The following is a 55,468-nucleotide window of genomic DNA, read 5'->3' as shown; positions in this document are numbered from 1 at the left end:
CTTCTTGCGCCGTAGACTGCGCCCCGCGCGCCTTTCTTCGATTGTATTCCTTTGCCTGGCCGCCACGCCGGCCCTGGCACAGTATCAGCCTCGGGAAACCTTTGCCCCGCGTCCGATGACGCAGGCCGTCAACGCCTATCGCTCGGCCGATGGCCTGCCCGGTCCTCAATATTGGCAGAACAAGGCCGATTATCAGATTCATGCGACCCTTCAGCCCGACCAGCCGGCCGTCAGCGGTGATGAAGTCATCACCTATACCAACAACAGCCCCGACCGGCTGACCGAGCTCTGGCTGCAGCTCGACCAGAACATCTACAAGGCCGACAGCCGCAGCGGCTACGCCAACGGCAAGGCGCGCGACGGCACGACGGAGGGTTTCGTCCTCGACAGCGTCGCGATCGGCGGCGGCAAGGCAGCTCCGGTTCCCTATACCGTCAGCGACACGCGCATGCGCATCGCCCTGCCGACGCCCCTGGCGCCCAAGGGTGGGCAGGTCAAGCTCCATATCCGCTATCACTTCACCATTCCCGGCGAGTGGGGCGGGCGCATGGGCTGGGGCAGGGCCAAGGCCGGGCCCGTCTACGAGATTGCCCAATGGTATCCGCGCATGGCCGTTTACGACGACATCCGCGGCTGGGATACGCTGCCCTATCTCGCCCAGGAGTTTTATCTCGACTATGGCAATTTCGACTATTGGGTGACGGCGCCGAGCGCCATGCTGGTCGCGGGCTCGGGCGAACTGGTGAACCCGCAAGAAGTGCTGACCTCCGAGCAGCAAGGCAGGCTTAAGAAGGCCCGCGCCAGCGACAAGACCGTGATGATCCGCAGCGTCCAGGAGATCGACGATCCCAAGTCGCGTCCCAAGAAGGACGGCACGCTGACCTGGCACTATCAGATGAAGAACAGCCGCGATGCTGTTTTCGCCGCCTCGGCGGCCTTTGCCTGGGACGCCGCGCGCATCAACCTGCCGGCCGGCAAATCGGCTCTGGCCATGTCCTTCTACCCGGCCGAGAGCCAGGTTGCGGAGCGTTGGGGCCGCTCGACCGAATATCTCAAGGACGCGGTCGAACGCTTCTCGGCCCGCTGGTATCCCTATCCCTGGCCGGTCGCGGTCAATATCGCCGGCCCCGACGATCTCGCCGGCATGGAATATCCCGGCCTGCTCTTCGACGGCATCGGCGACAAGACCAAGGACCTGTTCTGGGTCACCGCCCATGAAATCGGCCATACTTGGTTCCCGATGGTCGTCGGCTTCGACGAACGGCGCGATGCCTGGATGGACGAAGGCTTCAACACCTTCATCGACGTCTATGAATCGGACGATTTCAACCACGGCGAATATGCGCCGAAACGCGATGTCGAATATGCGCCGGGCGGCGGCAATCCCGTCGACGAGATCATCGAGGTATTGAAGGACCGCGAGGCGCCGCCGATCCTCTCGCGCGCCGACACGGTGATCGAGAAATACCGCCACCCCGTGACCTATTTCAAATCGGCGCTCGGCCTCGTCCTGCTGCGTGAGCAGATCCTCGGGCCGGAGCGCTTCGACGCCGCCTTCCGTCAGTTCACCGCCGCCTGGGCCTTCAAGCATCCCAAGCCGGACGATTTCTTCCGGGCGATGGAAAGCAGCGCCGGCGAGGACCTCTCCTGGTGGTGGCGCGGCTGGTACGACAACAACTGGACGCTCGACCTCGCCATCGACAAGATCGCACCGGCGACCGACGAGAAGGACAAGGACAGCAAGGCCAAGGAGCCGAAGGGCACCGCGATCACCATCGGTAGCCATGACAAGCTGGTCATGCCGGTCACCCTGCGGGTCGACTTCGCCGACGGCGGCCATCGCGACTATCGCCTGCCCGCCGAAAGCTGGATCCGGCAGGCCGCGACCACCGTCATCGTCGAGCCCGGCAAGAAAGTGGTGCAGGCCACGCTCGATCCGGACCACAAGCTCCCCGACCGGAACCGCGACAACGACAAGCTGCGCGCCGACACCGAATAGCGCGCCGTTCTGCCGTGCCCGTGAAAGGGCACGGCAATTTCCGGATTTTTCTGAGATCGCAGGCAGAGTCGCCCTCACGATTCCGGTTTCACTCCGCTAGCTGGAAGGCCTCGAACCGTCCCAGCGCTTCCTCGATCGCCGGTTTGTGGGCGGCGCCGTCGCCCTCGCCCACCCAGTTCCATTGCTGGATCAGCATCTTGCCGGCAGCGCGATCCGTCTTCAGATCGATGGCCGCCACGATGTCCTCGCCCACCAGCACCGGCAGGGCGAAATAGCCGAAAACCCGTTTTTCCTTCGGCACATAGGCCTCGAAGCGGTGATCATAGTCGAAGAAGAGCTTCAGGCGCTTGCGCTGGATCACCAGGGGGTCGAAGGGTGAGAGGATATGCACGAGTTCGGCGGGCGGCGCCTTTGCGGCACTGGCCAGCGTTTCGGGCGTTGCCCAATGCTCGGTCTTGCCCGCGCCTTCCACCTCGACGGCAACGAGCAGCTTGCGCCGCACCCGGCTTTCGAGGCGCTCGCGCACCGCGCCCTTGCGGCCGGCATCGAGATGGCAGATCGAATCGAGGCTGACGAGGCCCTGCGCGCGCAGCGCCCGGTCGATGACATAGTCGAGCCGCTGGCGCTCGGTGGCCGGCTTGGGCCTGAGGTCGCGCTGCTCGGCCCAGCCGAAATGGCGCTCCATCAGCTCATAGCTCTTGAGCATGCCGTCGCGGGCGCTGATGGTCAGCGCGCCGGTATAGAAGGCAAGCTGGAGGGCTTTCTTGGAAGGCTTGCGGCTGGCCCAAGGATGGGTTTTCTCCACCAGCACGTCATCGTCGATGTCGCGGATGGAGAGGGCCCCGCCTTTGCGGATCAAGGTCATCACCTTGCGCAGGTCCGCCTTCGACACGCTCTCGAACCAGCCATTGGGCTTGTCGAGATAGGCCTTCATGTCGGGCAGGAAGTAGCGCAGATCCGCCGTGGGAATATAGGACAGCGCATGCGTCCAATATTCGAACACCGATTTGTCGGCGCTCTGCGCCTGCACGAGATGGTCGCGCCGATAGTCGGGAATGCGCGTCCACAGGATGTGATGATGGCTGCGCTCGATCACGTTGATGGTGTCGATCTGCACATAGCCCAGATGCGCCGTCGCAGCGGGGGTGGCCTGCGGTCCGTCGCCGAAGGGGGAGAGACTGTCGAGGCGCTGGGCCCGGAGCCAGATGCGCCGGGCCTGCGTCTTGTCGATGAAAGGCGGTTTACGGGGCATGGAAGCTTCATTTCAAAGCGGAGCGGCTGGGACCGCGGACGTCCCGTCCGCTCTTGGAAACGTCGCGCTCTCGGGAAGGGAAGAGCGGACGTGGCCGCCACATTGAACGAAATTCAATGTGGCTGTCGACCGCGGTCCCAGCCTTCATGCCCAACAAGATAGGTTTTCCCGGCCGAGTCGCCAGCCCTGCGCCACCATTTTGTTCACGAAACGTTTACGGTCCGACAGTCCGTCAGGGCACGTAGAGGATCTTGACCTCGCCAGGCCCGGCCTGCCTTGCGATGATGGCGGGGACCTCCTCCAGCCTGACCTCGCGCGAGATCAGCTCATCGAGCTTGAGGGCACCGCTGGCCACCAGTTCGGCCGCCCGCCGATGCGTGAAGGGGTTGATGAAGGAACCGAACACCTTCAGCTCGCGGAACAGGATGTCGAAGGGCTCGACCGCCACCTTCTCGCCTTGCGCCATCACGCCGAGGATCACCACCGTGCCGCCGGGACGGGCGAGCTGGAAGGACTGCTCCACCGTCTCGGCCACGCCGGCGCATTCGATCACCACGTCGGCGCCGCCGGGCAGCAGGCCGTCGGGACCGGTGACGTTGGCGATGAAGTCACCCTGCGTCGGATCGATGCTGGCGGTGGCGCCCACGCGCTCCGCCAGCTCGCGCTTGACGGCCTGGCGGGTGGAGAGAACCACGCGCGCCGCTCCGGCGAGCCTGGCCAGTTGCACCGTGATCAGCCCGATCACGCCACCGCCTAGCACGATCACCGAGGATCCGGCCTGAATATTGGCGATGTCGATGCCGTGCAGGCAACAGGCGATCGGCTCGCAGAAGGCGCCATGGCTGGCCTTCAGCGACAGGGGCAATTCATAGGCCTGCTGCTGCGGCACGATCACATAGTCGGCCAGCCCCCCGTCGCGATGGATGCCGATGGCCGTGAGATTGTGGCACAGATTGATCCGCCCGTTCTGACAGTGCACGCAGCGCCCGCACACGATGTTGGGATCCCCCGTCACCCGCATGCCGGCACGAAAACCCTGCACGTCAGGGCCGACCTCCTCGACGATGCCGCAGAATTCGTGGCCCAGGGTCACCGGCGGTTTGGAGGGAAACTCGCCCTTGAGCAGATGTCGGTCCGTGCCGCAAATGCCGGAGGCCTCGACCCGCACCAGGAGATCCCCCGGCCCGGGCTTGGGCCTCTCCACATCCTTGAGAAAAAGCTCTCCCACCGCGTCGAGCCGCACCGCCTTCATCGTTGCCTCCGCTTGTCGTCTTGATTGTTCATACAATTCTAGGCCGGATTCGTATCTGCGGGATAGTGGCCTTATCGTTGACATTTGCCTCGAGCACGGACCTTCAGGGGCAGAGTGAAGAGCGGACAAGATGTCCACGCTCCGTATAAGATATCGCCATGCCCGACATATCCCCTGATTCTCAGCCCTCCAACGCCCCCGAATGGTCCGTCTCCGAGCTCTCCGGCGCCCTCAAGCGTACGGTAGAGGATGCCTTCGGCTATGTGCGCGTGCGGGGCGAGATTTCGGGCTATCGCGGCCCGGTGGCTTCCGGGCACGCCTATTTCGCCCTCAAGGACGAAGGCGCCAAGATCGATGCGGTGATCTGGAAGGGCAATCTCGCCCGCCTGCGCCAGCGCCCCGAGGAAGGCATGGAGGTGATCGCCCATGGCCGGCTGACCACCTTCCCCGGCAAGTCCTCCTACCAGATCATCATCGACCGGCTCGAACCGGCGGGTCTCGGCGCACTGATGGCGCTCTTGGAGGAGCGCCGCCGTAAGCTTGCGGCCGAAGGCCTGTTCGACGAAGGGCGCAAGCGCTCCCTGCCCTTCCTGCCGCGGGTGATCGGCGTGGTCACCTCGCCCACGGGCGCCGTGATCCGCGACATCCTGCATCGCATCACCGACCGCTTTCCGCGCCGGGTCATCGTCTGGCCGGTACGGGTGCAGGGCGAGACCTCGGCTGCCGAGATCGCCAATGCCATCGCCGGCTTCGACGCCCTGCCGGCAGGCGGCCCCATCCCGCGCCCGGACGTGCTGATCATCGCGCGCGGCGGCGGCAGCCTGGAGGATCTGTGGTCGTTCAACGAGGAAATCGTGGTGCGAGCCGCTGCGGCATGCTCGATCCCGCTGATCTCGGCCGTGGGACACGAGACCGACTGGACCTTGATCGACCACGTCGCCGACCGCCGGGCCCCGACGCCGACCGGCGCCGCCGAGATGGCGGTGCCGGTCAGGGCCGACCTCTTCGCCAACCTGCACGATCTCGGTGCCCGCCTCACCGGCCATGCGCTGCGCATGATCGAGCGCCGGCGCCAGGACCTGCGCAATCTCGGCCGGGCCCTGCCCGGTGGCGAGGCCCTGCTCGCGACGCCGCGCCAAAAACTCGACCTTGCCGCCGGCCGCCTGGTGCATGCGCTCACGCTCAACACCCGCCGCCACCACCAGCGCTACGACGCCCTGACCCGCCGGCTGCTGACACAGAGCCCGGCCAACCGGCTCGACCGCAGCCGCGATCGCTTCCATGCCGTCGCCGAACGCCTGGAGGCTTCGGCGCGCATCGCTCTCTCCCGCAAGCGCGAGGCCTTTACCGGCCGTGCGGCACAGCTCACGCCACTGCTGCTGTCCCGCCGCAGCGAAGCCGGGCGCGAGCGCCTGCAGACCCTCGCCGGCCGCCTGCTGCAGGCCGCAGCCGCGCGCACATCGGCCCAGCGCGAAAGGCTCGGCCGCTTCGCCGTGCTGCTGGAGGCCTATTCCTACCAGGGCGTACTGCAGCGCGGTTTTGCGCTGGTACGCGACGAGGAAGGCCGACCCATACGCAATGTTGCCTCCGCGCAGGCTGCCTCGAGCCTTGACCTGCAATTTGCTGACGGCCATGTCATCGTGGGCAATGGCAATTCGCCGCCGTCACCGGCACCGACGAAAGCCAAGGCGAAGAGTGAAAAGCCCGGCCCCCAACCGAGCCTGTTCGACGATTAGAATTGGCTCTGTTATAGTTTTACCAAATTCTTCCAACGCACAGGCCAGCGCCTCCATGAACCGTCACGAAAGCCGCATGACTCTACCCGGCGAAGCACAAGTCCAGTACCTCGATTCCGATTTCCGCATTCTCAAGCCGGGCAATTATGTGCGTTGCGCCGTGACCGGCACGCATATCCCGATCGACGAATTGCGCTACTGGAACGTCGACCGCCAGGAAGCCTATGCCAGCCGCGAGGCCGTGCTGGAGCGGCTGAAGGAGCTTGGAGAGATCTGAAGGGACGCGCGGGAAGCACCGCGGCTAGGACCGCGGACGTCCCGTCCGCTCTTGGAAACGCTGCGCTTGCTGGAAAGGAAGATGCGGACGGGACGTCCGCGGTCCCAGTTGCAGCGCTTACCCCGCCAGGCGGAAGCGCTTCACCAGGAAGTCGTGCATCGCTTCCGCATCGTCGAAGGAAAGCTGGATCGGCACGGTCTGGCTGATCGAGGCAAGGCCGACACGCGCAGGGCCTCCCGTGAGGCGCGTCATATCCTTGGTCGTCGTCACCGGAATGAGCTTGGCCGCCTGCGCCCGCGCGGCGACCCTGGCGGCTTCTTCCTCGCTGAAGGCATGGTGATCGGCGAAGACCTCCGTCGCGGCGATGATGGCCCCCATATCGGCCAGGGTCTTGAAGAATTTCTCGGGACGGCCGATGCCGGCAAAGGCCAGCACCCGCTTGCCGCGCAGAGATGGGGCTTGCGGATCAAGACCGATGCGGGCCCGGAAGACGGCGACACTCGAACCGCGGGCGAAATCATAGACAGCGGTGCCGGCGTCGCCCGGCCCGATCACCACCACCGCCGAGGCAAAGCCGATCTGGTCATGGATATCGGCCCGCAACGGGCCGGCGGGAAAGGCCAGGCCGTTGCCGATGCCCGTCTCGCCGTCGACGGCGATGATCGAGCAATCCTTGGTGAGAGAGGGGTTCTGGAAGCCGTCATCCATGATGATGATGCTGGCACCCTGCTCGATGGCCAGCGCCGCGCCGGCCGGCCGGTCGACGGACTTCACCGTCAGCGCCTTGCGCGCCAGCAGCAGCGCCTCGTCGCCCACCTTGTCGGCAGCGTCGTCGGGCTTGACCACCAGCGGTCCCTTCTCGCTGCCGCCATAGCCACGGGTGAGGAAGGCCGGGCGCTGGCCCGCGGCGATCAGGATATCAGCAACCGCCAGCGCCAGCGGCGTCTTGCCGGCACCGCCAAGCGTGAAATTCCCGATGCAGACCACGGGAACGCCGGCCCGGCTGCCCGGCTGGCGCATGCGCGCCGCGACCTTGCCGCCATAGAAACGAGACAGCGGCATGAGCAGGCGGGCCGGCCAGCCACGCGGCCGATGCCAGAAGGCCGGCGCCTTCAGGCTCATGCGCACGCTCATGGCCGCCTTGCTCCGAGGGGCAGCAAGGCGGCAAGCGTGCGCTCCAGTGCCCCGGTCAATGCCGCGATCGCCCTGGCGCCGCCGGCTGCGACACGCTCGACCTCTGCCGGCTCGGACAGCAGCCGCGCGACGGCACCGGATAACTCGGCTGGGCTGTGCACGACCACGGCGCCCCCCATGCCATCGAGCGCGCCATAAGCCTCGACGAAATTCTGGATATGGGGTCCATGCAGCACCGCTCCGCCAAGCTTGACCGGCTCGATCGGATTCTGCCCGCCCTTGCCCAGCAGCGACTTGCCCATGAACACGATACGGGCAAGGCGATAGAACACGCCCATTTCGCCGACCGTGTCGGCGACATAGACATCGTGCTGCGCTTCCAGGGCAGTGCCCCGCGAGCGGAGGGCAACGTTCAATCCCTTTTCCCGCAAGGCCGCGGCGATTGCCTCGCCACGCTCGGGATGGCGCGGCACGATCAGCGTCAACAGGCCCGCAAAGCGGTCCTTCTGCGCGGCATGCACTTCGCCCGCCAGCGCTTCCTCGCCCTCGTGCGTGACCGCTGCAAGCCAGAGTGGGCGACCGGCCATCGCTTGCCGCAAACCTTCGAGCACACCGGCGTCGGCCGGCGGCAGCGGCGCGTCGAATTTGAGATTGCCGGTGACGACAACGCGCGGCGCCCCGAGCGAGGCAAAGCGCCGGCCGTCATCCTCGCTCTGGGCAGCGATGAGATCGAAGCTGCCCAGCAAGGCGGCGCTTGTACGCGGCAGGCGGCACCAGCGCGCAAAGGAACGCGGCGACATCCGCCCGTTGACCAGCGCCAAGGGGATGCCGGCCGCGTTGATCTCGGCGATCATCCCCGGCCAGAGCTCCGATTCCAGGAAACAGACGAGATCCGGCCGCCAGTGATCGAGGAAACGCCTGACATAGGCTGATATGTCGAGCGGTACGAACTGATGGATCGCCCCGGCCGGCAGGCGCTCGGCCATCAGGGCCGCCGAGGTGACGGTACCCGTCGTCATCAGGATGCGATAGCCTTCGCCCGCCAGGCGCGTCGCCAGCGGAAGCAGAGTGATGGCTTCCCCGACGCTGGCGCCGTGCAGCCAGGCCAGCCGCCCCTCGGGCCGAGGCCGGCCGGCAATGCCGAGGCGTTCGGACCGGCGTGAAGCATCCTCCTTGCCACGGCGCTGGCGCTTGTCCAGCAGCAGGCCGGCGAACGGGCGAAAGCAGCTCGTCGCCAGCCGGTAGGCCTTGAGGCTGAGGGGAAGCACTGTGCTCACGTGCCTGCCTTCACGAAGGTGCGCCCGACCATGGCATAGGCCGTGCGATGCGCCGCATCGAGGGCGTTCTCGACCTCAAGGCGCTTCTCCTCCATCAGCGCCTTGTCGGCATCTTCGGGCACATGCACGAGATCGCCGACCACGAAGGCGCCGCGCGAAAAGGGCATGTTGATCACGGCCTTGTCCCAGGTGGAGAGCTGGATCATGTTCGAGGTCGCCACGGCGACCGGCACGATCGGTCGCCCCGACAATCGCGCTAGCGTGACGATGCCGAGCCCGGCCACGCCGCCGGTGCGCGGCACGTCCGCCGTCACGCCGACCGACTGGCCGTCCTTCAGGGTCGCCACCAGCTCGCGCAGGGCCGCGGGACCGCCCTTGTGGTGCTGGCGCTGGGGCCTGCCACCCGAGCCGCGCACCAGGCCGAGCCCCAGACGCGTCACCGCAACCGCATTGATCTCGCCATCGCCATGGCGCGAGATCAGGATGCGGAACTCATGCCCCTCACGGCGCATGAAGGGCACCAGGAAATGCTGCCCGTGCCACATCGCCACGATATAGGGATATTGATCGCGAATAGGCCCGTAGAGATCGGCCGGACTGTCGGCAAAGCGGCTGGTGCCGTGCACGAGCTTCAGCCATGCGGCGAGGCCCTCGCCGATGGCCTTCTGCACGAAGCGGGATCGGCCGATATTCTTGATCATGCAGGATTACGAGCGTTTCGTCGTGTCGGTCGTCGGATCAAGCAGACGATGCAGATGCACGATGAAATAGCGCATCTGGGCATTGTCGACGCTCGCCTGGGCCTTGGCCTTCCAGGCTGCCTGGGCGCTGGCATAATTGGGGTAGATGCCGACGATGTCGAGGCCCTGAAGATCCTTGAACTCCATACCTTCGATCGAGCTCAACTCGCCGCCGAAGACCAGATGCAGCAATTGTTTCTGAGGTTCGCTCATCCCATGCTCCTATGGCGTCTTCAAGAAAAACTGACAGATTTCCAGATCAAGAAAACGCGTTAAAACAAAGAGTTAGAGCAAAATTACGATTCAGGGAAAAGTCATTTTGCTCTAAAATTCAATTCATACCCTCGAACAGGGCAACCAAAGCGCCCTGGCGCTCGCGCCCGGCCATGACGAGCGGCCGGTGCACGGGGTCGGGGCGGTTATAGACGATGTCCCTACTGGCCACTGTGGTGAGAAGCCCACCGGCCTCGCTGAGAATGATGTCGGCCGCCGCGATGTCCCAATCATGCGACGATCCCGAAGCGAAAGCACCGTCGACGCTCCCCTCCGCCACCATGGCGATGCGCAGCGCCAGCGATGACATCGACGAGGCCCGCTCGACCCGAGGCAGGGTGCGCTGGGCCAGATCGAACATCGGCTTGGGCCCGGCAAGCGTGCGGATCGAAGCAAGGGCGCCCTGGCTGGCCCTCAGCGCGACGCCATTCTTGAAGGCACCCAGGCCACGGCCACCCGTATAGAGATCGCCATTGCTCGGACGGTAGAGCACGCCCGCCAGTGGGCGCCCAGCCTCCACCAGAGCGGCCGAGATCACCCATTCGCCATTGCCGGCGATGAAGCCCCGCGTGCCGTCGATGGGATCGATCACCCAGACCTGCTGCTTGTCCAGGCGCTCGGCCGTGTCGGCGGCCTCCTCGGACAGCCAGCCGATCGCGCCGGAGATATGGCGCAGCCGCTTGGCCAGATGGACATCGATGGCAAGATCGGCTTCGGTAACGGGCGACTTGTCGGCCTTGTCGAAGACACGGGCCCCTTCGCGCGCGAAGCCGAGCCCGATGTCGCCCGCTTCCCTCACAGCCTCGATCAGCAGAGGCAACGCCTCGCCCGCACTCAACCCCCGGGCCATACGCCCTGCCCCATCCTTCTCGATCATGGCTCGGATTTAGGCGAGCAGGCCAGCACGCGCAAGCGAGAACCATAGGTTCGGAGCGGTTGGCCGTATAAGACATATCAGCGGCGTCGCCGCGGCACGTGATAAATCACCGCAGTATATTTCCTGTCGCGCCGCTCCGCCGCCGGGATTCCGCCCAGGCCCTCGGCAATCCGACGGCTTGCCAGATTCGCCTCTGCGACAGGATATTCGAAATATCGCACGGCTGGGTCCTCGGACGCCCAGTCGGCAATCGCAGCGACAGCCTCACGGCCATAGCCGCGCCCATGTTCGTCTTCCCGGATCCAGATGCCGAGTTCCGGCGTGCCGCTCGTGGCCCGATGCAGCCCTGCCAGACCGAGGAATAGTCCGTCCCGTCGGCGGACGACGAAAATATGGTCGCTGCCCACCTCGGCCAAGGTCTCCCAATTGCGCCAAATCGAGGCAAAGGCCTCGCGTGACGGCAAAGGTTCCCATGCCATGAAACGCGTCAGGCTCGGCGTGATGCAGGCGAAGATCTCGTCGGCGTCATCGGGGGTGAAAGACCTGAGCAGAAGACGGTCGCTGACAAGGCCGGCGGGCGGTGGATCAAGGGACACATTGTTCTCCGCTCACGAAATTGCGGCGCCGGTGGGCGGGAACCATGCCGTTTTGGGCAGTCTCAAATTTGAGACTGCCCGGCGATGCAGGCAATCGACAACGGCGATAATGTGCCTTTGGAAAGATTCGTCCAAGACGGTTGCCTTGATTACCCCGCGCGTAATTGAGACGCCCCCTTCTGCCGGCCATGCTGAGCGGGCCTGAAGCAGTCAGGCTTGCAAAAGGAAACCCTTCGATGACCGATCCCGCCACCATCGCCCGTATCTATATCGCCACCTGGAACGAGACCGATCCTGCGCGCCGGCGCGCCTTGCTGAACGCCTCCTGGGCACAGGACGCGCTCTATGTCGATCCGCTGATGCGCGGTAAGGGCCATGACGAGATCGACGGGCTGATCGCAGCCGTGCAGCAGCGCTTCCCCGATTTTCGCTTCTCCCTGATCGGCGAGGCGGACGGCCATGGCGACCATGTCCGTTTCTCCTGGCAGCTCGGCCCGGCCGGCGCGGACGGGCCGATCAAGGGCACTGATTTCGCCCGGCTCGACCAGGGACGGCTGTACCAGGTCAGCGGTTTCCTCGACCAGGTTCCGGCAGCGGCATGAGCGCCCGCAGCAATATCCAGGCTGTCCGCCGCCCGGGCGCCTCGCCGCAAGCGAGGGCCGCCCGGGGGGTTGGCGACCATCTGCGTGCCTGGCGCCAGCATCGCCGCATGAGCCAGCTCGATTTCGCGCTGGAAGCGGAAATCTCGCAGCGCCACCTCAGTTTCATGGAAAGCGGCCGTTCCAAGCCGAGCCGCGAAATGGTGCTGCATCTGGCCGAGAGGCTGGAAGTGCCGCTACGTGAGCGCAATGCCCTGTTGCTCGCGGCCGGCTATGCGCCGATCTATCAGGAGCGCGGACTGGACGATCCGGCCCTCGCTCCGGCCCGCGAGGCGATCGACCTGGTGATCGGGGGGCACGAGCCCTACCCCGCCCTCGCCGTCGACCGCCACTGGACGCTGGTCGCCGCCAACAGGGCGATCGCACCTCTGCTGGTCGGGGTTGCCGACAAGAGCCTGCTGGAGCCGCCGGTCAATGTGCTGCGCCTCGGCCTGCATCCCGGCGGCCTTGCGCCCCATACCGCCAATCTGCCCGAATGGCGCGACCACCTGCTCGAACGCCTGCGCCAGCAGATCGCCGTCAGCGGCGACGAGGTCCTGGCCCGGCTACTGGAAGAGCTTTCCGCCTATCCGGCGCCGCCCTCGCGCCCCAAGCCCCGCGCCGACCTCGGCGGCATCGTCGTGCCTTTCGAGCTTAGGACACCGCAGGGCCTGATGTCCTTCTTCTCGACCACCACCGTGTTCGGCACGCCGGTCGACATCACCCTGTCGGAGCTGGCGCTGGAATGTTTCTATCCCGCCAATGCCGAGACGGCGGAGATCCTCAAGCGGGCGGTGCTGTAGGCTTGAAAAAGGAAAACGGGCGGGTCCCTGTCCTCGTCCACCCGGAAGCTGGAGGTCGCCTTCTCTCGGGAGGACGCGGCCGAAACCCGCCCGTCATTCCCCTCGTGGAGGGGAAATGCGTGATGACGAGAGCAAACCGCGTTTAGACGGAAACGCTTGTTTGCTCTCATTCTTTGGTTCGACGCGTCTTTGCGATTCTTGGCGTGACCACCAAATCGCAAAACGCTTTAGGCCGCCTTGCTTTCGGCCGGCGCATCCAATGTCTGCAGGACTTCGAAGCCTTCGAAGACGGGATGGCCGAGCGTCAGCGCCGGGCCCTTGCCGGCATTGCGATGCGACAGGCGGAAGGCCTCCGACTGGGTCCAGGCCTCGAAATCGGCCTTGGAACGCCAGACCACATGCGAGGAATACAGCACATGGTCCTCCCGCTCCGGACCGCGCAGCAGATGGAAGGAGACGAAGCCGGGCAGCTTGTCGATATGCACTTCACGATCGCGCCAGACGGTCTCGAAATCTGCGGTGGATTCCTTCTTCACCTGGAAGCGGTTCATGGCGATGAACATGGGATTTTCCTTTCTTGAGTTAAGATCTTGGGCATCGGACGGGGATGAGGCGCTTGATAGCGCCGGAGGGCGGTGGCCCCGGTGAAATCCCACGCACCGCCGCTAGAGCGACGCTGTCTAACACGGCATCGCCGGACGATGGACTTGAGCGAACGCCGCCAATACCGCCTGAAGCGGAGACATTGAACGCAACCATGACCCGAGAGCCAGCCCGGCAGGCGACCCCCCCCATGGCCCTGACGCGACCATTCACTGCCGCTTGGAGCTTTGCATCATATGTCTTTATCGCAGCACCGTTGGTGCGTGCACTCTCGGCGACACCGATATCCGATATGGCTCCCTCTCCGCCTTTGTGAGAGCGCCGGATCTGCGTAGTCGTATCGAGCTTGGCCAATCGCTTGACCTCTGGCTTATCCTTGACAGGCACCTCGGCTGCCTTCTTCTTGAGAGGCTGCTCCTTGGGCTTTTCCACCTTCTTCTTCGGCCTTTCCGGAGCGGGTTTCTCGATCACCGGCTCTTTCGGCTCCGTCACCGTCTCGCTCGGCACGGTTTCGGGAACGGCCGGGACGGTCTCGCTTGGCTGGGTTGACGTCGTGGTAACGATATCCGGCGTCAGGGCTGCCATTTTATCCGGCTCGACAGGCTTCGGCGGAGCCTCTTCGGTCGCCTGAACAGGCGGGGGTTCCACGCTTTGCTCGTGAGACGTCGCGGGCTCAGCGGCCACCGCATCAGGCGGTATCTCCATGACCGTATCCTCAGTCAGCGTCTCGCTCTCAGCTACTGGCGAGACGACCTCTTGCGACAGTGGCGAGCTTATCTCGTTTACGGCATCATTCGAAGGCGCCGGCATCAGCGATGCCTCGATCGGGCGATCGAGGCGCGTCTCAACCCCGTCATGCGGCACCATCACCCAGGCGCCGGCGAACGCCGTCAGATGCAGGAGCGCCGCTCCTGCGATCATGCCGACCCGCCAGTCCCTGAAGATGTCGGCTGATGTCATGGCTGGGCAGCCGCCTTGTCGGCCTTGCCGATGAAAGCGAGCTGGCTGACGCCGTTGCGGCTGAGATCGGCCATCAAGTCCAGCACCTTCTCATAGGGCACGCTGGCATCGGCGCGGATATGGGCCATCACCTTGGGATCGGCTGCGAGACGGGCACGGATATCGGTGTCGAAAGCCTCACCGCTGCGGGCTTCCTGCCCGATATAGAGGGAACCGTCCGCCTTGATCGAAACCACCAGCGGCTCCTTGGTCGGCGACATCGCCGCCACGCCACTCGCCTTCGGCAGGTCAACCTTGACGCCAGCTGCCAGCATGGGCGCCGTCACCATGAAGACGATGAGCAGCACCAGCATCACGTCGACGAAGGGCGTCACATTGATGTCCGAAACGGCCTTGGGCGCCCAAGACGCATGACCGGATGCGTCGCCGCCTTCGGGGTCCTGGAGCGAGAAGCTCATTCCGCCGCCTCCCTGAAGCCTGCGACCTTGACCGACGTTCCGCGACGGGCCGCCATGGTTTCCGCTTCGCGACGCAGGATCTGCTCGAACGACCGGCCGAGGCCGGCCATGCCCTGGGACAGCCGATTATAGGCGATCAGGGCGGGAATGGCCGCAACCAGGCCGAGCGCCGTGGTGAACAGGGCTTCTGCGATGCCGGGGGCTACGGTGGCCAGCGAGGTGTCGTTGGCGCCGGCGATGGCGGAGAAGGAGTTCATCACGCCCCATACCGTGCCGAACAGGCCGATGAAGGGCGTCACGGCGGCGATGGTGGCGAGGATCGACAAGCCGGCATCGCTGGCACCCACCAGCCCGCCGGCCGCCTCGCGCATCGCCCGTTCGATGCGCGCCCGATATTCGCCGCCGGTCTCGCCGGGCACGGCAAGCCCGGCCGATTGCTCGCCCTGCGCATGCAAGGCCTGGCCCACGACCGGTGCCGCGCCGAGACCCTTGCCGGTTGCGGCTTTCAGCAGCCGGCGAAGCTTCGCCTGCCGCCTCACCGTCTCGAAACCCAGCCCCCAGGACAAGACCGAAGAGATCACGAGGATCAGCATGACGCCCTTCACCACCGGATCGGCGTTGAGCAGCATATTCACGAAGGAAAAATGCGTGGCGGTTTCGGTCATGACACTCTCGCTCTCACTCTTTGTTTCGACACCCGTTTGAACCAAGCCTCACTTGAAGAATTTGGCCTCACTTGAAGAATTTGGGACCTGCCTTCGAACTGACGCTGACTGCCTCGAGGCAGGAAGGAGCCCCTGCCTTGCCATGGGCGAACTGGCAGGTCGGCACGTCGTTGAGCAGGATGCTGCCGATGCCCTCGCAGGCGAGCCCGGCGACATCGAAGGCCTTCACGATGGTCTTGCTGGCCGGGATCGGGGCGAGATCGACGGCTAGGCGCTTGGCGACCACGCCATCCGCGCCGAACATCACCAGATCGGCGCGCAAGCTCTGCGCCGCTTCCGCGCTTGCGTTCACCAGCACCATGGTCAGCCGGCAATTACCGTTCTGGGTCTCGAGCTTGTTGAGGTCGATCGACACATCGGCGGCCAGGGCCGGCAGGGGCGCCAGAACAGGCACCAATACGGCGAGAACGGCGGTGAAGCGGGACAATTTCATCATGCGGCTTGATCCTGTGGAACGGCGTGCATGATGCTGGGGCCGCCATCCTGGATGGCGGTACCCACGCGCACCTTGAAGACACGCTCGATGAGGGAAGGTGTGAGAGTTTCGGCCATGGCACCCTGCGCCGCAATGCGGCCGCGATCGAGCACCAGCGCATCGTCGCCATAGATCGAGGCCAGCGTCAGGTCGTGCAGGGTGACCACCACGGTCGCGCCCTGCCTGGCCAGCTGCCGGGCCTGGCCGAGCAGGCGGTGCTGGTGTTCGGGATCGAGGCTGGACACCGGCTCGTCCAGGATGACGAGATGCGGTTCGCCCGCCATGCTGCGGTCGAAAATCTGTGCCGTAGCTTTGGCGAAGGCCACGCGCTGGCGCTCGCCGCCCGAGAGCATGGTGACCGGACGGCGGGCCAGGGATGCGAGATCGGCGCTGGCAAGCGCTGCCGCAATTGCCGCCCTGTCCTGTGCGGCGCGCGGCGTACCGGCATGGCAGAGCCGGCCCAGGGCCACGATGTCCTCGACGCTATAGGCAAAGGGACAATCGAAATGCTGCGCCATATAGGCACGCTGGGCCGCCATCGCCGCCGGGCGCAGGCCGGTGAGCGGAGCCCCGCCGAAGTCGATCCCGCCGCCGGCCGGTTTGATCGCTCCGCCGATCGCGGCGAGCAAGGTCGTCTTGCCGGCGCCGTTCGGCCCCATCACGATGAGAACGCGGCCGGCTCCGGCCGCGAACGAGATGTCGTGCAGCACCGGGCGGCTGTTGCGTTCGACCGTGAGATTGCGGACTTGCAGATTGCCGAATTGGAGGCTCATGCGCGCTGGGCCTTCTTCAGAATGGCGATGAAGACCGGCCCGCCGATCAGGCTGGTGACGAGGCCGATCGGCAGCTCGGCCGGCGTGATCGCGACCCGGGCCACCGTATCGGCCGCCACCACCAGCGCCCCTCCCAGCAGGGCCGAGGCCGGCAGCACGAAACGGTAGCGCTGCCCGCCCAGCAGGCGCACGCAATGGGGTGCGATCAGGCCGACGAAGCCGACCAGGCCGGTGAAGGCGACGGCCGCGCCGATCGCCAGGGCTGTCGCGGCGATAACCGTGCGCTTGAGATGGACGGTGTCGACGCCGGAGAGGAAGGCTTCGCTTTCGCCGAGCGTGAAGGCGTCGAGCCCGCGAGCCTGCTGGGCCATCAACAGGGCGGCAACCATGAGCGCCAGGCCCGTCGCCACAACGGCGACCCAGTTGGCGCCCGAGAGCGAGCCCATCATCCAGAACTGGATCGAGCGGAGCTGGGTGTCGTCGGCGATGGTGATGAACAGGCCGATCACGGCCATGGCCAATGCGTTGATGCCGATGCCGGCCAGCAGGAGATTGGCGATGCTGACATGGCCGTCACGGTCGCGCGCGATGCGATAGGTGATCACTGTGGTCAGGCCGCAGGCCGCCGCAGCAGCGGCCGGCAGCGCATAGCTGCCGAGACCGCCTGTACCGCCGACATGTTCCAGTAGAACGATGCCGGCGACCACCGCGAGGATGCCGCCGGAAGCCGCCCCCGTCAGCCCGGGATCGGCCAGGGGATTGCGGAAAAGGGCCTGCATGCCGGCGCCGGACATGGCCAGCCCCGCCCCGACCAGCGCACCCAGCAGCACGCGCGGCAGGCGGATATTGACCAGGATACCGGAATAGAGATCCCAGCTGCCCATCGCCGTCGAGAACCAGGTCGAGACGGGAATGCGCACGCCACCGAAGCTGAGGCCCATGGCCAGGACAGCCGCCAGCAGCAGCGCCAGGCCGGCCTGCACCAAAGCCTCCCGCCGATGCGGCGAGAGGCCTTGGGCAAGGCTTCGCGGTGTGACTTGCACCAGACTCATCGCCCTACCCCGAGAACCGATCCGGATGCAGGCGCCGCGCCAGCGACTGGATCTGCGTGGCCGCCGATGGCCCGAAACTGAACAGCGTGGAAAGATCGGTCTCGACCAGCCGGTCGGGCCGGCCCGCAAAGGCCGAGGTCAATCCCAGCTGATCGAGAAAGGCCGCCGCGCCACCGGTATTGGAAACGACCGCGCTGTCGGCCAGGATGAAATCCGGCGGCGTGGCAGCGAGCACCTCGCGCGACACCGGCTTGAACAAGGGGAAGTCGCCGAAGGCATTGGCGCCGCCGGCCAGGGCATAGGTGGCATCGACCAGCCCCATCTTGCCGCCTGCCATCGGCGTGCCGCCATCAATGGAACGGATGAAGCCGATACTGGGATGACTGGTGATGCCGTCGAGGCGCTTGGAGACGTCGACCATGGTGGCGCTCACCGTCGCGGCCAGCGCCTCGGCGTCCTTCTCGCGCCCGAGCAAGGCGCCGACATGCTTGATCTTGGCGGCCATGCCCTCCCCGCTCAGGGGGAAGGCGACGATCTCGATACGCAGTCCCGTGCTGCGCAACTGCTCGACCGCGGTCGGCGGTCCAAGGTCGCGATTGGCGATCAGGATGTCCGGCTTGAGGGACAGGATGCCCTCCACCGAGATCTGCCTGAGATAACCGATGGACGGCAGCTTGGTCACCTCGGGCGGCGCCTTGGAGGTGGAATCGACGCCCTGGATGACCGTGACGCCGGCCAGCCTGGCCACGATCTCCGTGACATCCGCCCCGGCGCAGACGACGCGCTGGATGCCTTCGGCGCGCGCCATGGACGGCAGGGCCAGCAAGGCGAACGCACCGGCCAGGATATCACGGCGACTGAGTTCGGGAGTTCCCATCACCGCCTCCTCACTTGCCTGCGAGCTTGACGGTGAGCGCGAACTTCGCCGCTAGGCCGGTGGAGTAGTCGGAGTTGAGGAACGCCTTGTAGCGGCGGTCGAAGATGTTATCGACAGCCAGGCTGGCGCTGACATTGTCGCTGTATTTGTAGCTGGCAAAGACGTCGACCAGGCCATAGCCGCCGCTCGGCTCATCCACCTTGCGGGAGGTCGCGCCGACCAGGGTGACGCGCGAACCAATGGTCAGGCGGTCATCCCAGAAGCGCAGGCCCACGGTGCCGCTGACCTTGTTGGGCGCTACCGAGTTCAGCGGCTGGTCGGTTACACGGTTCTTGCCGTTGGTATGCGATCCTGCGACCGACACGAAGCCGCCGCCCCAGTCATAGGCCGCCTCGAGCTCGACACCCATCAGGCGGGCCTTGGCGATATTCTGATATTGCTGGGTGGGGAAGCAGATCTGCGGATTCGGATTGGGAACGTTGCAGACAAAGGGAGGAATGCCCGGAAAGCCCGGCACATAGGGAGCTCCGGCAACGATATCGATGTAGTCGTCGACATTGTTGACGAAGCCGTTCAACTTGGCTCGGAACGTATCGCCATCCTGGAAGACATTGTCATATTTCGTGTTCACGCCGATCTCGAAGGTGTGGCCGACTTCCGGCCGCAGGTTCGGATTGGGCTTGATGGGGAAGGACGGGATGGGATGGATACCATCCATGAGCGTTTCGCTGATTGACGGCGAGCGATAGCCTTCCGCATAGGTACCGTAGAGTTCGATGCCCTTGATCGGCGTCACGCCGATGGTGATCTTGGGCGACAGATGGCTGCCGTCGGACTCGTATTTGCCGCCTTCCAGTTGGTAGTGATCGTAGCGCAGCCCCCCGACCACACGGAGCCAGTCGCCGTAGCGGACCTCGTCCTGGACATAAGCGCCGAGCAGACGTCTCGTGCCTGACGGGGTGAAGGCTGTAACGAAGCCACCGGCGCCGTCCCGCGTCTCGACCCTATCGAAGGCGGCGTCGACACCGTAGGTCAGCGCATGGTCGAAGGCTCCCGTCGAGAAGCGCGACGTATTGTAGATGTCGAAGCCGAACGTCCCGACCTTGTCGGAAAGCTTGTCGCCCGGCTGAACGCCCAGGCTGGCATAGGTACCGGGAACGATGATCGTCTTCTCGTTCTCGGTTTCCGAATAATAGACCTTGGCGTTAAAATTGATCAGCGGATTGTCGGGGCTCTCGAATTTGTAGCCGGCGGTGAAGGTCGAGGTGACCACGTCGTTGCGCCAGCGTGAATTGCCGCGGCTGGTATTGTTGTTGTCGAAGTCAAACTTCTGGCTCATGGCGCTCAGGCTGACGGTCTGGCCGTCGCCAGGATGATAGTTGAACTTGAGCAGGCCGCCGAAATTGTTCTTGCCGGTATAGGTGACGCGATCATTGTTGCCGTCGCGATAATCGCCGGCACCGCGATAGATGAACTGGCCATAGATGTCGGCGACGGTGCCGAAGCGCATGCCCGCAGAGGTCGAGGTGAAGGCGCCGAGGCCGTTCGAGGAAACGCCGACCTTCTGCTCCACGCCCCAGTTCTGGTCCGGCGTCAGGATGGAATCGATGCCGCGGGTGGTGAAGGAGGCCACGCCACCGATGGCGCCCGAGCCGTAGAGGTTGGAGATCGGCCCGCGCACGATGTCGATGTTGTTGATGAACTCAGGTTCGAGATAGAAGCTGCCCTGCGCATTGTGGCCGGTGATCTGATAGTCCTGCCGCGCGCCGTCGACCAGCACATTGACGCGGCCGAAATCCTGCATGCCGCGAATATTGATCGACTGCATCGGGTCGTTCGAACTCACCTGCGTGGCGACGCCCGGCACTGTCTTCAACAGATCCGAAACCGAAGCAGGCTGGGCCCGGTCGATCTCCGCCTGGGTGATCTGGCTGACACCGCCCAACGTGTCGATCAACTTCTCCGACGTCTTGGTCGCCGTTACCGTTACGGTGTCGAGCACCACCGGCTCGTCGGCTGCGGCAGCCTGGTCGGCCGGCGCCTGCTGGGCGCGCGCCAGCGTCACGCTTCCCGCCAGCAAGGCTAGAGCAGCTACTGTCGCAAGGCTGCGACTGCGCATGTAATTCGACCTGACCATCTCGGCTCCGCAACGTATAATTATTCAAAACTGCGCTGCAGATAATTTATCTTGTAGAAGCAGACGCCGTTTCATACAATTTTTAGCGATTTGCGGCAGCAAACAGGACGTGTCAAGGAATTAATGCCTGATTTTATTAGCATAATTTGCGCAGTTTTTCTTTATTCTAAGCTGCATAACTCCTTGTGAGGTCCAGTTTTGAATTTTTCTATTTTGCGCCGATCAGAACCGAAGGAAAGAAGGGAAATGAGCGAGTTAAAACAACGGTGGCAGTCTCTCCGGGAAAGTCAGTCCGGATTGCGCATTCGCGATGCCGCGGCGCAATTAGGGGTTTCGGAAGCCGCCCTGCTGGAGACCCGGATCGACGAAGGTGTGAAACGCCTGGCTGTCCGGATCGACGCGCTCTGCGCTGCCTTGCCGCACCTAGGTACCGTCATGTCACTCATCCGCAATGAGTCGGCCGTGCATGAAAAGGATGTGGCCTTCCCTGTCGGCGTCGACTCCGATGGTGAGATTCGTTTCTCCGGCACCGGGTTCGACCTTACCTTGATACCTTCAACGATCGCGCACGCCTTTTATGTGGAGGATGCCAACCCCAAGGGACCGTTGCGCAGCATCCAGTTGTTCGATGCGGCGGGCAACGCGCTCTGGAAGATCTACGCCCGTGACAAGGCCGATCATGCCGCGTTCGAACGGCTCCTGGCGGATCTTACCTGGCCGGAGGACGCGCAGCCCATCTCCTTCTCCCGGCCGACCACGGCAGCAGCCAATGCTGCTCCGGCCGGCAAGCCCGTCGACCTCCAGGCCATGTTGGAGGCCGCAGCCGCCGAGGCCATTCCGGTCAGGCTGGAAGTCGCCAATCACGGCGTCAGGCAGAGCCATTGCGGGCCGCTGGTACGGATCGTCAGGATGGGCCCCTGGCTCAACGTGCTCGACCCCGGCTTCGACTGGCATCTCAACGAGAAACCCTTGTCTGGCGGCAGCGTCGAGCCCGGCGACAGGCCGAGCCTGGTGCTGCACCTCGCCTCAGGCGGCGAGGCCGCGCGGCTGCGCGCCGACGATGGTGCCACTGCCGTTCAGCAGGCAGTCTGGCGCGGCATCCTGGAAAAGGTGGCGACCTCATGAACCAGGCCGTGACCGCACGCCTCACCGGTGCAATCCCCACCCTCGCTTCGCTCAGTTTCGAGGAGACCACGCAATTCTACCAGAAGCTCGGCTTCGAGGTGCTGCACAGCGATATTTCCTTCCTGCTCCTGCATCGCGACGGCGTGCGCCTCAGCTTCTGGCTGACGGGCAACCGCCGGGTGCCGCAGGCCACCAGCTGCTGGCTGGAAGTCACCGGCATCGCAGCGCTCTACGAGCATTTCAACGCGCTCAATATCGTGCACCGCAAGGGTCATCTCGAGGCCAAGCCCTGGGGAACCCGCGAATTCTCGATTACGGATTGCCACGGCAACCTGATCCGCTTCGCCGAGCAATTGCAGGAACATTGAGCCTTCGACAGACGGTATCCCCGGTTCCGGACAATCGCATTGCGACCGGAACCGGGGCAGATCGTTCACAATGTCACCACCACCTTGCCGAGTTGCTGGTTGCTCTCCAGGAAGCGGTGAGCCTCGACGATCTGCTCGAAGGCGAAGGTCCTGGCGATCACGGGACGAAGCGCACCTTTTTGCACCCCATCGAGGATGAAGGCCTTGGCAGCCTCGAGGCGCGCGGGATCGCCCGTGATCTCGTGGACGAGATAGCCGCGCAGCGTCAGGCTCTTGCTCAATACCGTGAACAGCGGAAAAGGCGTCGGCTCGCTGCTCAGGCCGCCATATTCGATCAGCATGCCGCTACTCGCCATGACGGCCGTGAGCGGTACGAAGAGCGGACCACCGATCGCATCGAACACCACCCTCACCCCTTGTGGCCCGGCGATCGCCCTCAGGCGTGCTTCGAGATCTTCCTCATCGGCCGCAATGACATCGCCGGCGCCGTGATCCAGCAGCGCCTGTCGCTTGGCGGAGGTCCGCGTGATCGCGATCGGCCGGGCGCCAAGATGATTGGCGATCTGGATCGCCGCCAGCCCCACGCTGCTCGAGGCGGCCGTGATCGCCACGAACTCACCCGGTCGAACCTTGGCAATGTCGATCAAGGCCCCATAGGCGGTGAGATATGGCATCCAGAGCGCTGCGGCATCGGCCCAGCCGAGCAGCGGCGGATGCTTGACGACGAGGCCGGCGGGAAAGGTCGCCAGCTCGCCATAGGCCGGCCAGCGCACCATCGATTGCGGCGGAACGATACTGACGGCATCGCCAAGCGAGAAGCCACCGACGCCGGGCCCTAGGCTTTCGACCACGCCCGCAGCCTCCAGGCCAAGTCCCGAGGGCAGGCTCGGCGTCTCGATATAGCTGCCCTGGCGCAGCAAGGCTTCCGCCCGGTTCAGTCCCAGCGCCTTGACCTGGATGCGGATTTCGCCCCGGCCCGGCAGCGGAAGTTCTGCTTCCTCGATGCGCAGGACCTCCGGGCCGCCATGGCGATGGAAGCGAACGACACGAGACATCACTGTAACTCCTAATCAATTGAACTGAATGAGCTATGCACTAGCGATTTTTCGCGATAAATGACGGTTTCGGTAGAGAAGAAGAAACCATTGGTTTTGAATAATGGACCGCCTCGAAAGCATGGCCGCCTTTGTCAGGGCCGTCGATCTCGGCTCCTTCGCCGCGGCGGCCGCGGCCCTCGACCTGTCGGGGCCGATGGTGGGCAAGCATGTCCGCTTCCTGGAAGAGCGTCTCGGTGTCCGCCTGCTCAACCGAACCACCCGCCGCCAGAGCCTGACGGAGTTCGGCCGGGCCTATTATGAACGTTGCCGCGTCGTGCTCGCGGAAGCCGAGGCCGCGGACGCCCTCGCGGCGAACCAACTGTCCGAACCACGGGGCAAATTGCGGGTGGCCATGCCCGCCCTGTTCGGCCGGCACTGCATCATGCCGGTCCTGCTGGAACTCGCACGGCGGCATCCCGCCCTCGAATTCGATCTGTCGCTCGGCGATCCCATCGTCGATCTTGCCGAGAACGGTTGCGATCTGGCGATCCGCACCGGCGTGCTCGACGACAGGGCCGGCATCATCGCGCGGCGTATCGCGCGCCAGCGCATGATCCTGTGCGCCGCCCCTTCCTACCTCGCCGATCATGGCACGCCCCTAGGGGTCGAGGATCTCGCCGGTCATGCTTGCGTCATCTATCGCCGCTCAAGCCGGATTCGCCCCTGGCTTTTCCCGACAGCGCAAGGACAGCCACGCGAGTTCATGCCGAACGGCCGATTGCGGCTGGACGATCTCGCCGCCATCGCCGACACGGCGACAACCGGCATGGGCCTGGCCTGGCTCCCCTCCTGGCTGGTCCGCGAGCGCATCACGGCCGGCGCTCTGGTCAAGCTCCTGCCGGATCAGCCAGACTATCTCTACGATGCCTATGCGCTATGGCTTGAAACGCCCCATCTGCCGCTGAAGGTACGCGTGACGGTCGATGCCCTTGCTGCGGCCCTGCCGGCGGTGATGGCCTGACGGCCGCCTCAGAACCAGTTCCAGAGGCCGTCCGCCATCAGGCCGGCAAACAGGATGGCACCGGCATCGCGGTTGGAGCGAAACAGGTTCAGGCACAGCGCACCGTCGCGATGATCGAAGCGCACGACCTGCTGGGCGAGATGAAACGCAAAACCGATGAGGCCGAGATAGGAGAGCAGGCCAGCTCCGTTGGCTGCCAAGGCCAGCCCGATCAGCACTACGGCGCCAGCGTAGAAGGCACCGACCGCGCTACGCGCCCTGTCGCCGAACAGCAGCGCCGTCGAGCGTACGCCGACGATCGCATCGTCCTCCTTGTCCTGGCAGGCATAGATGGTGTCATAGGCGATCACCCACAGCACCGATCCGGCGAACAACAGCAGTGCCTGCAGGGCCAGCCCTGCCGCAGCGCCCGCCCAGCCCATCAGCGCCCCCCAGGAAAAAGCAAGGCCGAGAACGGCTTGCGGCCAGGAAGTGATGCGCTTCATGAAGGGATAGATCGCTACGACCGCCAGCGATGAAATACCCAGCAGCACGGCGAAAAGATTGAATTGCAGCAGGATGACGAGGCCAGCCAGGGCCTGGGCCCCCAGCCAGACCGCGGCGGCAAGGGCGGTGACCTGCCCCGACGGGATTGGCCGCGAGCGCGTGCGCTCGACCTTGTCGTCGATGTCGCGATCCACGAGGTCGTTGAGCGTGCAACCGGCAGCGCGCATGATGAAGGCGCCGATCAGGAACAGTGCAAGATGCCAGAGCGTCTGGCCAACGGTGCCGTAATGGAGGGCTGCAAGTGCAGCCGACCACCAGCATGGCCACATCAGGAGCCAGCCGCCGATCGGACGATCGGCGCGTGACAGGCGCAGAAAAGGCCGCCAGCCAGCCGGCGCGTGGCGGTCGACCCAATTGCCGGTGGGGGCGTCGGCCACCTTGTTCGCCAGCCCGGTCGGACCGGCCTCGGCGGGAAGCGGCCCCATGCCGGCGCTCTCCCCTTACTGCAGGCGCAGATTGACAGGCGGCTTGGGCGCGGCGGGTCCACCCCCACCACGACCGGGCTGCGGTGCGGCCTGCTGGCGCGGCGGATGGGAGCAGATCTTCGCCTTGGTTTTCTGAGTCTGGGTCAGGTCGGCCGTGATCTGCTTGATGTTCTCGTCCGTGATCGAGCAGAATTCCTTGTTGGACTGCATGTAGTCCAGCATCTTCTTGTCATTCTCGATATAGGACGACAGGCTGCCGCAGAACTCGTTGAATGTCTTCTTGGCCTGCTCGAAGGTCTTGGGTCGACCGCGCTTGTTGATCGACTGCAAATTGGTCGCGATCTTCGTGCGCCGATCGATCATCGGCTGCAGGTCCTTGTTGCAGAACTGATTGCCGATCGGAGCCGACTCCTGCGCTGCGACCGGCGCTGCAGCCAGCAGGGTGCCGGCGACGAGGGAAATCGAAACGAGACGCAACATGAGGACATCCGCAAGATTGGTGGTGACACTCTCGATACAGAGGAACTATTGATCTCGCAAGTTCGGGGCAGCTTGATGGCGTGTCGCCCCCCTGTTTTTTGGTGTGTTTTGTAATTCGAACATGGCGGCAGTAACCGCAAAGACGCTTCGAAACGAAGAATTGCAGCAAACGAGCGTTCATGCCCGGACGCGCTTTGCTCTAGAGAAAAAAGACCCGGTACATGGCCGCCTATGATTTTCTTTCCGTCCGGCTTTTCGTCGATGCGCCGCTCGGCGAAGGACAGCCCGTCGCGCTCGACAAGACGCAGCAGAACTATCTGGGCAATGTCCTGCGCCTGAAATCGGGCGCCCGCATCCTGGTCTTCAATGGCACGGACGGCGAATTCGCTGCCGCGGTTGCGCATGAAGGCAAGCGCATCGGCCTGGAGGTCGAGGAACAGACCCGGCCCCAGACCCCGATGCCGACGCTGCGCTGGCTGTTCGCGCCGCTCAAGCACGCAAGGCTCGACTACATGGTGCAGAAGGCGGTGGAGATGGGCGTCGGCACCATCGAACCGGTGATCACCCGTCGCACCCAGGTCTCCCGGGTCAATCTCGAGCGCATGCGGGCGAACGCCATCGAGGCGGCCGAGCAATGCGGCGTGATTGCCGTGCCCGAAATCAAGCCGGAACAGAATCTGATGCGCCTTGCCGAGAACTGGGATCCCGAGGTGCATCTGATTTTCTGCGACGAGAGCGCCGCGATCGCCAGCCCGCTCGAGGCGCTCGCCAGCGTTCCCAAGGGCCCGCTCGCGGTGCTGATCGGCCCGGAAGGCGGCTTCGACGACGTCGAGCGCAGTGCCATCGGCCGGATATCGTCCCACACCCGCCTTTCGCTCGGCCCCCGCATCCTGCGCGCCGACACGGCGGCGGTGGCGGCCCTCGCCCTGGTGCAGGCTGCTCGCGGAGACTGGCGCTGAGACATGGCACCGACCGCGGCAGGAAGGGGCGAGACTTGCCTTCTCCTTTTCCCCTCACACTTTTGACGCGATCTTGTGTCGGCGCCTGATTGTTTTCCCGGATGGCACTGTCTATGGTCCGGGCCGTTTTGTAAGGTTCTGCCCGCATGGCCCGCGACGTAATCGATTCAACCCCCATTGGCTCGCGCGACGAACTCGTCGCCTGGATCGAAAAGGGCGTTAAACCACCGTCCCAGTTCCGCATCGGCACGGAGCACGAGAAGTTTCCCTTCCGGGCCGGCACGCATCAGCCGGTCCCCTATGAGGGGTCCAACGGCATCCGCGCGCTGCTCGAGGGCATGCAGGCCATGCTCGGCTGGGAACCGATCATGGAAGGCGAGCATATCATCGGCATGCTCGACATCACCGGAGGCGGCGCCATCTCGCTGGAACCCGGCGGCCAATTCGAGCTCTCCGGCGCGCCCCTGAACTCGATCCACCAGACCTGTTCGGAAATCCACGCCCATCTCGCCCAGGTGCGCGAGATCGGCGGCCCGCTCGGCATCCGCTTCCTGGGCCTGGGCATGTCGCCGGTATGGACGCGGGACGAGACACCGCGCATGCCCAAGCGCCGCTACGAGATCATGACGAACTACATGCCCAAGGTCGGCGTGATGGGCCTCGACATGATGTACCGGACCTCGACGGTGCAGGTGAACCTCGACTTCTCCTCCGAAGCCGACATGATCAAGAAGCTGCGCGTCTCGCTCGCCTTGCAGCCGATCGCCACCGCCATCTTCGCCAATTCGCCCTTCCTGCATGGCAAGCCCAATGGCTTCCTGTCGCTGCGCTCGGAAGTCTGGCGCCATACCGACCTCGACCGCACCGGCATGCTGCCCTTCGCGTTCGAGGATGGCATGGGCTTCGAACGCTATGTCGACTATGCCCTCGACGTGCCGCTCTATTTCGTCAAGCGCGGCGAGGTCTATCACGACGTGGCCGGTTCCTCCTTCCGCGACCTCCTGGCCGGCACCCTGCCGCAATTGCCGGGCGAGCGCGCCACCATGTCGGACTGGGCCAACCATCTCGGCACACTGTTCCCGGAAGTGCGGCTGAAGCGCTATCTGGAAATGCGTGGCGCCGATGCCGGGCCGACAGGCAAGCTCGCCGCGCTCTCGGCCTTCTGGGTCGGGCTGCTCTACAACAACAACACGCTCGATGCAGCCTGGGACCTGGTCAAGGACTGGAGCGAGGCCGAACGCCAGGCCCTGCGCGACAGCGTCAGCCGGCAGGCCCTGAAAACGCCGTTCCGCAATGAAAGCGTGCGCGACATCGCCCTGCGCACCCTCGCCATTGCGCGCCAGGGCCTCAAGGCCCGTAACATCGAGGATTGGGAAGGCCGGAACGAAGAGCACTTCCTCGATGGCCTGGACGACGTTGTCGAAAGCGGCGTCACCGCCGCCGACGAGATGTTGGCCCGCTATCACGGCGAATGGGGCGGCAAGATCGACCCGATCTTCGACGAGAAGGCTTACTGAACCAGCCGGGCAAGGCCCGTTCGGGCAAAACACCGCCCTTTGCAAGGACCACGCTTGATAGCGCTACGAAATGATAGCAGGTCAGGTAGTTTGACCTGCAGGCAAACGGGAGTGTCGTCATTCCCGGCCGAGCGCAGCGAGAGGAAGGGAATCCAGGGCCGAAAGCCGAGCCGTGCCGCCCCTGGATTCCCTTCCCCTCGCCTTCGGCGGTGCCGGGAATGACAGGTCAGACTTATTTGCGATCTGATACGACAGGTGCTGGTCCGGACCAGCACCTGTCATCAGTCGGCTATTGCAGCCCTGCCTTCGGTACTGGCCGACCTTCCGGCGGCTTCGGCCCACCGGCATAGAATTTCGATGCCGAATTGGCCTGCAGGAAATCGTAGACCACCATCCCGATCGGCCGTTTGGGGCGGTCTTGCGCAGGCTGCTGCCATGGCACGACCTGACGCAACGCCGCGAGGGCTGCGGACGGTGCCTTGCCGAAATTGCGGGACGGGTTCTGGATCTTGCGGATCTCCATCCAGTAGCTTGCGGTCAGCAGGTCATGCGCGAGCAGTTCGAAGGAGAGGTCGACGGCCTTGCGGGCGCGTTCGGTCTTGATCCTGGTCTGCGCCTGGAGGTCCTCGACGGTCGAGACGATGGCCTGGCCGGCCGGCGCGACGGGCGTGCCCATCTCGGCCAGTTCCTGCCACAGGTCGGTCGGCAGGTAGCCGCCGAATGTCGGTGCGTTCTTCCGCATTTCGGCGCTGAGGACATCGGCCGGCTTGACCACGGTGAAGAACGGGTTCTTGAACCGTTCGATCCGCTGGGCGATCACCACTCCCATATTCGTCAGGGCGAGGGTGAACGCCTCGACCTGATTGGCGAGCGGATAGGGATCCCAGTTCGCGTTGGAGAAGATGTAGCCCGATTTGCCACCGCTGAGCTTCCCGCCCTTCACGTAGTACTTCATGAATTGCGGCGTGCTCAGTTCCCAGGAGCTTTCCGGGGTGAGGCCCGGTATGGTGGCGGGATTGTGATCCGATGAATTGATGGAAAGACTGACGGAATCCCTGAGGTCCGCCCAGGCCTGCCAGGCTGAGCCCTGCCGCTGGCTCGAGGCCCGCATGCTCTCCGGATCCTGGATGATGCGTGCGGCATCCTCATCGAAGAGATAGCTGCCCCTGATCATGTCCATGATGCGGGCGGCGTTCCAGGTAAGCCAGCCATAAGGGCGCATCGACTGGACCGGAGCGGAAACCGGCGTGACGCTGGAATTCATGCCAAGCAGGTCCATCGCATAGACGAGATCGGTCCATTCCAGCAGCCTGCGGGAGTCCTCGAGCAGCAGAACCGCCTGTGCCTGCGCATAGGCATTGGTGCTGATCAATGCCGCTTCGTCCGCGGCAAAAGGTTCGAGCGGCTTGATGCCGGCCTGGGCGAGAGCCTGTGAGGCAGGCATCCGGACACCGCGGTAATAGGCGTCCCCCTCCCCGACCATGGCGGCTCCGATATTGCCCAGGGTGTTCAGATCGCCTTCGCCGAGCGTGCCGCGCGACTGCACGACGGGCGTGACGTGCTTGTTCAGCATGTCGACGAGGATCTGGGTCAGGGGCGGACTGGCAGCCTCGTAGGACATCGTGTTGGCGCGAATGGCCATGATGGCGCGCACCAGCGCTTCCTCCCGGATCTCCGGCCCATAGCCATCCCTGACGCCATCCTTGAAGCGCGCGAGCTGCTGGTCCTTCAAAAGCTTGGTGTTCTCCGGGGTCGTCGGATCACCGGAGAAGATTACCGTCTCCCGCTGGTCGCCGGCGCCGCGATTGAACCAATAGATGGTGACGTTCTCGGCGGCGCCCTGCAGCAGAAGACCATAGGCATCGGCCGAGCGCTGTCGCGCTTCGGGGCTGAGCTCGACCTTGGCGCCGTTGCGGGCGATCTCGACAACCTGCTGGTAGGTGAGATCGCGCCCCGTCAGCGTAACCGTCTTGTCGACCTCGGTTTCGTCGATCGGCCGGTATTTATCGGTGTCTTCAAATGCTCTCGCTGGCGGCGCCAAAGAAAACAGGAAAGTAAGGGCCGCGACAGTCAGAAATATGCGGATTGGATAGGTATCACGCCTCGACATACACATTTCTCCTATCAGTTAACGGAAACTCCTATTCGAAACTTCACCTATTAGAAAAAAATATTCATATAAGTAAAAAATTCTTACTGCTCTTTGTCAACCGAGCGAGGCGAAGAATTCATGCGGCACAGGCTCCATTGCCGGCATGGAGTTCCGTTCGAGGCCTGATACTCCCGGGCGGGTTGAGGCTTCTGCCACCCGCAACCATCAACCGGCGCGATGATTTCCATTCGCGAGCTTGATTGGACCGGCCCGGCAAATCCCCCGATAATCGAGCACATGACCAGCACGACTTTGAAGGCAGGACCGAGCGAGGCAGCGCCTCTCGGAGCTACCGATCTCGGCCTCTATGCCGGGGTCGTTTTCGTTTGGGGCACGTCCTGGATCGCGCTGCACATGCAGCTCGGCGTGGTCGCGCCGGAAGTGTCGCTGCTGTGGCGCTTCCTGCTCGCCACAGTAATGATGCTGGGCTGGGTCGTGCTGTCGGGCGCTCCGCTGTCCTTTGCCTGGAAGGACCATCTCAGCTTCGCCGGGCTCGGCCTGCTGCTCTTCTCCACCAATTTCCTGTGCTTCTACTATGGCGGTCTGTCGACGCCATCCGGCCTGCTCGCCGTGGTCTTTTCACTGGCTTCGGTGTTCAACATCGTGCTGAGTGCCCTGATTTTCGGCCAAAAGCCCAGCCTGCGCTCGGTCGCAGCCGCCCTGATGGGTTTTGCCGGAGTCGGCCTGATGTTCGCACCGCAGCTCGCCGGCGACCATCTTTCCGGCGCGACCCTCACCGGCCTCATCCTGTGCGTGGTCGGCACCCTCAGCTTCTGCTTCGGCAACATGCTGACCCTCAGCCTGAAGAAGCGCGCCATTTCCCTCACCTCCGCCACCGCCTGGGGCATGGTCTACGGCTCGCTTTTCCTGTTCGTCTTCAGCCTCGCGCGCGGGCAGGCCTTCATCATCGAGCCCAATCTGCATTATCTCGGCGCCCTGCTCTGGTCGGCCCTGCTCTCTTCGGTCCTGGCCTTTGCCGCCTACCTCACCTTGCTGTCGCGCATCGGCGCCAGCCGGGCCGGCTATTCCACCGTGCTGTTCCCGGTGGTCGCCCTTGCCATTTCGACGATCTTCGAAGGCTATGTCTGGAGCGCGCCGGCCATGACAGGCCTTGCGGTCGTGCTCGCCGGCAACCTCCTGATGCTGACCGGGCGGCGCTGACCAGGCGCCCTCATCTGAACGGGAATTGGAGTGTCAGCCTCCGGCTGACATCTGGAAACCAATGCACCCGTCGACAAATATGTCAGCCGGAGGCTGACACTCCAAATCCCGCAGATACCCTGAGCCCCTCGCTCTGGCTTATGACTGATTCTGGTCATAAGCTTGCCCCTCGCCAAGAAGCAGGGCCGGCACGAAGGAGCTACGGTGAAGGACAGCGCCAAGTCGGGACAGGAAGCAGGCTCGGCAGCCGGGGCCGGTGCGATCCTCTGGCTGATCGCCTCTGGAAAAGCGCGCTCGCGGTCCGCCCTGATCGAAGCCTCGGGCCTGTCGCGCTCCACCGTGACCGAGCGCCTCGCAGCTCTGTTCGCCGCCGGGCTGATCGAGGAGGCGCCGGATGCGATGCCGAGCGGCGGCCGGCCCGCGCGCCTCATCCGGCTGAACACCGCCTTCGGCGTGACGCTTTGCGCCGATATCGGCGAAAGCCATGTGCGCCTGGCCATCACCGATCTCGAACCACGCATCCTGGCGGAAGCGGTGGGAAGCGTCGACATTCGTCGCGGCCCGGTACCCGTCCTGGGCTGGATCGTCGAGCAGTTCCGCACGCTGCTCGACGGCATCGGGCGCAGCAGCGACGAGGTTCTCGGGATCGGGATCGGCCTGCCGGCTCCGGTCGACCACGAAGGCGGCCGCGTGGTGGGCCCTTCCGTCATGACCGGTTGGGACGATTTCGATATCCGGGGCTGGATGCGCCGGCATTTCGATGCGCCGGTCGCGGTAGAGAATGACGTCAATCTGATGACATTGGCGGAATATCGGCGTTTCTGGCCCGATGTCGGCCAGTTCCTCTACATCAAGGCGGGAACCGGCATCGGCAGCGGCATCATCACTGATGGCCGGCTCTATCGCGGTGCTCAGGGCGCGGCCGGAGACATCGGCCATATTCAGCTCACTCACGCTCCCGCCCCGCTCTGCCGATGCGGCAAGCTCGGCTGTGTCGAGGCACGCGCCGCCGGCTGGGCCATCGCCCGCGATCTCAGGGCACACGGCATCGAGGCCGCGGCCGCCCGCGACATCATCGCGCTGACCCAGGCAGGCGAACCGGAAGCCGTGCGGCTGGTGCGCGAAGCCGGGCGCGTGCTCGGCGAGGTGACCTCGGACGTGGTCAGCGTGCTCAATCCCAGCGTGATCGTGATCGGCGGTACGCTTGCTTTGGCTGGTGAGGATCTGATGTCAGGCATCCGCGAGCTGGTCTATCAGCGCTCACTGCCACTGGCCACGCGCAACCTCACCATCGCGCCGGCCCAGTCCGATCTGGCGACCGGACTGCTGCTCGGGGCCGCCCTGCTCGTCATCGAAATGCAGACGCGGCCCGAAACCATCGAGCATACCATTCTTCGGCATCAGCGCCCGCGCGCTGCCTGAGAACGCACGACGGCTTTCGCGAAATTCGATGGGCTAAAGCGTTTTCCGGAAAAGGTGATAGACTTTTCGATTAAGAAAATGCGTCAAAACAATGAGTTAGAGAAAGTGCGATTCGGGGAAATCGCACTTTCTCTGATACCAACGGCGCTCATGTTTGACCTGTCATTCCCGGGCGGGCGAGGGGATGGAGATGAAAGATGTGCTGATCCTGGTCAGCCAACGCTCATTGCCGCCAGCATGACCTGCCCTAGCGTCAATGTAAATTTCACAAAACAAAAGATTAACCCCGAGGGCTTTTGCCTCCGAGGTATAATATTCCATGATGACCTCAATATCTAAGAATTCATTGCACCAAATACCGTGACAATACCGTGATTCAGCGGTGATCTGCCGGGAATTCAAAGTCGACAAACCTGCACATCCTACCCATCATTGCTGCCACAAGGGGGATGCAATGACTGGAATTGTCGATCGTTTGCTGATCCTGCTGGCGTGGGTAACGAGCCGCTTTTGCGTCTGGTACCGCTGGCCCTTCCCTGTGAGCGTGGCCATCATGCTCGGCAGCCGGGGCATATTGAGGCAGAACAACCTCTTCGATACCGAGACCGCGCCGGCACGCCCCGACCCGGCCGATGGCTTCGACATTCTTGAGTTCCGCACCGCCGACGGCAGTTACAACGATCTGGCTCAACCCTGGATGGGGCGGGCCAAGACGCGCTTTGGCCGCAACGTGGCCCTGGACAAGACCTATGGCGAGGTGGAACCGACCCTTTACGAGCCCAATCCGCGGCTGGTCAGTTCCAGGCTGCTGGCGCGACAAGCCTTCGTTCCCGTGCCGCATCTGAACGTGCTGGCGGCGGCCTGGATCCAGTTCATGGTGCATGACTGGCTGAGCCACGGCACCAATCTGAAGGACAACCCCCATCGCTTCGGCGTGCCGGAAGGAGACGACTGGCCGACCAGGACGATGGAGGTACTGCGGACCCCGGCGGACGTGACGCAGGCGGATCAGCCCGGGCGACCAGCCGCCTACACCAATACCGAGAGCCATTGGTGGGACGCCTCGCAAATCTATGGCTCCAACCTGGCGCTGCAGACCCGCATCCGCAGCGATCCCGCGACCGGCACGATCCGGGCCGACGGCAAGATCCACCTCGACGAACGCGGCCATCTGCCGGTCGATACCGAGGCCAAGAAGCCGGGATCGGAACTGTCCGGCGTCAACGGCAATTGGTGGGTCGGCCTCTCCGTGCTGCATACGCTGTTCGCCCGCGAGCACAATGCCATCGTCGACCGTCTGCGCATCGATCATCCCGACAAGTCCGGCGAATGGCTGTTCCAGAAGGCCCGCCTGGTCAATGCCGCCTTGCTTGCCAAGATCCACACGGTCGAGTGGACCCCGGCCCTGATGAACACCTCGTCCGGCCGTTTTGCCATGCGCGGCAACTATTTCGGGCTGCTGGGCGAGGCCTTCAAGAACAGCCAAGGCCGGATCGGCGACGGCGAGATCCTGTCGGGCATTCCGGGATCTCCCAAGAACCATCACGGGGCGCCCTATGCCATGACGGAGGAATTCGCCGCCTGCTATCGCCTGCATTCGCTGATGCCGGACAGCTTTTCCTTCCGCCGCCACGAGGACGACGGTGCCCTGTTCGAACGCAGCCTCACCGACGTCTTCGCGGGCAAGACCCGCGCCGTCTACCAGGAAGCCGGCTTTCTCGACGTCGTCTATTCACTCGGTACGTCCCATCCCGGCGCCCTGGTGCTGCACAATTTTCCCAACACGCTGAGAAGGCTCGACAAGAGGGCGGAGGAGAACATCTTCGTCGACCTCGCCGCCATCGACATTCTGCGCGACCGAGAGCGCGGCGTGCCGCGCTATTGCGAGTTCCGGCGCCTGATCGGCGCGCCGGTACCGCGCAATTTCGAGGAACTGACCAATGACACGACCTGGCGCACGGAGCTTGCCGAAGTCTACCGCACGGTCGAACAGGTCGACCTCCTGGTCGGCACCCTGGTCGAGAGTAATGCCCATAATGGTTCGCCGCCCGGCTTCGGCTTTTCGGACACGGCCTTCCGCATCTTCATCCTGATGGCCTCGCGCCGCCTCAAGAGCGACCGCTTCTTCACCGAGGATTTTCGTCCCGAGATCTATACGCCGGCCGGCTTCCGCTGGGTCCAGGAGAACTCGCTCCTCACCGTGCTGCAGCGCCATGCCCCGGAACTCGCGCCGGCCTTCACCGCGACGCGCAACGTCTTCTTCCCCTGGACCAAGGCGAGCAGGTGAGATGACCCGCCGCATCCATATCCCCTTGCTGATCGATCTCCTCGAAGTCGAGGACGCCGCCACCATCTCTGCAATCGACCGGGATCCCCGTCTCGACCGCGCCTATGACAAGGCCGGCCCCTTGTTCAACCGGATGCTGGCCGGGCGGCTGGCACGGATATTCGCCATCGACGGCATCCCGTTTCCGACCATGCGGGGGCGCCATGACGAAGAACGCCGGGCGGCCCAGGCCGACCTCGCCGCCCGGCTGCACGATGCGGCTCTGCCCGAGCTGTCCGGCAAGCACCCGCTGGTCGCCTATGTCAGGGGCACCGGCCCGCGCGAACAGGTGGGGCCAGCGCTGCAGGCCGTGATCGCCCGCCAATTCGACCCGGCCTTCACGCCGCAGGAAGCGGAAGCCCAACGCCTGTGGGACGCGGCCGTTCGCTTCGATGCTGCCGCCCGCACCGCCAACCCGCTGCTCTGGCTGCAGCAGGCGCTGTTCGGCACGCTGCATGCCGACAGGAACATCCTGGCCGGCGCGGTCGGCCGCGATCCGGTCGCCATCCATGCCGTCGGCATCGCCGTGCACAATCTGGTGGCGAGCCTCGACCGGCTGCGCGCCCATCATGACGACCCGGGCCGCCGCTTCGCCCTCGACGGCACGGCGGCGGCGATCGCCTCCCTCGCTGCACCCGACTCGGTGCTGCGCCAGGCCAAGGGCGTGGCCGACATCCCCGGCGGCTCGCTGGAACCCGGCGCCCTGGTGAGGTTCAAGCTCGCTTATGCCGCCGGGCGCACGCTCGATCCCGCCACCGCCTTCCAGTCCGCCTCCTGGAGCGCCTGCCCGGCCTCCGGCTTCGTGTTCCGGCTGCTCGCCGGGATCTGGAGGGCGGCCCGCACCGAGGACGACGAGCCATGAGACCACCTCAGTCAACCGGCGAGGATCCGATCTTCACGCCCCTTCATTTCCGCAATCTCACGGTAAAGAACCGCATCTTCCGTTCCAGCATTTCGGGACGCTGGGACAATGAGGACGGCTCGCCCACCCAGACGCGCCTCAACTGGGAGAGCAAGTTCGCCCGGGGAGGCATCGGCGCCATCATCACCTCCTTCGTGCCAGTGGCGATCGAGGGCCGGATCGCGGCCAATTATGCCACCAACCATCGCGATGCCTTCATTCCGCTCTGGGCTCGGATTGCCGAGGCCGTCCACGTCCATGATTGCCGCTTCATCATGCAGCTCAGCCATTCGGGCCGGCAGATGGACGTGCCTGGCGTCACCAACCAGCATCGTCCGGTGGCCAGTCCCACCAATGCGCGCGAGACTTTGCATGGCTTTCCGACCCAAGCGACGACGCCGGGCGAGATCGGCATCCTGGTCGAGAAATTCGGGCGCGCGGCCTGGCGGGCCCGCGAGGCAGGCTGCGACGGAGTCGAGCTGCACGCGGCCAACGGCTATCTCTTCACCCAGTTCCTTTCCTCCGGCATCAACGACCGTACCGACCATTATGGCGGCTCCCTGCCCAACCGGGCGCGCTTCCTCCTGGAGGTGATCCGCTCGATCCGCAGCCATGTCGGCCGGGATTTCCATCTGCAGGTCAAGCTCAGCGCGGTCGATCGCAACAACGTCATTCCCTGGGAAAAGAAGGGCAACACCATCGACGAGACCATCGAGGTGGCACGCTACTGCCAGGCGGCGGGGGTCGATGCCATCCATGTCTCCACCGGCTCTCTCTTTCCCCATCCCCTCAACCCGCCCGGCGACCTTTCGCTCGAAACGCTGGCGGTCGTCTACGACGCCATGATCGCCTCCGGCCTGTATGGCCTGCGCAATTTCCTCCTCTTCCGCTATCCGGCCCTGCGCCCGATCTTCCGCTGGCTGTGGTTCCGCATGAAGAAGGGTCATGGCATCGAGGGCATCAGCCTGGAGGAAGCCCGCCAGTTCAAGCAGGCCCTCACCGTCCCGGTGCTGGTCACTGGCGGTTTCCAGACAGCCTCCGTGGTCCGTCAGGCCCTCGCCTCGGGCCAGTGCGACGGGGTGGCGATTGCCCGCTCCCTCATCGCCAACAACGACCTGCCCCAGCAATGGCAGGCCGGGCATGATCGGCCCGCCAATCCCTGCACCTATTGCAACAAATGCCTGGTCAACGCGGCCAAGAACCCGCTGGGCTGCTACGAGGAGCAGCGTTTTCCCGACCGCGACGCCATGCTGGCCGCCCTCTATTCGATCTACGCGACCAAGCCCGATCTGGTCATTCCCGGTGCCGATCCGTCCGGTTCGAGTCCTGCTCCCTCGTCGACCAGCACCACCGCAACCGCACGAAAACGCAAAAACTCTCCCCCCGTTTCCTGAGCCAATCGGAGGCTGGCGCTCGACCACATCTGAGGAAAAGCACGATGCCGGACCCCTATTTCGTCACCGAAGTCGAGCGCCAACTGGCGCAACGCCGCCATAAATGGCGGCCGGCGCGGCTCGTGCTCATCGCCGCCCTGGTGGCGGTTGTCTATTTCGCCCTGACGGCGGCCATCCTCTTCACCCGCAACGACACGCCGCGCTATGGCGACGTGGTCGAGCATTTCAAATATGGCTCGATCGGCTCGGAGACGGAAAGCGGCATTCCCTACCGGGTCTGGCAGGCCCTACCCAGGTTGTTCCCGGATACCTTCGAAGGGCGAAACGACTACAGTGCCTTCGGCTTCCTCTATGAAAAGGACAGCCTCGGGCGACAGCGCGACCTGCCCATCGGGGTCTCGCGCCGGACGGTGCGCGGCGTCGACATGGTCTGGCTCAACTGCGCCGTCTGCCACACCGGCACCTATCGCCTGACCGCGGACGGGCCCCGCATCACCGTACCGGCAATGCCCTCCAACAATCTTCAATTCGAACGTTTCGTGCGTTTCGTCCTGTCGACGGCCGCCGACGAGCGCATGGCACCGGATACGCTGATTCCCGCGGCTGAAGCCACCGGCCATCGCTTCGGCGTGGTCGAAAAGGTCGCCTGGCGCTATCTGGTGCTGCCTACCCTGCGCGAAGGCCTGATTGCACGGCATGCCAGGCTCGAATCGCTGCTCGCGCGCCAGCCCGATTGGGGCCCGGGCCGGGTCGACACCTTCAATCCCTACAAGGCGGTGCAGATGAAGATCCCCGCCTCGACGCTGACGCCGGCCGAGGTGATCGGTGCCGCCGACTTCCCCGCCGTCTTCGAACAGGGACCGCGCGAGGGCATGCATCTGCATTGGGACGGCAACAACACCTCGCTGGCCGAGCGCAATCTCTCGGCTGCGCTCGGCGCCGGCGTCACCCCCGAGACGGTCGACCATGCCGCCATCAAACGCGTTGCCGACTGGCTGCTCATGCTCAAGCCGCCGGCCTCTCCCAACCGGCCCGATGCCGGTGCCGTCGGGCGGGGGCGCACTGTCTACGGGAGCGCCTGCAGTTCCTGCCATGGCGAGCAGGATTCGGCGGGCTACCGGTTCCAGGGCGAGGCGATCGGCAAGGTCGATCCCATCGCGCGCCTCGGCACCGACAGGGCACGCCTCGACAGCTACACGCCGGCCTTCCGGCAAAAGCAGCTCACCGAATTGTTCGCCGGCACGCCCTACGCCTTCAGATCCTTCGAAAAGACCGATGGCTACGCCAATCTGCCGCTCGATGGCCTGTGGCTGCGCGGGCCCTATCTGCACAACGGCGCCGTTCCCACGCTGAAGGATCTGCTCGCCCCGCCCACCGAGCGCCCGTCGGCCTATCTGCGCGGCAGCGACGTCATCGATGCCGTCAATGGCGGCTTCCTCTCACCGCCCTGCGACCCCAAGGCCCCGCCGTCGGCGGCGGGCTTCTGCTTCGACACAGCCCAGGCCGGCAACGGCAGGGACGGCCATCTCTACGGCACCGATCTGCCGGCATCCGCCAAATCGGACCTGCTTGCCTATCTGCTCACCTTCTGACCGGGAGACCCCAACCATGACCGATCAGACTCTCACCCTCGGATGGACCATGGCGCAGGCCGCCAGGGCCCTGCGCAACTATCGGATCGTCCTCGGCTTCAACATGGTCGTGCATGTGCTGATCGGGCTCGCCTGCATTCTCTGCCCCGCCTGGGTTTCGCAGATGGCGGGCCTGCCGGAAGCCGTTCCGGTGGGTTGGGAACGCGGCTGGGGCGCCACGCTGCTGCTCGTCACCGCGCTCTATGTTCCCGGCTGGCACAGGCCGTTGATAGCCCGGATGCCCAACCTGATCGGCATCGGCGGCCGCCTGTGGATGGCCTTGATCTGGCTCCTCTGCGGCGGCGGTTTCCTGTGGTTCGCCCTGTTCGACGGCTTTTTCGCCGTGGTGCTCGCCGTGCTCTACCGGCGCCTGCTGACGAACCAACTGATGACCCGTCCCTGAGGCCCCGCCGGGTTCCGGGCGCTGCCAGGGTTCCTCTTTAAGTGCGCGGCGGCGATGGCCATATTCAGGGCGGGACTGCGGCCCCGGCCCGCCATGCTCGGGATTGCTCCGCCGTAGCACCTTACTTCCCTCGGGGTCACCAGGACCCGCAGGATGCGGCGGAGCCAGGAACTGGCGCAAGGAGGCGATGACGCCTCGACGCCGGTTCCGGGAGTATCGCCATGAACCCCATTACCTTGTTCGTCACGAGCATTCTCGCCCTCGCCGGTGCTGGCTCGGCCTATCTCGGCCAGTACTGGCTCGCGGGCCTGTTATTCCTGCTCGCCCTCGTCGTCGCGGCCTCCCTCAAGATGGCCAACACCTGGCAGAAATTCGTGGTGCTGCGCGCCGGCAATCTGCAGGGCGTCTATGGCCCCGGCCTTTTCCTGATCATTCCGGTCATCGACAATGTCGTCGCCGTGATCGACGAACGCATCCAGACCACCGCCTTCAACGCCGAACAGGCCCTGACGCGCGACACCGTGCCCGTCAATGTCGATGCCATCATCTTCTGGCACGTGCATGATGCCCAGAAGGCGGCGCTGGCGATCACCCATTACCGTGAGGCGATCGACCGCGTCGCCCAGACTTCGCTGCGCGAAATGATCGGTGCCTCGATGCTGTCCTCCCTGCTGTCCGACCGCAAGGCAGCCGACGAGCGCCTGCGCGACGTCATCGGCGGCAAGACCGCCGCATGGGGCATCACCGTGATGTCGGTGGAGATCCGCGACGTCGCGATCCCGGTGGCCCTCCAGGACGCGATGTCGCGCCAGGCCCAGGCCGAACGGGAAAGAGAGGCACGCGTCATTCTCGGCTCGGCGGAAGCCGAAGTCGCCAGCAAGTTCGTGGAGGCGGCGCAGACCTATGCCAGCCATCCCGCCGCCCTGCAGCTCAGGGCCATGAACATCATCTACGAAACGACCAAGGAGCGGGGCGCGACCATCCTGATCCCGACCACCATGGTGGACAGCCTCAATCCGGCCTCGGCGCTGGTCCTGGCGAACCAGGGCTCGCCAAACCCGCTGAAAAGCGCGGCCTGAATATGCGGGGTGGTCGGGGAAGGGGAGCGTCAGATCGACAACTCCTCCCCTCCTGCAAACCGGCAGCTTTATTCCGCCGCTTCGTTCTGGGCCAGATTATCGAGGCTCTGGATGATCAGGCCCGCCAGGGCGTCGGCCAGCGATGTCTGCTCGCGCCAATTGCGCACCAGGCCGATCTTGCAGGACGGCAGCGGCGGGAAGCCGTCGGTGGGACCGAGGACACGCATGCCCGGCTTCAACGCGCTTTCGGGCAGCACGGAGACCGCCAGGCCGGCCAGGACCATGGCGCCGACCGCCGTGGAATTCCAGCTCGAATAGAGCACGCGATAGCTGCGATTGATGGTTTCGAGCCTTTCCTGCGCCGCCTGCCGCCAGCCGCAGCTCGGACGGCCGAGCGCGAGCGGCAGCGGCGTCTCGGTATGGACCTGGTGCCGGCTCGAGGTCACCCAGAGCAGGCGCTCATGACGCACGAATTCGGCAGCTCCCTTGTGCTCGACATGGGTGATGATGGCGAGATCGAGGTCGTTGGTATTGATACGTTCGATCAGCATGGGCGTCGGTTCGCAGACGATGGTCACCTCGACCCGGGGATTGGCCTGCGAGAAGCGCGCCATGATCTCGGGCAAGTAGCGATCGGCGTAGTCGTCGGGAATGCCGATGCGCACGCGCCCGGTCAGTTCGTTCTGCGAGAAAGCGCAGACTGCGTCCATGTTGAGCTTGACGATGCGCCTTGCATAGTCGAGCAGCTTGTCGCCGTCTTCCGTCAGCCTGGAAGCCCGCCCATCCCGCTCGAAGATCGGCTTGCCGATACGTTCCTCCAGCCGCTTCATCTGCATGGAGACGGCCGATTGCGTCTTGAAGACGATGTCGGCAGCGCGGGTGAAGCTGCCCGTTTCGGCGATGGCGATGAAGGTCCTGAGCTGATCGATATCCAACAGCACTGCCATGACCACCCTCGCCTCGCTATTGCCTGAGGTGCGTGCCTCCACGCGCCATCAAGGAGCACGATAACAATCGCTTATGCTGAACATTAGAAACATTCGTTGGATTGATCAATGCCGATGTTTCATAGTGTTACCGTTCAGTATTGGTGATGAGTGGAGCGTTCCATCCGGGAGCGCTGCATCACCGGCCGCCCGATGGAGAATCCGATGAACAGCGTTGTCGTCAACAGCCAGTCTTCCTCTCTCGTCTCGACCCTCGTCGAGATGATGCGCGCTGTATTCGGCAAGATCGCCAGTCTCGCCGTCGCGCTTCACAATCGCCGGGAAATCAACCAGTTGGCCAATGCGGATGCAGCGATGCTGCGCGATCTCGGCCTGACGCCGACCGATGTCGAAGGCGCCCTGTCGCAGCCGCTCTGGCGCGATCCGTCGGCCCAGCTCGTCGCGGCGCAAATGGATTGGCGCTGCTCGGCCAAGGCCGCCAAGCATGACAATTTCGTCGGTCTGCACGCCTGATGCCTGACCGGCACGACTTCTGGCCGCTTCCCCTGCGGCAGAACGCCCCGGAAGCGTGACTTCCGCACCTCAGCCCGCTTCGCCTGAAGCGGGCTTTTTCATGGACTACTTCTTGCCGAACCAGTTCTCCAGGAGCGACTGCATCGCATCAGCCTGCGCTTTCTGGATCCGGCTTCCCGCTTCGAGCATCTGATCCATTACCGCCGCCGCGTCATTTCTGGGAACCGGCGCCGGGCTCGGCATCAGGAACGGCGCCCATAGCGATGCCAATGCGCTGTTGTCGAACCAGGGAGCCGGTTTGGGCTGAGACGGCTGGAAAGCCCGCATCATGGCTTCAACCATGTCGCCCCACGGATTGCTGGGCGCCGGCGCCCCTGCCCGCGCCAGGCCGCTGACCAGGATGGATGCCACGGACGGCAGCATGGCGGCGATTACCGGAGCGGCGACACCGCTCTGCAATGCGGCTAGCTGGGACAGTGCCTTGGTCATCTCGGACGTACCGAACAGGGCTGCCATCACGCGCTGGCCCTGCTGGGTCGCCTGCTGGGTGAAGGCCAACGCCGCGTCCTGGAAGCTATCGACCTGCGGCACCCCCGACAGGCCGAAGAAGTCCGGCGGTTCGGCGGCGGTCTTCGCCCTCTCCACCTCCCGCTTCAGGCCGAGCGAGAAGGCCGGCATCAGCGCCTCGGCCGCTGCCAGGGCCTGCTTCTGGCTGAGCTCGAAATGGCGGGCCAGATTGTCTATCGCCTGCCCGTTCTGCGCGGTGTTCAAGAGATCGAAGAGTGTGTTCATGCCGCTTCCCATTCCACCGCCATTGCGCCCTCAGGCCTGTCCGGGGATCTTGAGCCACCGCAGCGAGCGATAGGCCCACCATACACCAAACACGCCGAAGATCACCGCGCCAAGCCCCTGCCCGGCCAACGCCCCTTCCGCTCCCCAGTATTTTGCGCCGATGATGGCAAAGGGAATGGTGCCGAGCGTCGCCTTGCCCCAATTGGACAGGGTCGCGGCAATCGGAAAGCCGAGATTGTTGAAGGAAGCGTTGGCGACGAAGAGCAACCCGTGGAAGACCCACGATCCCGCTGCGAACAGGCAGAAAAAGGTGATGAGCTGGGCGGCCTGCGGATCGGTGATGTTGAACAGGCGGATCACCAGTTGATGCGCGGCCGCCAGCACCGCCCACACGACCAGCGCATAGATCGTGGTGAAGGTGAAGGCATCGGTCAGGGCGCGGCGCACGCGGTCGAGGCGACCGGCACCGTAGTTCTGCCCGAGAATCGGGCCGACGACACCTGAAAGCGAGAAGATGCCCCCGAAGCAGAAGGCGATCAGGCGCCCCATCACGGCATTGCCTGCCACGGCACCGTCGCCGAAGGGGGCCAGCACGGCCGTCATGTAGCCATTGGCCACGGGTGTGGCGAGATTGGCGAGCATGGCAGGGCCTGCAATCGCCATGATCGGTCCGGTATCGGCGAACGCCTCGCGCAGCGACAACCGGCCCACCAGATCGTGCACGCGGGAAGCGCCGTACCAGCCGACCCAGACGGTAACCAGCCGCGAGATCACGATGACAACAGCCGCTCCCTCGACACCGAGGCCGCACCACAGGATGAAGATCGGGTCGAGGATCGCCGCAGCGATGGCCCCCGACAGCGTGACATACATCGAGCGCCTGGCATCCCCGACCGCACGAAGCACGCCGGAGAGCGCCATGCCGCTTCCCATCAGCACGCCGCTCGGCACGCTGATCTGCAGGAAGATGGTGGCGAGCGCCAGCGTGCGGCCGGTAGCCCCCAGCTGCGTGAGCAGCCAGGGAATCAATGGAAAGGCGACGGCTGCCACCAGCGCGTTGATCAGGATCATCCACACCAGGATGGAAGCTCCATAGCGTCGCGCCAACGGACGGTCGCGGGCCCCCAGCGCACGTGAACACAGAGCACCCGCCGAGATCATCACGCCGATGCAGATCGAGGTCGCCAGAAAGAGCACAGCCGCGCCGTAGCCGACCGCCGCCGTCGCCGCGGTGTCGCCGAGATGGGCGATGTACCACAGGTTGATGAGGTCGACGGCGAACACTGACATCAGCCCGATCGAGCCCGTCGTGGTCATCACCACGACATGGCGCATGATCGAACCGGTCACGAACTTTGCCGTCGGCGACAGGGGTACCGGCTGCGCCGACGCCTCGGCGGGCGTCGCGTCGTCATCGGCTTGGGGATGGCGCATTTTCAGTCCAATTCCTGGGAGCGCGGACGTCCTCGTCCGCACTTCCTCTCCCACAGGAACGATGGCTCCGAAAGCGGACGAGGACGTCCGCGCTCCCAGGAGTCGAAGCCTCGCTGCCCGCGGTTGGGCGAAGGGCATCGATATAGGCCGATATCCTCGGGCGGAAAACCCCTGTCTTCCTCCCCCCTCGCCAGAGGTGCTCCCACGCGATAATTTGACCCACAGTCAGGAAGCCACGCCATGATTGCGCAAGAGCCGATCGCCGACCTGCCGACCCATCAGGTGACCAATCAGGTCCCGCCTTTGCTCGAATACAACCTGTTCGACAGCGACCCCGGGCTCCAGGCCGCCCTGGAGCGCGAAGGCGCAGACTGGGCCCGGCAGGCGGCGAGCGCCTTCGGAGCCTCGATCGGCAGCGGGGAAGCGATCGCGCTCGGCGAGGCCGCCGGCCGGCACGCGCCCGAGCTGCATAGCTTCGATCGTTTCGGCCAGCGCATCGATCACGTCGAATTCCACCCCGCCTATCATGCTCTGATGGCCCGCGGCCTGGAAGCCGGCATCCATTCCCTGCCGGCTTCCGGCCGCCCCGGCGGCTTCGTCGCCCATGCCGCCCTGGAATATATGTTGACCCAGATCGAGCCCGGCGTGTGTTGTCCGATCACCATGACCGGCGCCAGCCTCGCCGTACTGCGCCAGGCACCCGCCCTCTTCGGGCAATGGGGCCCGCTCATTCTGGCCGACGCCTATGACGGCTCGGCCCGGCCGGCAGCCGACAAGACGGCGGCGACCATCGGCATGGCTATGACCGAAAAGCAGGGCGGCTCCGACGTGCGGGCCAACACCACCCGCGCAGCCCCCCTCGGCGAAGACCTCTACGAACTCACCGGGCACAAATGGTTCTGTTCGGCTCCGATGTCGGATGGCTTCCTCACCCTGGCTCAGGCGCCCGGTGGCCTCTCTTGCTTTTTCGTGCCGCGCTGGCGGCCCGACGGCACCCGCAATACCATCTTCATCCAGCGGCTCAAGGACAAGCTCGGCAATCGCTCCAACGCCTCGGCGGAGATCGAATATGCCGGCGCTCTCGCCTGGCGCATCGGCGATGAGGGACGCGGCGTCGCCACCATCATGGCCATGGTCAACCAGACCCGGCTCGACGCCGCCCTGGTCTGCGCCGGCATGATGCGCCAATGCGCGGTCCAGGCCGTGCATCACGCCGCCCACCGCCGGGCCTTCGGCAAACTGCTGATCGAGCAGCCCCTGATGCAGCCGGTCCTTGCCGACCTCGTGATCGAGGCGGAGGCCGCCACCATGCTGGTGATGCGCGTCGCCCGGGCCTTTGACGGCAACACGCCACAGGAGACCGCCTTTGCGCGCATCGGCGCGGCCATCGCCAAATTCTGGGTGACCAAGCGCCTGCCCAACCTCAGCTACGAGGCGCTGGAATGTCTCGGCGGCAACGGCTTCGTCGAAGAGGGACCGCTGGCCCGCTTCTATCGCGAGGCTCCCGTCAATGCGATCTGGGAAGGCTCCGGCAACGTCAATGCGCTCGACGTTCTGCGCGCCCTCGGCAAGGAACCCGCGACCGTCGAGGCGCTGCGCGCCGAATTGCAGGCAGCACACGGGCTGGATCGGCGCTACGACGCCTTCGTCGCCGTCATCGAGAAAAGTATGCGCACCGATGGCATGCAGGAGGCTCTGGCACGCCGCCTGGTGGAAGATCTCGCCTTGGCGCTGCAAGCCTCGCTCCTGCTCCGCCATGGTCTCGCACCGATGGCCGAAGCCTTCATTGCCGGCCGCCTCGCCGGCGGCATGCGCGGCTGCTACGGCGCCCTCCCCGCCGGCCTGAACCTGCAGCCGATTCTGGATCGGGCGAGAGTGAAACCTTCCCGGTAGCACCGAGTGCCGGCTGCGCCAATATTCTCGAAACTAGGTAAACGCCGCCAATGGCTTAGAGCGGAGCAGCCGGCTGGGACCGCGAATGCCTCGACCGCCCCTTGGAAACGAATGCTCGCCGGAAAGGAAGAGGCGAACGGGACGTCCGCGGTCCCAGCCTCAGCTGCCACAATTGAAGGCCGACGCCCTCCGACTTCATTTCAGCTTGTCGAAACCTTCGCCAAAGCCCTTCAGGGTCAGGGGAATGCCGATGCCCTCTTCCGGTGTCTGGAAGATGATGAAGGTGGCTTCCTTACCGGTGCGCAGCATGCCGATCTGGGAATCATCGAGCACCACGTCGGCCAGGCACCCCGTCGGCAGGCAGCGGACGAAAGCAGCGCGGCCGACATCCTTGCCGTCGATCTTGAGGCCGAGACCGGACGGCAGGAGCACGCCGAGCGGCGCGATCACCCGCAGCAGGCGGCTCTTCTGGTCCGCCGTGCGCAGCACCAGCACCGAGAGGGCCACATTGGGGCGATCGGACGCGGTGACGGCCTGCACCAGAGCGCATTGTTCCTGCTGGGCTCCCGGCGGGGTATCGCAGCGCACCTGCCAATTGTCGTGGGTCGAGCGCAGCACGCCGAGCTGATCGGTCTGCTGCGCCGCGGCAGGACCGCCAAGCACGGCACCGGCCAGCAGGCCCGCGAAGGAAAGGCCGGCTACGCGCCGCAGCGTGGTCGCAAGAGCATGTTTCAGCATGTGTGCCAACAAGTTACATCCTCGCCGAATCAGGGCTCGCAGGCCCGGTTTGGATTTCAGCCGCGACGGGTAGCAGACAGGCCCTGACTGTCAAGCACGGCGCCGCGACGGTGTTCCACTCAGGTTGACGGCACATCATGGCGCTTTCGCGCCCAATTGCCGCACAAACCGTGGACGTCGAACCATTGCGATGCGCTGTGGATTGTGGTTTTTGAGTGACCGTGTGCTTTACATGAGTTCCAATCCGTGAAATCTGCGCGCCAGAGAGTTTTGCGCGATTGGCGCTCCCGACTGGTAACGAGCCAAGAGGCGTATCACGTGCCGCTTCGGCTGCGTCGTGTCGGCGGGGAATTGGAGAGAAGGCGGATGGCTTTCCAGGCTAGGAAGAAAATGGGCGGGGTGGCATTGTCATCGCTGCTGTGGGGCCTCATGATCGGCACGGCCAGTGCCGAAGAGGCCGCCAAGGGCGGTCTCGGCGAGCCGCAGCCCTGGCAGATGGGCCTGCAGGAACCCGCTACGCCGGTCATGGAATATATCAACTGGTTCCATACCTATGTGATGTGGTTCATCGTCCCCATCACCCTCTTCGTGATGGTCCTGCTGCTCTATGTGATCGTTCGCTTCAACAAGAAGGCCAACCCGGTCCCCTCCAAGGTCACGCACAACACCATCCTGGAAGTGGCGTGGACGGTACTGCCGATTCTGGTGCTGGTTTGCATCGCCCTGCCTTCGTTCAAGCTCCTCTACATGGAGGAAGTGATTCCGAAGGCCGACCTCACCATCAAGGCGACCGGCAGCCAGTGGTATTGGGACTACGAATATCCCGACAATGGCGACATTTCCTTCTCCTCCACCATGGTACGCGACCTGCCCATGAGCGATCCGCTGCGCCTGCTCAAGGTGGACAACGAGGTCGTCGTGCCCGTGAACAAGACGGTGGTGGTGCAGGTCACCTCCAACGACGTGATTCACTCCTTCTCGGTGAACTCCTTCGGCATCAAGATCGACGCCATTCCCGGCCGCCTGAACCAGACCTGGTTCAAGGCCACCCGCGAAGGCATGTATTATGGCCAGTGCTCGCGCCTGTGCGGCCGCGACCATGCCTTCATGCCGATCGCCTTCCGCGTGGTAAGCGAGGAAGAGTTCCAGAAGTGGGTGGCGAGCAAGAAGACTGCAATGAACGGCGCCGCCCCGGACAAGGTCGCAGCCGCGACCACCGTCGTAGTAAAGTAATGGCCTGACGGCTCGACTAAAGGATTGAATGTGATGGCCACTGCCCACAACGCATCGGCGCATGGGGATCATGCCCAAGATCCGCATGCCCATGACGCGCATGATCATCCGACCGGCTGGCGCCGTTATGTCTATTCGACCAACCACAAGGACATCGGCACGCTCTACCTGATCTTCGCGCTGGTCGCGGGTATCATCGGCGGCCTCCTGTCGGTGGCGATGCGCGCGGAACTGATGTTCCCGGGCCAGCAATTCTTCACCAACCCCTACACGTTCAATGCGTTCGTGACCGCGCACGGCTTGATCATGATCTTCTTCATGGTCATGCCCGCGATGATCGGCGGCTTCGGCAACTGGTTCGTGCCGCTGATGATCGGCGCGCCGGACATGGCCTTCCCGCGCATGAACAACATCTCGTTCTGGCTGCTGATCCCGGCCTTCGGCCTCCTGATCATCTCGATGTTCGTGCCCGGCGGTCCCGGCGCCGACGACCTCGGTGTCGGCACCGGCTGGACGGCCTATCCGCCGATGTCCTCGATCAAGGGCACGCCCGGGCCGGCGATGGATTTCGCCATCCTGTCGCTGCATCTGGCCGGCGCTTCCTCGATCCTAGGCGCCATCAACTTCATCACCACCATCTTCAACATGCGCGCACCGGGCATGACGCTGCACAAGATGCCGCTGTTCGCCTGGGGCGTGCTGGTCACCGCCTTCCTGCTGCTGCTGTCGCTGCCCGTCCTCGCCGGCGCCATCACCATGCTGCTGACGGACCGTAATTTCGGCACCGCCTTCTTCGATCCGGCCAATGGCGGCGACCCGATCCTGTGGATGCATCTGTTCTGGTTCTTCGGTCACCCCGAAGTCTACATCATGATCCTGCCGGGCTTCGGCATCGTCAGCCACATCATCTCGACCTTCTCGCGCAAGCCCATCTTCGGCTATCTCGGCATGGCCTATGCCATGGTCGCCATCGGCGTCGTCGGCTTCGTCGTGTGGGCCCACCACATGTACACCGTCGGCCTCGACGTCGACACGCAGGCCTATTTCGTGTTCGCTACCATGGTGATCGCGGTGCCGACCGGCGTGAAGATCTTCTCCTGGATCGCCACGATGTGGGGCGGCTCCATCGACTTCAAGGCGCCCATGGTGTGGGCGACGGGCTTCATCTTCCTGTTCACCGTCGGCGGCGTCACCGGCGTGATGCTGGCCAATGCCGGTGTCGACCGCTCGCTGCACAACACCTATTACGTGGTGGCGCATTTCCACTACGTGCTGTCGCTGGGCGCGGTCTTCTCCATCTTCGCGGGCTGGTACTACTGGTTCCCGAAAATGTTCGGCTACGTCATCCCTGACTGGATGGGCCAGGTGCATTTCTGGATCGCCTTCGTCGGCGCCAACATGCTGTTCATGCCGCAGCACTTCCTGGGCCTGGCCGGCATGCCTCGCCACCTCGTCGACTACAACCCGGCCTTCGCGGGCTGGAACCTGGTCTCCTCCCTCGGTGCCTTCATCTTCTTCGGCGGCGTGATCTGGTTCCTGGCTATCAACTTCTATGCGATCTTCGTCCGCAAGGAGCAGGCGGCCGCCAATCCCTGGGGCGAAGGCGCCACCACCCTGGAATGGACGCTGTCCTCGCCGCCGCCCTTCCATCCGTTCGAGACGCGGCCCCGCATCCGCTGAGCCCCTCGACCGCACGCGCTTTCGGGTGGGGGGCCGCTTCGACGGCCGCCCTCCCGCCTCCAGCAAACAGGTTTTCTTCTCGAGCCTTTCCCTGAAGGCTCGAGAAGAAAACCGGCCCGCAAGGGCCTTCGGCCAGGTGTTTCAGACCAAGCATCTCCCGCCCGGCCGGCCCGACGAAAAGGAACGTTCTTTGACCGATATCGGCATGCCCATCCAAGGCGAGGCTGACGATGCTGTCCCCGTGATCAGCATCGCGTCGGTTGGCGACTTCCTGGCCTTGCTCAAGCCGCGAGTGATGTCGCTGGTGGTGTTCACCGCCCTCACCGGCATGGTCGTGGCACCCGGCCCGATCCATCCGGTCATCGGTCTTGCCGCCCTGATCGCCATCGCGGTCGGCGCCGGTGCCTCGGGCGCCCTCAACATGTGGTACGACGCCGATATCGACGCCGTGATGTCGCGCACGCGCAACCGCCCGGTTCCGGCCGGCCGCGTCAGTCCGGGCGAAGCGCTCGCCTTCGGCATCATCCTGTCCGGCCTGTCGGTGCTGGCGCTCGGCGTCTTCACCAATTTCCTCGCCGCGGGCCTGCTCGCCTTCACCATCTTCTTCTATGTCGTTGTTTACACGATGTGGCTGAAGCGCTGGACGGTGCAGAACATCGTGATCGGCGGCGCGGCGGGTGCCCTGCCCCCAGTCGTCGCCTATGCCACGGTGACCGGCACTGTGACGGTGGAAAGCCTCGTGCTCTTCGCCCTGATCTTCATGTGGACGCCGCCCCATTTCTGGGCGCTGGCGCTGTTCAAGTCGGGCGACTACGAAAAAGCCGGCGTGCCGATGCTGCCCGTGGTGGCGGGAGACCACGAGACCCGCCGCCAGATCCTGATCTACACCGTGCTGCTCGCCCCGATCGGCATGCTGCCCTGGCTGCTCGGCTACGCGCATTGGAGCTATGGCGTGGTTGCGGGCCTGGGTGGGCTCGGCATGCTCTGGCTTGCCATCGACATCTGGCGCAAGCCCGGTGACATGGGACCCGCCAAGCGCATGTTCGGCTACTCGATCCTCTATCTGTTCGTGCTGTTCGCCTGCCTGCTCGGCGAGGCGCTGGTGATGAGGGTCCTGGCATGATGGCGCATCATCTGTGGTTCATCGGACCGGCCCTGATCATCCTGCTGCTGATCATCCTGTTCCGTCCCCTCGCCTATCAGCGCCCACCGAAGGATAGCTGGGTCGCCAGGCTGCCGGCCGACCAGGCGCGCAAGCTGCATTGGCGTTCGATCGCGATCGCCGCCGCCCTCATCGCCTTCGTGCTGCTCGTCTATGCCGTGAGCTTCGTCAAAGGCCCCGGCGTGCTCGACAAGGGGTTCTAGAATGGCCGGAACGCCCGACAAGCCTTCCTCTTCGCGCCCCAAGGTCGGCAATGGCATAATCGCGGTGTCCTGCATCGCGTTCGTGGCATCGATGGTTGGTGCGGCCTATGCCGCAGTGCCGCTCTATACGCTGTTCTGCCAGGTCACCGGCTTTGCGGGGACCACGCGCGTCGCCGAGGCCGCTCCGGGCCAGATCCTCGACCGCAGCTTCGAAGTGCGCTTCGATTCGAACATCAACCCGGCCCTGCCCTGGAAGTTCGAACCCGAGCAGCGCTCGGTGACGGTCAAGGCCGGAGAGGTAAAGACGGTCTACTACAAGATCACCAACCTCTCCCAGGAAACCACCTATGCCGCGGCCGCCTACAATGTGACGCCGCAGGAAACCGGTGCGTATTTCTCAAAAATCCAGTGCTTCTGCTTCACCAACCAGAAACTGGGGCCGGGCGAGAGCCAGGAGCTGCCGGTGGTCTTCTTCGTCGATCCCGCGATCGACAAGGTCGACTATCTTGCCGGCGTGCGCACGATCACGCTTTCCTATACCTACTATCCGGCCAAGCCTCCCGTGACTCCGCTCGCGGCGGCCGAACCGAAAACCGACACGTCGAGCAAACCACAGTTATAAGTTCCCGGGCGACCGGCATCTGGAGAAAGCCATGGCTCAGACCAAGAACCATGATTACCACCTCGTCAATCCGAGCCCATGGCCGTTCGTCGGCTCGATGGCGGCTTTCGTTCTGGCCATCGGCCTGATCACCTGGATGCACAAATATTCCTACGGCCCGCTGGTGTTCGGCGTCGGCCTGATCGGCGTGCTCTACACCATGCTGATGTGGTGGTGGGACGTCATCAAGGAAGCTTCCGAGGGCGATCACACCCCGGTGGTGCAGCTCCATCATCGCTACGGCATGATGCTGTTCATCGCTTCGGAAGTGATGTTCTTCGTCGCCTGGTTCTGGGCCTATTTCGACGTCGCCCTCTTCCCCGGCGATGCCGCCGAGGTCGCTCGCACCGCCCTGACGGGAGGCGTCTGGCCGCCCAAGGGCATCGAGACCCTCGACCCCTGGCATCTGCCGCTCCTGAACACGCTGATCCTGCTCACCTCCGGCACCACGGTGACCTGGGCCCATCACGCTCTGCTCGAGGGCGACCAGAAGGGCCTGAGGAACGGCCTGATCCTGACGGTCATCCTTGGCCTGATCTTCACGCTGTGCCAGGCCTACGAGTATGCCCACGCGCCATTCTCCTTCTCGGGCCACATCTATGGCTCGACCTTCTTCATGGCGACGGGCTTCCACGGCTTCCACGTGATCGTCGGCACCATCTTCCTGGCTGTCTGCCTGCTGCGCGCCAATCTGGGCCAGTTCACCCAGCGCCATCACCTCGGCTTCGAGTTCGCCGCCTGGTACTGGCACTTCGTCGACGTGGTCTGGCTGTTCCTGTTCGCCTGCATCTACATCTGGGGTTATGGTCCCGGCGGCGTGCACGGCTGAGCCGCCTTCACATAGCGTTTTGCGATTTTACGGTGCCACCAAGAATCGCAAAGACGCGTCCAAACAAAGAGTTAGAGTAAAAATGCGTTCACACTTGAACGCGTTTTGCTCTAGGATCAACGAGGCGGCCGGGATTCCCCGGCCGTTTCCTTTTAGGGCTCCCCAATCATGTCGCAGGATCAGCACTACGCTCCGCTTTCGCCCTTCCAGACCGGCTCGCGCGGCAGATGCCCGCGTTGCGGCCAGGGCAAGCTCTTCGACGGCTTCATCAGTCTCAAGCCGAAATGCAGCGCCTGCGGCCTCGACTACAGCTTTGCCGATTCGGGCGACGGGCCGGCCGTGCTGGTCATCCTGGTCGCCGGCTTCATCCTGCTGGGCGCAGCCGTCTATGTCGAATTCACCTTCTCGCCTCCGGTCTGGGTGCACATCATCCTCTGGCTGCCGCTTTCCCTCGCTGTCTGTCTCGGATTGCTGCGCTGGATGAAGGGCGTACTCGTTGCCCTGCAATATACCAACAAGGCGGCCGAGGGCCGGTTGGAAGAATGACGACGTCCGTGGTCTCCTCGCGTCCGCGCTCGCTGGTGGTGCTGACGATCTCGATGCTGGTGATGGGCGCCTTCCTGGTCGGTCTCGGCATCTGGCAGCTCGAACGTCTGCAATGGAAGCTCGGCCTGCTCAAGGAGATTGCCGACCGCACCACCGCGGCTCCCGTTGCTCCGCCCCCCGAAGCCGATTGGCCGCGCCTGACGCGGGACGGCCTCGAATACCGGCATTGGCAGGTCTCGGGGACCTTCGACCACGCCAAGGAGATCCGCTCCTTCACCAACCTGCCCGATGCCAAAGGGCAGTTTCGCGGCGTGGGCTACTGGGTGCTGACACCGCTCATCCGTCCCGACGGTTCCACCGTCCTGGTCAATCGCGGCTTCGTGCCCGAGAACGCCAAGGATCCCGCCAGCCGCCAGGCCGGGCAGATCGCCGGTCCCGTCACCATCACCGGCCTCGCCCGCTGGACGGAAGACCGCAATCTCTTCACGCCGGCAGACGATCCTGCCGCCGGCAACTGGTTCACGCGCGACATCGCCGGCATTGCCAAGGCCGAGGGGCTGACGCGGGTCGCACCGTTCTTCATCGATGCCGATGCCAGCGCCCCCGGCGGCCTGCCCGAGGGCGGAGAAACCATTCTCGCCTTCCCCAACAACCACCTGCAATATGCGCTGACCTGGTTCGGTCTCGCCCTCGGTCTGGTTGGGGTCTACATCGCCTTCGTCCTGCGCCTGAGGCGCAAACCGGCGGGATAAGGACGGCGCCGCTGGGCAAGGAGGCGGCGATACGCGCCTTGCCCGTCGGCCCCGGGCGGATTACAGGATGAAGACTTGTGTCCCGGACGGCGCGCGACTGGTATTGGCGGCGCTTCCGGCACCGAAAGGATAGAACCGTGCACTATGTTTCCACGCGGGGCGAAGCCCCCGTCCTCGGCTTTTGCGATGCCCTCCTCGCCGGCCTTGCCCGCGACGGCGGCCTCTATGTGCCGCAGCATTGGCCGGTTCTGTCCCACGCCCAGATCGCTTCCTTTGCAGGCAAACCCTATTGGCAGGTCGCCGAAGCGGTGATCTCGCCCTTCGTCGGCGGCGAGATCGAGCCGGCAGCCCTGCGCCGGATGATCCAGGAGGCCTATGGCAGCTTCGGCCATCCAGCCGTCGTGCCGCTGGTGCAGATCGGTGACAATCTGTTCGTGCAGGAGCTGTTCCACGGCCCGACGCTTGCCTTCAAGGACGTGGCGATGCAGTTGCTCGCCCGGCTGATGGACCACGCCCTGAAGGCCCGCAACAAGCGCGCCACCATCGTCGGCGCCACCTCGGGCGACACCGGCAGTGCCGCCATCGAAGCCTTCCGCGGCCTCGAACAAGTCGACATCGTCATCCTCTATCCGCATGGCCGCGTCTCCGAGGTGCAGCGCCGGCAGATGACCACGGTCGATGCGCCCAATGTCCATGCCGTGGCGCTGGAGGGCAATTTCGACGATTGCCAGGCCCAGCTGAAGGCGATGTTCAACCATCTCGAATTCCGCGACGAAATCGGCCTGTCGGGCGTCAATTCCATCAACTGGGCCCGTATCGTGGCCCAGATCGTCTATTACTTCACCGCCGCGGTGACCCTGGGCGCGCCGCATCGCAAAGTGTCGTTCTCGGTGCCCACGGGCAATTTCGGCGACATTTTCGCCGGCTATGTCGCCAAGCGCATGGGCCTGCCGATCGAGCGGCTCCTGATCGCCACCAATGTCAATGACATCCTGGCGCGCACCATCGCGACGGGCGTCTACGAGGCACGCGGTGTGAAGGAGACGTCTTCGCCCTCGATGGATATCCAGGTTTCCTCCAATTTCGAACGCCTGCTCTTCGACGCCTATCACCGCGATGCCGGCCAGATCCGCCGCTTGATGGGCAATCTCGCCCAATCCGGCGCCTTCGAAATCGACGAAGGCGCCTATGAGGCTATCCGGGCGGAGTTCGACGCCGAGCGCG

General features: G+C 64.5%; 55 protein-coding genes (1 of these 55 running past the window's edge). 29 read left to right on the top strand and 26 right to left on the bottom strand.

Annotation, left to right across the window (positions count from 1 at the left end):
* Positions 1-4: 4 nt before the first annotated feature.
* Positions 5-1,999, top strand: a complete 1,995-nt coding sequence (locus tag U1R88_RS23460) for a M1 family metallopeptidase (RefSeq protein ID WP_322433427.1) — start codon at positions 5-7, stop codon at positions 1,997-1,999.
* Between the two features lie 88 nt (positions 2,000-2,087).
* Here the strand turns inward: U1R88_RS23460 and U1R88_RS23455 are convergent, their stop codons facing one another.
* Positions 2,088-3,251 (bottom strand): winged helix-turn-helix domain-containing protein, encoded by a 1,164-nt coding sequence (locus U1R88_RS23455; RefSeq protein ID WP_322433426.1) that lies wholly within the window; start codon positions 3,249-3,251, stop codon positions 2,088-2,090.
* 232 nt (positions 3,252-3,483) lie between these two features.
* Positions 3,484-4,503 (bottom strand): zinc-dependent alcohol dehydrogenase family protein, encoded by a 1,020-nt coding sequence (locus U1R88_RS23450; RefSeq protein ID WP_322433425.1) that lies wholly within the window; start codon positions 4,501-4,503, stop codon positions 3,484-3,486.
* 158 nt (positions 4,504-4,661) lie between these two features.
* Here U1R88_RS23450 and xseA point away from each other — a divergent pair, with 158 nt between their 5' ends.
* Together xseA and U1R88_RS23440 are read left to right on the top strand one after the other, a co-directional pair.
* Positions 4,662-6,239: an exodeoxyribonuclease VII large subunit gene (gene xseA / locus U1R88_RS23445; protein ID WP_322433424.1), complete on the top strand. Its 1,578-nt coding sequence runs from the start codon at positions 4,662-4,664 to the stop codon at positions 6,237-6,239.
* A 55-nt stretch (positions 6,240-6,294) separates the two neighbouring features.
* Positions 6,295-6,516 (top strand): DUF2093 domain-containing protein, encoded by a 222-nt coding sequence (locus U1R88_RS23440; protein ID WP_068291712.1) that lies wholly within the window; start codon positions 6,295-6,297, stop codon positions 6,514-6,516.
* A 117-nt stretch (positions 6,517-6,633) separates the two neighbouring features.
* Here the strand turns inward: U1R88_RS23440 and lpxK are convergent, their stop codons facing one another.
* From lpxK to U1R88_RS23410, 6 genes are all read right to left on the bottom strand, one after another.
* Positions 6,634-7,650, bottom strand: a complete 1,017-nt coding sequence (gene lpxK / locus U1R88_RS23435) for a tetraacyldisaccharide 4'-kinase (RefSeq protein ID WP_322433423.1) — start codon at positions 7,648-7,650, stop codon at positions 6,634-6,636.
* Positions 7,647-8,927: a 3-deoxy-D-manno-octulosonic acid transferase gene (locus tag U1R88_RS23430; protein ID WP_322433422.1), complete on the bottom strand. Its 1,281-nt coding sequence runs from the start codon at positions 8,925-8,927 to the stop codon at positions 7,647-7,649. The genes lpxK and U1R88_RS23430 overlap by 4 nt, the downstream gene beginning before the upstream one ends.
* Positions 8,924-9,628, bottom strand: coding sequence for a lysophospholipid acyltransferase family protein (locus U1R88_RS23425; RefSeq protein WP_322433421.1), 705 nt, complete (start codon positions 9,626-9,628; stop codon positions 8,924-8,926). Before U1R88_RS23425 ends, U1R88_RS23430 begins: the two co-directional genes overlap by 4 nt.
* Positions 9,629-9,634: 6 nt before the next feature.
* Complete coding sequence (locus U1R88_RS23420; protein WP_322433420.1) at positions 9,635-9,880, bottom strand: DUF4170 domain-containing protein; 246 nt, start codon at positions 9,878-9,880, stop codon at positions 9,635-9,637.
* 118 nt (positions 9,881-9,998) lie between these two features.
* A complete protein-coding gene (locus U1R88_RS23415) occupies positions 9,999-10,817 on the bottom strand; it encodes a 3'(2'),5'-bisphosphate nucleotidase CysQ (protein WP_322433419.1) in 819 nt (272 codons plus the stop codon).
* Between the two features lie 77 nt (positions 10,818-10,894).
* Positions 10,895-11,413: a GNAT family N-acetyltransferase gene (locus U1R88_RS23410; protein WP_322433418.1), complete on the bottom strand. Its 519-nt coding sequence runs from the start codon at positions 11,411-11,413 to the stop codon at positions 10,895-10,897.
* 236 nt (positions 11,414-11,649) lie between these two features.
* On the opposite strand from U1R88_RS23410, the gene U1R88_RS23405 reads away from it, so the two are divergent.
* On the top strand, positions 11,650-12,015 hold the full coding sequence (locus tag U1R88_RS23405) for a nuclear transport factor 2 family protein (protein WP_322433417.1): 366 nt from the start codon (positions 11,650-11,652) through the stop codon (positions 12,013-12,015).
* On the top strand, positions 12,012-12,854 hold the full coding sequence (locus U1R88_RS23400) for a helix-turn-helix domain-containing protein (RefSeq protein WP_322433416.1): 843 nt from the start codon (positions 12,012-12,014) through the stop codon (positions 12,852-12,854). Before U1R88_RS23405 ends, U1R88_RS23400 begins: the two co-directional genes overlap by 4 nt.
* Positions 12,855-13,081: 227 nt before the next feature.
* On the opposite strand, the gene hmuQ is transcribed toward U1R88_RS23400, so the two are convergent.
* The 9 genes from hmuQ to U1R88_RS23355 form a co-directional block, all read right to left on the bottom strand.
* A complete protein-coding gene (gene hmuQ, locus U1R88_RS23395) occupies positions 13,082-13,417 on the bottom strand; it encodes a heme-degrading protein HmuQ (RefSeq protein ID WP_105862441.1) in 336 nt (111 codons plus the stop codon).
* Between the two features lie 19 nt (positions 13,418-13,436).
* Entirely contained in the window at positions 13,437-14,417 is a 981-nt protein-coding gene (locus U1R88_RS23390; RefSeq protein ID WP_322433415.1) for an energy transducer TonB family protein, read from the bottom strand.
* Positions 14,414-14,875 carry an ExbD/TolR family protein gene (locus U1R88_RS23385; RefSeq protein WP_068291699.1) on the bottom strand — a complete coding sequence of 154 codons (462 nt, stop codon included), beginning with the start codon at positions 14,873-14,875 and terminating at the stop codon, positions 14,414-14,416. Before U1R88_RS23385 ends, U1R88_RS23390 begins: the two co-directional genes overlap by 4 nt.
* On the bottom strand, positions 14,872-15,540 hold the full coding sequence (locus U1R88_RS23380) for a MotA/TolQ/ExbB proton channel family protein (RefSeq protein ID WP_322433414.1): 669 nt from the start codon (positions 15,538-15,540) through the stop codon (positions 14,872-14,874). Before U1R88_RS23380 ends, U1R88_RS23385 begins: the two co-directional genes overlap by 4 nt.
* 67 nt (positions 15,541-15,607) lie before the next feature.
* The gene (locus U1R88_RS23375) at positions 15,608-16,036 is read right to left on the bottom strand and encodes a hypothetical protein (protein WP_322433413.1); all 429 of its coding nucleotides are present in this window, start codon (positions 16,034-16,036) and stop codon (positions 15,608-15,610) included.
* Positions 16,033-16,848, bottom strand: a complete 816-nt coding sequence (locus tag U1R88_RS23370) for an ATP-binding cassette domain-containing protein (RefSeq protein ID WP_322433412.1) — start codon at positions 16,846-16,848, stop codon at positions 16,033-16,035. The genes U1R88_RS23375 and U1R88_RS23370 overlap by 4 nt, the downstream gene beginning before the upstream one ends.
* Positions 16,845-17,900 carry a FecCD family ABC transporter permease gene (locus tag U1R88_RS23365; protein ID WP_322433411.1) on the bottom strand — a complete coding sequence of 352 codons (1,056 nt, stop codon included), beginning with the start codon at positions 17,898-17,900 and terminating at the stop codon, positions 16,845-16,847. Before U1R88_RS23365 ends, U1R88_RS23370 begins: the two co-directional genes overlap by 4 nt.
* A 4-nt stretch (positions 17,901-17,904) precedes the next feature.
* Positions 17,905-18,777 (bottom strand): heme/hemin ABC transporter substrate-binding protein, encoded by an 873-nt coding sequence (locus U1R88_RS23360; RefSeq protein ID WP_322433410.1) that lies wholly within the window; start codon positions 18,775-18,777, stop codon positions 17,905-17,907.
* Between the two features lie 10 nt (positions 18,778-18,787).
* Complete coding sequence (locus U1R88_RS23355; RefSeq protein WP_322433409.1) at positions 18,788-20,914, bottom strand: TonB-dependent hemoglobin/transferrin/lactoferrin family receptor; 2,127 nt, start codon at positions 20,912-20,914, stop codon at positions 18,788-18,790.
* A gap of 246 nt (positions 20,915-21,160) precedes the next feature.
* Between U1R88_RS23355 and U1R88_RS23350 the strand changes: the two genes are divergently transcribed.
* Complete coding sequence (locus tag U1R88_RS23350; RefSeq protein ID WP_322433408.1) at positions 21,161-22,039, top strand: ChuX/HutX family heme-like substrate-binding protein; 879 nt, start codon at positions 21,161-21,163, stop codon at positions 22,037-22,039.
* On the top strand, positions 22,036-22,407 hold the full coding sequence (locus tag U1R88_RS23345; RefSeq protein WP_322433407.1) for a bleomycin resistance protein: 372 nt from the start codon (positions 22,036-22,038) through the stop codon (positions 22,405-22,407). The genes U1R88_RS23350 and U1R88_RS23345 overlap by 4 nt, the downstream gene beginning before the upstream one ends.
* Before the next feature lie 65 nt (positions 22,408-22,472).
* Here U1R88_RS23345 and U1R88_RS23340 read toward each other — a convergent pair whose 3' ends face one another.
* The gene (locus U1R88_RS23340) at positions 22,473-23,462 is read right to left on the bottom strand and encodes a zinc-dependent alcohol dehydrogenase family protein (RefSeq protein ID WP_322433406.1); all 990 of its coding nucleotides are present in this window, start codon (positions 23,460-23,462) and stop codon (positions 22,473-22,475) included.
* A gap of 103 nt (positions 23,463-23,565) precedes the next feature.
* Here U1R88_RS23340 and U1R88_RS23335 point away from each other — a divergent pair, with 103 nt between their 5' ends.
* Positions 23,566-24,465: a LysR family transcriptional regulator gene (locus U1R88_RS23335; protein WP_322433405.1), complete on the top strand. Its 900-nt coding sequence runs from the start codon at positions 23,566-23,568 to the stop codon at positions 24,463-24,465.
* 8 nt (positions 24,466-24,473) lie between these two features.
* On the opposite strand, the gene ubiA is transcribed toward U1R88_RS23335, so the two are convergent.
* Together ubiA and U1R88_RS23325 are read right to left on the bottom strand one after the other, a co-directional pair.
* A complete protein-coding gene (gene ubiA / locus U1R88_RS23330) occupies positions 24,474-25,436 on the bottom strand; it encodes a 4-hydroxybenzoate octaprenyltransferase (protein WP_322433404.1) in 963 nt (320 codons plus the stop codon).
* Between the two features lie 15 nt (positions 25,437-25,451).
* Complete coding sequence (locus tag U1R88_RS23325) at positions 25,452-25,916, bottom strand: hypothetical protein (RefSeq protein WP_068291668.1); 465 nt, start codon at positions 25,914-25,916, stop codon at positions 25,452-25,454.
* Between the two features lie 221 nt (positions 25,917-26,137).
* Here U1R88_RS23325 and U1R88_RS23320 point away from each other — a divergent pair, with 221 nt between their 5' ends.
* Positions 26,138-26,875 (top strand): 16S rRNA (uracil(1498)-N(3))-methyltransferase, encoded by a 738-nt coding sequence (locus tag U1R88_RS23320; protein WP_322433403.1) that lies wholly within the window; start codon positions 26,138-26,140, stop codon positions 26,873-26,875.
* A gap of 146 nt (positions 26,876-27,021) precedes the next feature.
* Complete coding sequence (locus tag U1R88_RS23315; RefSeq protein ID WP_322433402.1) at positions 27,022-28,392, top strand: glutamate--cysteine ligase; 1,371 nt, start codon at positions 27,022-27,024, stop codon at positions 28,390-28,392.
* Between the two features lie 289 nt (positions 28,393-28,681).
* Here the strand turns inward: U1R88_RS23315 and U1R88_RS23310 are convergent, their stop codons facing one another.
* Positions 28,682-30,502: an aromatic amino acid ammonia-lyase gene (locus U1R88_RS23310; RefSeq protein ID WP_322433401.1), complete on the bottom strand. Its 1,821-nt coding sequence runs from the start codon at positions 30,500-30,502 to the stop codon at positions 28,682-28,684.
* A gap of 279 nt (positions 30,503-30,781) precedes the next feature.
* Here U1R88_RS23310 and U1R88_RS23305 point away from each other — a divergent pair, with 279 nt between their 5' ends.
* Positions 30,782-31,705 (top strand): DMT family transporter, encoded by a 924-nt coding sequence (locus U1R88_RS23305; protein ID WP_322433400.1) that lies wholly within the window; start codon positions 30,782-30,784, stop codon positions 31,703-31,705.
* Between the two features lie 162 nt (positions 31,706-31,867).
* Entirely contained in the window at positions 31,868-33,127 is a 1,260-nt protein-coding gene (locus U1R88_RS23300; protein WP_322433399.1) for an ROK family transcriptional regulator, read from the top strand.
* Between the two features lie 162 nt (positions 33,128-33,289).
* Here U1R88_RS23300 and U1R88_RS23295 read toward each other — a convergent pair whose 3' ends face one another.
* A complete protein-coding gene (locus U1R88_RS23295; protein ID WP_322433398.1) occupies positions 33,290-33,448 on the bottom strand; it encodes a hypothetical protein in 159 nt (52 codons plus the stop codon).
* A 133-nt stretch (positions 33,449-33,581) separates the two neighbouring features.
* Here U1R88_RS23295 and U1R88_RS23290 point away from each other — a divergent pair, with 133 nt between their 5' ends.
* The 6 genes from U1R88_RS23290 to U1R88_RS23265 all read left to right on the top strand — a co-directional run bounded on the left by U1R88_RS23290 (position 33,582) and on the right by U1R88_RS23265 (position 40,861).
* Entirely contained in the window at positions 33,582-35,414 is a 1,833-nt protein-coding gene (locus U1R88_RS23290) for a peroxidase family protein (protein ID WP_322433397.1), read from the top strand.
* A 1-nt stretch (position 35,415) separates the two neighbouring features.
* Positions 35,416-36,315 carry a hypothetical protein gene (locus tag U1R88_RS23285; RefSeq protein WP_322433396.1) on the top strand — a complete coding sequence of 300 codons (900 nt, stop codon included), beginning with the start codon at positions 35,416-35,418 and terminating at the stop codon, positions 36,313-36,315.
* Positions 36,312-37,748: an NADH:flavin oxidoreductase gene (locus U1R88_RS23280; RefSeq protein WP_322433395.1), complete on the top strand. Its 1,437-nt coding sequence runs from the start codon at positions 36,312-36,314 to the stop codon at positions 37,746-37,748. The genes U1R88_RS23285 and U1R88_RS23280 overlap by 4 nt, the downstream gene beginning before the upstream one ends.
* 44 nt (positions 37,749-37,792) lie before the next feature.
* Positions 37,793-39,340, top strand: a complete 1,548-nt coding sequence (locus tag U1R88_RS23275) for a c-type cytochrome (RefSeq protein ID WP_322433394.1) — start codon at positions 37,793-37,795, stop codon at positions 39,338-39,340.
* A 16-nt stretch (positions 39,341-39,356) separates the two neighbouring features.
* Positions 39,357-39,782: a hypothetical protein gene (locus U1R88_RS23270; RefSeq protein WP_322433393.1), complete on the top strand. Its 426-nt coding sequence runs from the start codon at positions 39,357-39,359 to the stop codon at positions 39,780-39,782.
* Between the two features lie 221 nt (positions 39,783-40,003).
* Positions 40,004-40,861 (top strand): slipin family protein, encoded by an 858-nt coding sequence (locus tag U1R88_RS23265; protein WP_322433392.1) that lies wholly within the window; start codon positions 40,004-40,006, stop codon positions 40,859-40,861.
* 68 nt (positions 40,862-40,929) lie between these two features.
* Here the strand turns inward: U1R88_RS23265 and U1R88_RS23260 are convergent, their stop codons facing one another.
* Entirely contained in the window at positions 40,930-41,808 is an 879-nt protein-coding gene (locus U1R88_RS23260; protein WP_068291636.1) for a LysR substrate-binding domain-containing protein, read from the bottom strand.
* Between the two features lie 204 nt (positions 41,809-42,012).
* On the opposite strand from U1R88_RS23260, the gene U1R88_RS23255 reads away from it, so the two are divergent.
* Positions 42,013-42,321, top strand: coding sequence for a DUF1127 domain-containing protein (locus tag U1R88_RS23255; protein WP_322433391.1), 309 nt, complete (start codon positions 42,013-42,015; stop codon positions 42,319-42,321).
* A gap of 105 nt (positions 42,322-42,426) precedes the next feature.
* On the opposite strand, the gene U1R88_RS23250 is transcribed toward U1R88_RS23255, so the two are convergent.
* Together U1R88_RS23250 and U1R88_RS23245 are read right to left on the bottom strand one after the other, a co-directional pair.
* Complete coding sequence (locus tag U1R88_RS23250) at positions 42,427-43,113, bottom strand: DUF937 domain-containing protein (RefSeq protein ID WP_322433390.1); 687 nt, start codon at positions 43,111-43,113, stop codon at positions 42,427-42,429.
* Positions 43,114-43,143: 30 nt separating this feature from the next.
* A complete protein-coding gene (locus U1R88_RS23245) occupies positions 43,144-44,547 on the bottom strand; it encodes an MATE family efflux transporter (RefSeq protein WP_322433389.1) in 1,404 nt (467 codons plus the stop codon).
* 240 nt (positions 44,548-44,787) lie between these two features.
* Here U1R88_RS23245 and U1R88_RS23240 point away from each other — a divergent pair, with 240 nt between their 5' ends.
* Positions 44,788-46,440 (top strand): acyl-CoA dehydrogenase family protein, encoded by a 1,653-nt coding sequence (locus U1R88_RS23240; RefSeq protein ID WP_322433388.1) that lies wholly within the window; start codon positions 44,788-44,790, stop codon positions 46,438-46,440.
* A 195-nt stretch (positions 46,441-46,635) separates the two neighbouring features.
* Here U1R88_RS23240 and U1R88_RS23235 read toward each other — a convergent pair whose 3' ends face one another.
* The gene (locus U1R88_RS23235) at positions 46,636-47,178 is read right to left on the bottom strand and encodes an invasion associated locus B family protein (RefSeq protein WP_311943311.1); all 543 of its coding nucleotides are present in this window, start codon (positions 47,176-47,178) and stop codon (positions 46,636-46,638) included.
* Positions 47,179-47,544: 366 nt separating this feature from the next.
* Between U1R88_RS23235 and coxB the strand changes: the two genes are divergently transcribed.
* The 9 genes from coxB to thrC all read left to right on the top strand — a co-directional run.
* The gene (coxB, locus tag U1R88_RS23230; protein WP_425545471.1) at positions 47,545-48,411 is read left to right on the top strand and encodes a cytochrome c oxidase subunit II; all 867 of its coding nucleotides are present in this window, start codon (positions 47,545-47,547) and stop codon (positions 48,409-48,411) included.
* A gap of 33 nt (positions 48,412-48,444) precedes the next feature.
* On the top strand, positions 48,445-50,091 hold the full coding sequence (ctaD, locus tag U1R88_RS23225) for a cytochrome c oxidase subunit I (protein ID WP_322433387.1): 1,647 nt from the start codon (positions 48,445-48,447) through the stop codon (positions 50,089-50,091).
* Positions 50,092-50,290: 199 nt separating this feature from the next.
* Positions 50,291-51,214 (top strand): heme o synthase, encoded by a 924-nt coding sequence (gene cyoE / locus U1R88_RS23220; RefSeq protein ID WP_425545473.1) that lies wholly within the window; start codon positions 50,291-50,293, stop codon positions 51,212-51,214.
* Positions 51,211-51,456, top strand: coding sequence for a hypothetical protein (locus U1R88_RS23215; RefSeq protein WP_068291626.1), 246 nt, complete (start codon positions 51,211-51,213; stop codon positions 51,454-51,456). Before cyoE ends, U1R88_RS23215 begins: the two co-directional genes overlap by 4 nt.
* A 1-nt stretch (position 51,457) precedes the next feature.
* On the top strand, positions 51,458-52,078 hold the full coding sequence (locus tag U1R88_RS23210; RefSeq protein ID WP_322433385.1) for a cytochrome c oxidase assembly protein: 621 nt from the start codon (positions 51,458-51,460) through the stop codon (positions 52,076-52,078).
* A gap of 31 nt (positions 52,079-52,109) precedes the next feature.
* On the top strand, positions 52,110-52,946 hold the full coding sequence (locus U1R88_RS23205; protein WP_322433384.1) for a cytochrome c oxidase subunit 3: 837 nt from the start codon (positions 52,110-52,112) through the stop codon (positions 52,944-52,946).
* A 168-nt stretch (positions 52,947-53,114) separates the two neighbouring features.
* Positions 53,115-53,492, top strand: coding sequence for a DUF983 domain-containing protein (locus tag U1R88_RS23200; RefSeq protein WP_068291621.1), 378 nt, complete (start codon positions 53,115-53,117; stop codon positions 53,490-53,492).
* A complete protein-coding gene (locus U1R88_RS23195; RefSeq protein ID WP_322433383.1) occupies positions 53,489-54,244 on the top strand; it encodes an SURF1 family protein in 756 nt (251 codons plus the stop codon). The genes U1R88_RS23200 and U1R88_RS23195 overlap by 4 nt, the downstream gene beginning before the upstream one ends.
* Before the next feature lie 137 nt (positions 54,245-54,381).
* A protein-coding gene (gene thrC, locus U1R88_RS23190; RefSeq protein ID WP_322433382.1) for a threonine synthase crosses the window boundary here: on the top strand, positions 54,382-55,468 show its 5' portion. The gene runs 326 nt beyond the window's last position; only the first 1,087 of its 1,413 coding nucleotides appear in the window; it begins with the start codon at positions 54,382-54,384; its stop codon lies off the right edge, out of view.

Origin of the sequence: Labrys sedimenti (genome assembly GCF_034424805.1) — a bacterium.
GTDB lineage: Bacteria > Pseudomonadota > Alphaproteobacteria > Rhizobiales > Labraceae > Labrys > Labrys sedimenti.
The sequence above is the reverse complement of the archived record's forward strand: the minus strand, read 5'-3'. Positions and strand labels throughout refer to the sequence as shown.

What these genes read in the sequence shown, in the direction of transcription:
- U1R88_RS23455 (WP_322433426.1), bottom strand. Translation starts at nt 3,251, where the DNA reads ATGCCCCGTAAACCGCCTTTCATCGACAAGACGCAGGCCCGGCGCATC.
- U1R88_RS23450 (WP_322433425.1), bottom strand. Translation starts at nt 4,503, where the DNA reads ATGAAGGCGGTGCGGCTCGACGCGGTGGGAGAGCTTTTTCTCAAGGAT.
- xseA (WP_322433424.1), top strand. Translation starts at nt 4,662, where the DNA reads ATGCCCGACATATCCCCTGATTCTCAGCCCTCCAACGCCCCCGAATGG.
- U1R88_RS23440 (WP_068291712.1), top strand. Translation starts at nt 6,295, where the DNA reads ATGAACCGTCACGAAAGCCGCATGACTCTACCCGGCGAAGCACAAGTC.
- lpxK (WP_322433423.1), bottom strand. Translation starts at nt 7,650, where the DNA reads ATGAGCGTGCGCATGAGCCTGAAGGCGCCGGCCTTCTGGCATCGGCCG.
- U1R88_RS23425 (WP_322433421.1), bottom strand. Translation starts at nt 9,628, where the DNA reads ATGATCAAGAATATCGGCCGATCCCGCTTCGTGCAGAAGGCCATCGGC.
- U1R88_RS23420 (WP_322433420.1), bottom strand. Translation starts at nt 9,880, where the DNA reads ATGAGCGAACCTCAGAAACAATTGCTGCATCTGGTCTTCGGCGGCGAG.
- U1R88_RS23415 (WP_322433419.1), bottom strand. Translation starts at nt 10,817, where the DNA reads ATGATCGAGAAGGATGGGGCAGGGCGTATGGCCCGGGGGTTGAGTGCG.
- U1R88_RS23405 (WP_322433417.1), top strand. Translation starts at nt 11,650, where the DNA reads ATGACCGATCCCGCCACCATCGCCCGTATCTATATCGCCACCTGGAAC.
- U1R88_RS23400 (WP_322433416.1), top strand. Translation starts at nt 12,012, where the DNA reads ATGAGCGCCCGCAGCAATATCCAGGCTGTCCGCCGCCCGGGCGCCTCG.
- hmuQ (WP_105862441.1), bottom strand. Translation starts at nt 13,417, where the DNA reads ATGTTCATCGCCATGAACCGCTTCCAGGTGAAGAAGGAATCCACCGCA.
- U1R88_RS23390 (WP_322433415.1), bottom strand. Translation starts at nt 14,417, where the DNA reads ATGACATCAGCCGACATCTTCAGGGACTGGCGGGTCGGCATGATCGCA.
- U1R88_RS23385 (WP_068291699.1), bottom strand. Translation starts at nt 14,875, where the DNA reads ATGAGCTTCTCGCTCCAGGACCCCGAAGGCGGCGACGCATCCGGTCAT.
- U1R88_RS23380 (WP_322433414.1), bottom strand. Translation starts at nt 15,540, where the DNA reads ATGACCGAAACCGCCACGCATTTTTCCTTCGTGAATATGCTGCTCAAC.
- U1R88_RS23375 (WP_322433413.1), bottom strand. Translation starts at nt 16,036, where the DNA reads ATGATGAAATTGTCCCGCTTCACCGCCGTTCTCGCCGTATTGGTGCCT.
- U1R88_RS23370 (WP_322433412.1), bottom strand. Translation starts at nt 16,848, where the DNA reads ATGAGCCTCCAATTCGGCAATCTGCAAGTCCGCAATCTCACGGTCGAA.
- U1R88_RS23365 (WP_322433411.1), bottom strand. Translation starts at nt 17,900, where the DNA reads ATGAGTCTGGTGCAAGTCACACCGCGAAGCCTTGCCCAAGGCCTCTCG.
- U1R88_RS23360 (WP_322433410.1), bottom strand. Translation starts at nt 18,777, where the DNA reads ATGGGAACTCCCGAACTCAGTCGCCGTGATATCCTGGCCGGTGCGTTC.
- U1R88_RS23355 (WP_322433409.1), bottom strand. Translation starts at nt 20,914, where the DNA reads ATGGTCAGGTCGAATTACATGCGCAGTCGCAGCCTTGCGACAGTAGCT.
- U1R88_RS23350 (WP_322433408.1), top strand. Translation starts at nt 21,161, where the DNA reads ATGAGCGAGTTAAAACAACGGTGGCAGTCTCTCCGGGAAAGTCAGTCC.
- U1R88_RS23345 (WP_322433407.1), top strand. Translation starts at nt 22,036, where the DNA reads ATGAACCAGGCCGTGACCGCACGCCTCACCGGTGCAATCCCCACCCTC.
- U1R88_RS23340 (WP_322433406.1), bottom strand. Translation starts at nt 23,462, where the DNA reads ATGTCTCGTGTCGTTCGCTTCCATCGCCATGGCGGCCCGGAGGTCCTG.
- U1R88_RS23335 (WP_322433405.1), top strand. Translation starts at nt 23,566, where the DNA reads ATGGACCGCCTCGAAAGCATGGCCGCCTTTGTCAGGGCCGTCGATCTC.
- ubiA (WP_322433404.1), bottom strand. Translation starts at nt 25,436, where the DNA reads ATGGGGCCGCTTCCCGCCGAGGCCGGTCCGACCGGGCTGGCGAACAAG.
- U1R88_RS23325 (WP_068291668.1), bottom strand. Translation starts at nt 25,916, where the DNA reads ATGTTGCGTCTCGTTTCGATTTCCCTCGTCGCCGGCACCCTGCTGGCT.
- U1R88_RS23320 (WP_322433403.1), top strand. Translation starts at nt 26,138, where the DNA reads ATGGCCGCCTATGATTTTCTTTCCGTCCGGCTTTTCGTCGATGCGCCG.
- U1R88_RS23315 (WP_322433402.1), top strand. Translation starts at nt 27,022, where the DNA reads ATGGCCCGCGACGTAATCGATTCAACCCCCATTGGCTCGCGCGACGAA.
- U1R88_RS23310 (WP_322433401.1), bottom strand. Translation starts at nt 30,502, where the DNA reads ATGTCGAGGCGTGATACCTATCCAATCCGCATATTTCTGACTGTCGCG.
- U1R88_RS23305 (WP_322433400.1), top strand. Translation starts at nt 30,782, where the DNA reads ATGACCAGCACGACTTTGAAGGCAGGACCGAGCGAGGCAGCGCCTCTC.
- U1R88_RS23295 (WP_322433398.1), bottom strand. Translation starts at nt 33,448, where the DNA reads ATGGAATATTATACCTCGGAGGCAAAAGCCCTCGGGGTTAATCTTTTG.
- U1R88_RS23290 (WP_322433397.1), top strand. Translation starts at nt 33,582, where the DNA reads ATGACTGGAATTGTCGATCGTTTGCTGATCCTGCTGGCGTGGGTAACG.
- U1R88_RS23285 (WP_322433396.1), top strand. Translation starts at nt 35,416, where the DNA reads ATGACCCGCCGCATCCATATCCCCTTGCTGATCGATCTCCTCGAAGTC.
- U1R88_RS23280 (WP_322433395.1), top strand. Translation starts at nt 36,312, where the DNA reads ATGAGACCACCTCAGTCAACCGGCGAGGATCCGATCTTCACGCCCCTT.
- U1R88_RS23275 (WP_322433394.1), top strand. Translation starts at nt 37,793, where the DNA reads ATGCCGGACCCCTATTTCGTCACCGAAGTCGAGCGCCAACTGGCGCAA.
- U1R88_RS23270 (WP_322433393.1), top strand. Translation starts at nt 39,357, where the DNA reads ATGACCGATCAGACTCTCACCCTCGGATGGACCATGGCGCAGGCCGCC.
- U1R88_RS23265 (WP_322433392.1), top strand. Translation starts at nt 40,004, where the DNA reads ATGAACCCCATTACCTTGTTCGTCACGAGCATTCTCGCCCTCGCCGGT.
- U1R88_RS23260 (WP_068291636.1), bottom strand. Translation starts at nt 41,808, where the DNA reads ATGGCAGTGCTGTTGGATATCGATCAGCTCAGGACCTTCATCGCCATC.
- U1R88_RS23255 (WP_322433391.1), top strand. Translation starts at nt 42,013, where the DNA reads ATGAACAGCGTTGTCGTCAACAGCCAGTCTTCCTCTCTCGTCTCGACC.
- U1R88_RS23250 (WP_322433390.1), bottom strand. Translation starts at nt 43,113, where the DNA reads ATGAACACACTCTTCGATCTCTTGAACACCGCGCAGAACGGGCAGGCG.
- U1R88_RS23245 (WP_322433389.1), bottom strand. Translation starts at nt 44,547, where the DNA reads ATGCGCCATCCCCAAGCCGATGACGACGCGACGCCCGCCGAGGCGTCG.
- U1R88_RS23240 (WP_322433388.1), top strand. Translation starts at nt 44,788, where the DNA reads ATGATTGCGCAAGAGCCGATCGCCGACCTGCCGACCCATCAGGTGACC.
- U1R88_RS23235 (WP_311943311.1), bottom strand. Translation starts at nt 47,178, where the DNA reads ATGCTGAAACATGCTCTTGCGACCACGCTGCGGCGCGTAGCCGGCCTT.
- coxB (WP_425545471.1), top strand. Translation starts at nt 47,545, where the DNA reads ATGGCTTTCCAGGCTAGGAAGAAAATGGGCGGGGTGGCATTGTCATCG.
- ctaD (WP_322433387.1), top strand. Translation starts at nt 48,445, where the DNA reads ATGGCCACTGCCCACAACGCATCGGCGCATGGGGATCATGCCCAAGAT.
- U1R88_RS23215 (WP_068291626.1), top strand. Translation starts at nt 51,211, where the DNA reads ATGATGGCGCATCATCTGTGGTTCATCGGACCGGCCCTGATCATCCTG.
- U1R88_RS23210 (WP_322433385.1), top strand. Translation starts at nt 51,458, where the DNA reads ATGGCCGGAACGCCCGACAAGCCTTCCTCTTCGCGCCCCAAGGTCGGC.
- U1R88_RS23205 (WP_322433384.1), top strand. Translation starts at nt 52,110, where the DNA reads ATGGCTCAGACCAAGAACCATGATTACCACCTCGTCAATCCGAGCCCA.
- U1R88_RS23200 (WP_068291621.1), top strand. Translation starts at nt 53,115, where the DNA reads ATGTCGCAGGATCAGCACTACGCTCCGCTTTCGCCCTTCCAGACCGGC.
- U1R88_RS23195 (WP_322433383.1), top strand. Translation starts at nt 53,489, where the DNA reads ATGACGACGTCCGTGGTCTCCTCGCGTCCGCGCTCGCTGGTGGTGCTG.